At 39.5% G+C, this 57671-nt stretch carries 50 protein-coding genes and 2 pseudogenes; 15 read left to right on the top strand and 37 right to left on the bottom strand.

Annotation, left to right across the window (positions count from 1 at the left end; translation table 11 throughout):
* Positions 1–85: 85 nt before the first annotated feature.
* The gene (gene hemH, locus ABJE44_RS12210; protein WP_348110350.1) at positions 86–1165 is read right to left on the bottom strand and encodes a ferrochelatase; all 1080 of its coding nucleotides are present in this window, start codon (positions 1163–1165) and stop codon (positions 86–88) included.
* Positions 1166–1413: 248 nt separating this feature from the next.
* Between hemH and ABJE44_RS12205 the strand changes: the two genes are divergently transcribed.
* Genes ABJE44_RS12205 through ABJE44_RS12190 form a run of 4 tightly spaced genes read left to right on the top strand, consistent with a single transcriptional unit; the run spans position 1414 to position 6432 of the window.
* Positions 1414–1944, top strand: a complete 531-nt coding sequence (locus ABJE44_RS12205) for a hypothetical protein (RefSeq protein ID WP_348110349.1) — start codon at positions 1414–1416, stop codon at positions 1942–1944.
* Between the two features lie 8 nt (positions 1945–1952).
* The gene (locus ABJE44_RS12200; RefSeq protein ID WP_348110348.1) at positions 1953–3743 is read left to right on the top strand and encodes an OmpA family protein; all 1791 of its coding nucleotides are present in this window, start codon (positions 1953–1955) and stop codon (positions 3741–3743) included.
* A 41-nt stretch (positions 3744–3784) separates the two neighbouring features.
* Positions 3785–4276, top strand: coding sequence for a Rab family GTPase (locus ABJE44_RS12195; protein WP_348110347.1), 492 nt, complete (start codon positions 3785–3787; stop codon positions 4274–4276).
* 8 nt (positions 4277–4284) lie between these two features.
* Positions 4285–6432, top strand: a complete 2148-nt coding sequence (locus tag ABJE44_RS12190) for an EAL domain-containing protein (protein ID WP_348110346.1) — start codon at positions 4285–4287, stop codon at positions 6430–6432.
* 12 nt (positions 6433–6444) lie between these two features.
* Here ABJE44_RS12190 and ABJE44_RS12185 read toward each other — a convergent pair whose 3' ends face one another.
* The 10 genes from ABJE44_RS12185 to ABJE44_RS12140 form a co-directional block, all read right to left on the bottom strand.
* A complete protein-coding gene (locus ABJE44_RS12185; RefSeq protein ID WP_348110345.1) occupies positions 6445–6831 on the bottom strand; it encodes a DUF1304 domain-containing protein in 387 nt (128 codons plus the stop codon).
* A 154-nt stretch (positions 6832–6985) separates the two neighbouring features.
* The gene (gene hflC / locus ABJE44_RS12180) at positions 6986–7867 is read right to left on the bottom strand and encodes a protease modulator HflC (protein ID WP_133467891.1); all 882 of its coding nucleotides are present in this window, start codon (positions 7865–7867) and stop codon (positions 6986–6988) included.
* A gap of 3 nt (positions 7868–7870) precedes the next feature.
* The gene (gene hflK, locus ABJE44_RS12175; RefSeq protein ID WP_348110344.1) at positions 7871–9028 is read right to left on the bottom strand and encodes an FtsH protease activity modulator HflK; all 1158 of its coding nucleotides are present in this window, start codon (positions 9026–9028) and stop codon (positions 7871–7873) included.
* A gap of 84 nt (positions 9029–9112) precedes the next feature.
* Positions 9113–10402, bottom strand: coding sequence for a ribosome rescue GTPase HflX (hflX, locus tag ABJE44_RS12170; protein ID WP_348110343.1), 1290 nt, complete (start codon positions 10400–10402; stop codon positions 9113–9115).
* 17 nt (positions 10403–10419) lie between these two features.
* On the bottom strand, positions 10420–10665 hold the full coding sequence (gene hfq / locus ABJE44_RS12165) for an RNA chaperone Hfq (protein WP_133467897.1): 246 nt from the start codon (positions 10663–10665) through the stop codon (positions 10420–10422).
* Positions 10666–10742: 77 nt separating this feature from the next.
* Positions 10743–11705, bottom strand: a complete 963-nt coding sequence (gene miaA / locus ABJE44_RS12160) for a tRNA (adenosine(37)-N6)-dimethylallyltransferase MiaA (protein ID WP_348110342.1) — start codon at positions 11703–11705, stop codon at positions 10743–10745.
* Entirely contained in the window at positions 11684–13516 is a 1833-nt protein-coding gene (gene mutL, locus ABJE44_RS12155) for a DNA mismatch repair endonuclease MutL (RefSeq protein WP_348110341.1), read from the bottom strand. Before mutL ends, miaA begins: the two co-directional genes overlap by 22 nt.
* Before the next feature lie 27 nt (positions 13517–13543).
* Positions 13544–14878 carry an N-acetylmuramoyl-L-alanine amidase gene (locus ABJE44_RS12150; RefSeq protein WP_348110340.1) on the bottom strand — a complete coding sequence of 445 codons (1335 nt, stop codon included), beginning with the start codon at positions 14876–14878 and terminating at the stop codon, positions 13544–13546.
* Between the two features lie 9 nt (positions 14879–14887).
* Positions 14888–15379 carry a tRNA (adenosine(37)-N6)-threonylcarbamoyltransferase complex ATPase subunit type 1 TsaE gene (gene tsaE, locus ABJE44_RS12145; RefSeq protein WP_348110339.1) on the bottom strand — a complete coding sequence of 164 codons (492 nt, stop codon included), beginning with the start codon at positions 15377–15379 and terminating at the stop codon, positions 14888–14890.
* Positions 15376–16947, bottom strand: coding sequence for an NAD(P)H-hydrate dehydratase (locus ABJE44_RS12140; RefSeq protein ID WP_348110338.1), 1572 nt, complete (start codon positions 16945–16947; stop codon positions 15376–15378). Before ABJE44_RS12140 ends, tsaE begins: the two co-directional genes overlap by 4 nt.
* Between ABJE44_RS12140 and queG the strand changes: the two genes are divergently transcribed.
* Positions 16941–18077 (top strand): tRNA epoxyqueuosine(34) reductase QueG, encoded by a 1137-nt coding sequence (gene queG / locus ABJE44_RS12135; RefSeq protein ID WP_348110337.1) that lies wholly within the window; start codon positions 16941–16943, stop codon positions 18075–18077. The two genes, ABJE44_RS12140 and queG, sit on opposite strands and share 7 nt — an antisense overlap.
* A gap of 19 nt (positions 18078–18096) precedes the next feature.
* Here the strand turns inward: queG and ABJE44_RS12130 are convergent, their stop codons facing one another.
* The 3 genes from ABJE44_RS12130 to ABJE44_RS12120 form a co-directional block, all read right to left on the bottom strand.
* Complete coding sequence (locus ABJE44_RS12130) at positions 18097–18474, bottom strand: hypothetical protein (protein ID WP_348110336.1); 378 nt, start codon at positions 18472–18474, stop codon at positions 18097–18099.
* Positions 18475–18531: 57 nt separating this feature from the next.
* Positions 18532–19173, bottom strand: a complete 642-nt coding sequence (locus tag ABJE44_RS12125; protein WP_348110335.1) for a methyltransferase domain-containing protein — start codon at positions 19171–19173, stop codon at positions 18532–18534.
* Between the two features lie 82 nt (positions 19174–19255).
* A complete protein-coding gene (locus ABJE44_RS12120; protein WP_348110334.1) occupies positions 19256–19873 on the bottom strand; it encodes an epimerase in 618 nt (205 codons plus the stop codon).
* 164 nt (positions 19874–20037) lie between these two features.
* Between ABJE44_RS12120 and ABJE44_RS12115 the strand changes: the two genes are divergently transcribed.
* Positions 20038–22257, top strand: coding sequence for a S9 family peptidase (locus ABJE44_RS12115; protein WP_348110333.1), 2220 nt, complete (start codon positions 20038–20040; stop codon positions 22255–22257).
* Positions 22258–22317: 60 nt separating this feature from the next.
* Here ABJE44_RS12115 and ABJE44_RS12110 read toward each other — a convergent pair whose 3' ends face one another.
* Positions 22318–22692: a PH domain-containing protein gene (locus ABJE44_RS12110; protein WP_348110332.1), complete on the bottom strand. Its 375-nt coding sequence runs from the start codon at positions 22690–22692 to the stop codon at positions 22318–22320.
* Between the two features lie 109 nt (positions 22693–22801).
* On the opposite strand from ABJE44_RS12110, the gene ABJE44_RS12105 reads away from it, so the two are divergent.
* The 4 genes from ABJE44_RS12105 to ABJE44_RS12090 all read left to right on the top strand — a co-directional run bounded on the left by ABJE44_RS12105 (position 22802) and on the right by ABJE44_RS12090 (position 32968).
* A complete protein-coding gene (locus tag ABJE44_RS12105; RefSeq protein WP_348110331.1) occupies positions 22802–23791 on the top strand; it encodes a serine/threonine dehydratase in 990 nt (329 codons plus the stop codon).
* Between the two features lie 146 nt (positions 23792–23937).
* A complete protein-coding gene (locus ABJE44_RS12100; protein WP_348110330.1) occupies positions 23938–25581 on the top strand; it encodes an amidohydrolase in 1644 nt (547 codons plus the stop codon).
* Between the two features lie 120 nt (positions 25582–25701).
* Positions 25702–28059, top strand: a complete 2358-nt coding sequence (locus ABJE44_RS12095; protein ID WP_348110329.1) for a PilZ domain-containing protein — start codon at positions 25702–25704, stop codon at positions 28057–28059.
* A gap of 496 nt (positions 28060–28555) precedes the next feature.
* A complete protein-coding gene (locus ABJE44_RS12090) occupies positions 28556–32968 on the top strand; it encodes a S8 family serine peptidase (protein ID WP_348110328.1) in 4413 nt (1470 codons plus the stop codon).
* 575 nt (positions 32969–33543) lie between these two features.
* On the opposite strand, the gene ABJE44_RS12085 is transcribed toward ABJE44_RS12090, so the two are convergent.
* The 16 genes from ABJE44_RS12085 to ABJE44_RS12010 all read right to left on the bottom strand — a co-directional run bounded on the left by ABJE44_RS12085 (position 33544) and on the right by ABJE44_RS12010 (position 47465).
* Positions 33544–33753 (bottom strand): DUF1653 domain-containing protein, encoded by a 210-nt coding sequence (locus tag ABJE44_RS12085; RefSeq protein ID WP_348110327.1) that lies wholly within the window; start codon positions 33751–33753, stop codon positions 33544–33546.
* 94 nt (positions 33754–33847) lie between these two features.
* Entirely contained in the window at positions 33848–34900 is a 1053-nt protein-coding gene (gene dinB / locus ABJE44_RS12080; RefSeq protein WP_348110326.1) for a DNA polymerase IV, read from the bottom strand.
* Between the two features lie 146 nt (positions 34901–35046).
* The gene (gene nqrM, locus ABJE44_RS12075) at positions 35047–35280 is read right to left on the bottom strand and encodes a (Na+)-NQR maturation NqrM (protein ID WP_348110325.1); all 234 of its coding nucleotides are present in this window, start codon (positions 35278–35280) and stop codon (positions 35047–35049) included.
* 29 nt (positions 35281–35309) lie between these two features.
* Positions 35310–36272 carry an FAD:protein FMN transferase gene (locus ABJE44_RS12070; RefSeq protein ID WP_348110462.1) on the bottom strand — a complete coding sequence of 321 codons (963 nt, stop codon included), beginning with the start codon at positions 36270–36272 and terminating at the stop codon, positions 35310–35312.
* A 139-nt stretch (positions 36273–36411) separates the two neighbouring features.
* Positions 36412–37644 (bottom strand): NADH:ubiquinone reductase (Na(+)-transporting) subunit F, encoded by a 1233-nt coding sequence (nqrF, locus tag ABJE44_RS12065; protein ID WP_133467930.1) that lies wholly within the window; start codon positions 37642–37644, stop codon positions 36412–36414.
* Between the two features lie 21 nt (positions 37645–37665).
* Positions 37666–38274, bottom strand: coding sequence for an NADH:ubiquinone reductase (Na(+)-transporting) subunit E (gene nqrE / locus ABJE44_RS12060; RefSeq protein ID WP_133467932.1), 609 nt, complete (start codon positions 38272–38274; stop codon positions 37666–37668).
* A 3-nt stretch (positions 38275–38277) separates the two neighbouring features.
* A complete protein-coding gene (locus tag ABJE44_RS12055) occupies positions 38278–38910 on the bottom strand; it encodes an NADH:ubiquinone reductase (Na(+)-transporting) subunit D (RefSeq protein ID WP_133467934.1) in 633 nt (210 codons plus the stop codon).
* A 12-nt stretch (positions 38911–38922) separates the two neighbouring features.
* Entirely contained in the window at positions 38923–39681 is a 759-nt protein-coding gene (locus tag ABJE44_RS12050) for a Na(+)-translocating NADH-quinone reductase subunit C (RefSeq protein ID WP_348110324.1), read from the bottom strand.
* The gene (locus ABJE44_RS12045; RefSeq protein WP_348110323.1) at positions 39671–40888 is read right to left on the bottom strand and encodes an NADH:ubiquinone reductase (Na(+)-transporting) subunit B; all 1218 of its coding nucleotides are present in this window, start codon (positions 40886–40888) and stop codon (positions 39671–39673) included. Before ABJE44_RS12045 ends, ABJE44_RS12050 begins: the two co-directional genes overlap by 11 nt.
* Positions 40889–40890: 2 nt before the next feature.
* Positions 40891–42231 (bottom strand): Na(+)-translocating NADH-quinone reductase subunit A, encoded by a 1341-nt coding sequence (locus ABJE44_RS12040; protein ID WP_348110322.1) that lies wholly within the window; start codon positions 42229–42231, stop codon positions 40891–40893.
* A 395-nt stretch (positions 42232–42626) separates the two neighbouring features.
* Positions 42627–43805, bottom strand: coding sequence for an enoyl-ACP reductase FabV (gene fabV, locus ABJE44_RS12035; protein ID WP_348110321.1), 1179 nt, complete (start codon positions 43803–43805; stop codon positions 42627–42629).
* Between the two features lie 95 nt (positions 43806–43900).
* The gene (locus ABJE44_RS12030) at positions 43901–44077 is read right to left on the bottom strand and encodes a YqaE/Pmp3 family membrane protein (RefSeq protein WP_348110320.1); all 177 of its coding nucleotides are present in this window, start codon (positions 44075–44077) and stop codon (positions 43901–43903) included.
* A 17-nt stretch (positions 44078–44094) separates the two neighbouring features.
* Complete coding sequence (gene dctP / locus ABJE44_RS12025; protein ID WP_348110319.1) at positions 44095–45216, bottom strand: TRAP transporter substrate-binding protein DctP; 1122 nt, start codon at positions 45214–45216, stop codon at positions 44095–44097.
* 7 nt (positions 45217–45223) lie between these two features.
* Positions 45224–46591: a TRAP transporter large permease subunit gene (locus tag ABJE44_RS12020; protein ID WP_348110318.1), complete on the bottom strand. Its 1368-nt coding sequence runs from the start codon at positions 46589–46591 to the stop codon at positions 45224–45226.
* Complete coding sequence (locus tag ABJE44_RS12015) at positions 46591–47130, bottom strand: TRAP transporter small permease subunit (RefSeq protein WP_348110317.1); 540 nt, start codon at positions 47128–47130, stop codon at positions 46591–46593. Before ABJE44_RS12015 ends, ABJE44_RS12020 begins: the two co-directional genes overlap by 1 nt.
* 17 nt (positions 47131–47147) lie before the next feature.
* Complete coding sequence (locus ABJE44_RS12010) at positions 47148–47465, bottom strand: BolA/IbaG family iron-sulfur metabolism protein (protein ID WP_348110316.1); 318 nt, start codon at positions 47463–47465, stop codon at positions 47148–47150.
* 259 nt (positions 47466–47724) lie between these two features.
* On the opposite strand from ABJE44_RS12010, the gene ABJE44_RS12005 reads away from it, so the two are divergent.
* The 3 genes from ABJE44_RS12005 (at position 47725) to ABJE44_RS11995 (ending at position 50547) form a co-directional block, all read left to right on the top strand.
* Complete coding sequence (locus ABJE44_RS12005) at positions 47725–48879, top strand: methyltransferase (protein WP_348110315.1); 1155 nt, start codon at positions 47725–47727, stop codon at positions 48877–48879.
* 484 nt (positions 48880–49363) lie between these two features.
* Complete coding sequence (locus ABJE44_RS12000) at positions 49364–49702, top strand: DUF5992 family protein (protein WP_348110314.1); 339 nt, start codon at positions 49364–49366, stop codon at positions 49700–49702.
* Positions 49703–50343: 641 nt separating this feature from the next.
* The gene (locus tag ABJE44_RS11995; RefSeq protein WP_348110313.1) at positions 50344–50547 is read left to right on the top strand and encodes a hypothetical protein; all 204 of its coding nucleotides are present in this window, start codon (positions 50344–50346) and stop codon (positions 50545–50547) included.
* A 112-nt stretch (positions 50548–50659) separates the two neighbouring features.
* On the opposite strand, the gene ABJE44_RS11990 is transcribed toward ABJE44_RS11995, so the two are convergent.
* The 4 genes from ABJE44_RS11990 to ABJE44_RS11975 form a co-directional block, all read right to left on the bottom strand.
* Positions 50660–51010, bottom strand: a complete 351-nt coding sequence (locus ABJE44_RS11990) for a hypothetical protein (protein ID WP_348110312.1) — start codon at positions 51008–51010, stop codon at positions 50660–50662.
* 135 nt (positions 51011–51145) lie between these two features.
* Positions 51146–52675, bottom strand: coding sequence for a CRTAC1 family protein (locus ABJE44_RS11985; protein WP_348110311.1), 1530 nt, complete (start codon positions 52673–52675; stop codon positions 51146–51148).
* 611 nt (positions 52676–53286) lie between these two features.
* A complete protein-coding gene (locus ABJE44_RS11980) occupies positions 53287–53637 on the bottom strand; it encodes a DUF5992 family protein (protein ID WP_348110310.1) in 351 nt (116 codons plus the stop codon).
* 601 nt (positions 53638–54238) lie between these two features.
* Positions 54239–55219, bottom strand: a complete 981-nt coding sequence (locus tag ABJE44_RS11975; protein ID WP_348110309.1) for a transposase — start codon at positions 55217–55219, stop codon at positions 54239–54241.
* Between the two features lie 406 nt (positions 55220–55625).
* On the opposite strand from ABJE44_RS11975, the pseudogene ABJE44_RS11970 reads away from it, so the two are divergent.
* Together ABJE44_RS11970 and ABJE44_RS11965 are read left to right on the top strand one after the other, a co-directional pair.
* Positions 55626–55889: pseudogene (locus ABJE44_RS11970) on the top strand (peptidylprolyl isomerase); the annotation flags it as partial.
* 112 nt (positions 55890–56001) lie between these two features.
* Positions 56002–56175, top strand: a pseudogene (locus tag ABJE44_RS11965) (IS110 family transposase); the annotation flags it as partial.
* Between the two features lie 28 nt (positions 56176–56203).
* On the opposite strand, the gene ABJE44_RS11960 reads toward ABJE44_RS11965, so the two are convergent.
* Together ABJE44_RS11960 and ABJE44_RS11955 are read right to left on the bottom strand one after the other, a co-directional pair.
* Positions 56204–56509, bottom strand: coding sequence for a hypothetical protein (locus tag ABJE44_RS11960; RefSeq protein ID WP_348110308.1), 306 nt, complete (start codon positions 56507–56509; stop codon positions 56204–56206).
* Positions 56510–56880: 371 nt separating this feature from the next.
* A complete protein-coding gene (locus ABJE44_RS11955) occupies positions 56881–57582 on the bottom strand; it encodes a transposase (protein WP_348110307.1) in 702 nt (233 codons plus the stop codon).
* Between the last annotated feature and the right edge of the window lie 89 nt (positions 57583–57671).

Here is a 57671-nt window from a genome sequence, read left to right as displayed (position 1 = left end):
TATAGCGGTAACTAATGCTAACCTTATATTAACACAAGCCTAGTACGGGTGATCGAATGGGTTACAACTGCTAAAAGAATAGAGGTTACTCTGCCCCCATGGCCTTTGACAGCTCGCTTCTTTTTTGGGTGTCTTCTGGAGTAGATAACCAACCATTAAGATTTTTAACTAACATATTTGTCAAAGCTTCAATGTGTTGCGTATCGGCATTTAATGCGGCTATGTATTCGTACCTCTCACCACCAGCCTCTATGAAATACTCTTTATTCTCTTCTCCAATTTCTTCAATAGTCTCTAAACAATCAGCTGAAAAACCAGGGCAAACAAGTTGCACTGACTTAACACCTTGTTGAGGAAAAGCTTTAAGTGACTCATCCGTATAAGGCGTTAACCATTCCTCTCGGCCAAAACGAGATTGAAAGCTAGTAAAATGCTCATTCTTACTTAAACCTAAGTTTTCTGCTATTAGGCGAGAGGTTTTATGGCACTCGCAATGATAAGGATCTCCCTTCAGTAAATACCTTTTAGGAATGCCGTGATAACTAAAAATCAGTTTGTCTGCCTTGCCGTTAACTTTCCAATGTTCACGTATTTTATTGGATACCGCTTCTATATATTCAGGGTTGTCATGGTAATGAGTCATAAACCTTAACTCTGGCATCCAACGCTTTTTCATCAAACTTTGCGCTATAGCATCAAAGGTAGAAGCTGTGGTTGATGCACAATACTGTGGATACAAAGGTAAAACTAGTAGCTTTCTGACCCCTTGTTGCAGCATTTTATCTACCACTGAGTCAATTGATGGTGAGCCGTAACGCATAGCAAACTCCACTACAACATGCTCGCCATATTCAGAGACTAATTTTTCTCTAATAGCATTTGCTTGATCTTGTGTATGGAACATTAGCGGCGACCCTCGCTCAGTCCACACTCCTGCATAGGCTTTAGCTGAACGACTTGGTCTGATATTTAAGATGACCAAGTTCAATATCATCCACCAAATAAGTCTGGGCACTTCTACAACTCGCGGGTCAGATAAAAACTCTTTGAGGTAGCGTCTAAGCTCTGCTTTTTTGGGGGCATCTGGGGTACCTAAATTAGTAACTAACACACCCACCCTATCTAATTGACTATGATTAAATGCAGGATTACCTTGATATTTCATGAAAAAACTCTCGATGAAGTATGAGACAGACCAGTCTCACCTCGACAAATGATGTCTATAAATACGATTGACGTAACATTTTGGACCAATGCAGATAAAAATCAATCGATGATCTAGTTTAGACAGCGCTATTTTTTACTCTAAACCTAGTAAAATCAGTATTATTCTGGGTGAAACCTGTGCATCATTAGCCTTAGTGCTAGAGAGTTCAGCACTCAGGAACTTGAATTAAAGTAGGGGGTTACAGTATGGCAAATAAAAAAAGTAATGAAGATAACCAATCAAATCCGGTATCTGAATTAGATAGCCTTAGAAATATAGTATTCGGCGCGGCAAAAAGTGAGATTGAGCAACGGATTTCTGCTTTAGAGCAACAAACACTAGATAGCTTTAAAAAAATGGAGCTGTTAATTGAGAAGAATGCAAAATCTTTAGATGCAAGTATGCAAGATGGCTTTAATCAATTAGAAGACAAACTTGCCCTAGCTGACCAAGGACAGGAACAGAAATCAGCAGAGCTTAATGCATATGCAGACAAAATTTCCTCAGAGTTAGAAATGGCTGAAACTAGCAGCAAACAAGAAACTGACGAATTACATAAACGAATCGACACTGAGGTAAATGAACTTACGATTAAGTTCAACCACCAACTTGAAGAAGCGTTAGCTAAACTGACACAGGTATCTTCAGAGTTAAACTCTACTAAAACAGACCGTAAAACTTTAGCTAAACTACTCGCTACTGTTGCTTCTAACCTTGAAACTGGCGACGAAGAGTAGCCAAAGTAATGCTAGAAAATAACCAAGGGGCGTCTAAGCAATCTAGCGATCAAAAAATGCAAGAATTGCGTAACATAGTGTTAGGTGAAGATGGCCAGTATGTTACTGAAAAAATAAAAGAAAATGCCAGATTGATGGTGAGTGACGTTTTATCTGAAGCATTACACGACCGCGAAAAACAAGACGGCTCAGTTAATACGGTACTACTCCCCCTTGTAGAAAAGTCTGTTGAAACATCAATTACCAATCATAGCCAACAATTTGTAGGCTATTTATACCCCTTAGTAGGTAGCTTAGTTCGCAAATCCGTCACAGCATTCATCACCGAGTTTCTCGAAAAAACCAATACTTTATTAGAGAACAGTTTTACGGTCAAAGGTCTCAAATGGCGCTTCAAAGCTTGGCAAGCGGGAGTTAGCTTTTCCCAGTATGCAGCTAGCCAAACTTTTGCATTCAGAGTAGAGCAGGTATTTTTAATACATAGTGAAACGGGGTTACTTCTAAACTCTGTATCTTATGGTTTAGACACGGGTACAGATCCTGACTTAATGTCCTCAATGTTAACCGCTATAAATGATTTTGTTTCAGACTCTTTCAAGCCTAATCAGAGCTCCAGTGAACAGCACTTAAATGTCATACGTACCAGTGACTTTTCTTTATTGATAAAACCTGGGCCCAAAGCCGTTGTAGTGGCCTCTATTACAGGAAATATGCCCCAAGGAGTGGCTAATCAACTGCAACAAACCTTAGAAGAAATCCACAGGCTTTATGATCAAGAGTTAACAAATTTTAATGGCGATACTGTGCCCTTTGAGCATACACAAAATCAATTACGAAACTGTTTAATCTCAGAGTTAAAACCAGAACACCAAGATAAAAAGAAAAAGCCTTGGCTCGCTTGGATTGTAGTAAGTATGTTTTTTATTGGGTTTGGTTACCTTGGAATCAAACAATGGCAAGTCCATAAGTTACTAGAAAAAGTAGAGCCACTAGACGACGAACCAGGTATTTTAATTACCGATATCTCTACGCTTGGTTTAAACAAGGTTCAGTTAAATGTACTAAGAGACCCTGCTGCACAACCTATTAGCGAGTGGTTACAGCAGCAGAGTATTGAACAACAAAATATACAGCTCAAAGAACGAGCTTATTTATCCCTTGACCCCCACTTAATAAAACATAAAGTAATGGACGTTTTAAAACAGTTCCCTAACATTCAAGTTGATTGGTCTTTGGGGCATCCACAGTTTACTGGCCATACAAGCATCAGTGAACAGCTTCGGTTAACAGCAGAGCTAAGCACTATCACTGGGCTTAACCTTCAAAGCAATTGGATGGATACCTTATCTATAGAAGATTCTGCTACAGGCCCTGTAGACGATCCACAACTACTAAAAGAAATTTTAGATATAAAGATTGCTGAAATAAATAGGCTACATATTACCTTTGACAATGGAGTAAGTGAATTATCCAGCAATGCCGCAAACGAGCTAATATCAGTGGCACAACAATTCAAAGGTCTTGAGTCTTTAACCGAGCGGTTGCGCTTATCCATCAGCCTTATCATAATGGGCACCAGCGATATGTCTGGCGACCCTGACTATAATAAAGTACTGAGTCAAGTGCGGGCGGATAGTGTAAAGTCTAAATTACAACAGCTAGGAATTGACGAAAAGCGCTTAAATGCAATAGGATTAGGTGTAATAGATTTAAACACTACACAAAAAGACGCCCGGATGGTCTTATTAAATGTGGTATATTTTGATACAGGTAAACCCATCATAAATAACTTCGAGTAGATAATGAGAAGCACACGCGGTATAGAGGATCTAGTAACACCATGATGCAAAAAAAAGTATGCTTACTTGGTGCATCTGGAGTAGGGAAAACCAGTCTAATAAAACAGTATGTCGAAGGTATTTTCTCTGAAAAATATCTGACATCTATTGGCGTTAAGATTGATAAAAAACAAGTAGAAACTAAATCAGGTCCAGTCAAGTTGATGATTTGGGACATAGAAGGTATTGATCGGTATTGCGGTTTTCAACCTAAATACCTTAGAGGCGCCTCCGCCTACATTATAGTATCCGACCAAACTCGCTCCCAGTCTTTGCTTGAAGGCGTTGAAATTCAAAAAATGATAAAAGAAGTAACAGATATTCCCGGGTTACTCGCCATTAATAAATCTGACCTACCAGAAGCTTGGCATTGGAGTCAAAAAGAACTTGAAGAAATCCAAAGTGGGTACGAGAAGACATTCTATACCAGTGCAAAAACTGGGGAGAATGTAGAAAACATGTTCACCCACCTAGCTCAAATAATAGTAGAGTAAAATTAAGCATGGATGCATCACTTCTCAAAACATTAGGCTTATTGGATTGTATTATTATTCAACGGATGAACACTAATGAATTTGAAGTGTTGTATATGTCCAATAATTGGGCAACTGAATTATTACCTGAAGCAGTTGGGATATTTACCTTTAGTGAAGATTCATCCCCCTATCTTTTAGATTTTTTGATTGATGCAAATAACTTATGGAATTCTGAAAAAGACGGAAAAATTGATTCTGGTATCTGGTCAGAACAGCTCCCCAGCCAGTTAATTAGGCTAGAAGCCACCGCTTTTTATAAAAATAAAAATCAATTTCTGCAAATAAATAAAATAGATGCTAGCTACGAGGAAAAGCAAAAAACGCTACAAATAGCTCGAGAGTTGATGTTTTCGGCAGACAAAATATCCGAACAACATGAATATTTACATGCAAAAATGGATGAGCTACTCAGTGGGCCCACTCAAACATTCTTTTTAAAACAACAGATCTCTCAAGCCCTAGAGCAAACAGACTTAGGGGTGGCTATACTTACTCCTGATTTACAAATAGTAAATAGTAACCCAGCTTTAAAAGCATTGTTCAGCGACTCAAACATAAAAATAAATATCCCCGAAGACAGGCTAGTAATCGAGCTATTTAAAACCCAATACCCAGAATGTGAGCGAATTTTTTCAACTGGAAGCGCTTGGAGTGGCGAGCTTTATTGGTTAAATCCACCTAGACATGGAAAATGGTTAAAGATGACCATCCATCCAATAATGTCCGCAAATCAGGTAATACAATATTGGTTATTGAGCGTAAGTGACATTACGCAAATTAAGTTTTTACAAAAACGCAATGAAAAATTAGTTCACTTTGACGCGGTTACCGACTTACCAAATCGACAGTTTTTTTGGAGAAAACTTGAAGAAAAAGTCAATCATAGTTTGCCTTTTTGTTTACTGTATTGTGATATAAAAAACTTTAAACGAATTAATGAGTTATATGGTCATCAAATTGGTGATCAAGTCATTAAGGAGCTAGCGAGTAGGCTTAACTCAATCACTCAAGGAGATGATTTATTAGCTCGAATTGGGGGCACAGAATTCGCGGTAATAATGAATTTAAAAGAAAGTAGCCCTAGTCAATCTATTAAATATCAAGAACAATGCTCGAAGTTTGCTGAAGAATTAATTAACGCATGTCGTATTCCATTCTACCCAGCCCCAGGGCAAAAATGTGAGGTGGGACTAAATGTAGGTGCAGCTGTTTTTCCGTTAGACTCCAGTAATGCCGAAGAACTTATGAAATATGCAGATTTAGCGGTATATTCTGCCAAAAAGCATAAAAGTCAAAGTAGTATCCAGTTCTACTCAAAACAACTCATAGAAGCTTCACGTAAACGCATAGAAATGGAAGATGCATTGCGAGACGCGATTAAAAACCAAGAATTTGAAATCTTTTTACAACCTATATTAGATCTACCTACTAATAAAATTGTGAAAGCAGAAGCGTTAATCCGCTGGCGCCAAAATGGACACGCACTGGTTTCACCTGAGGAGTTTATTCCTCTAGCCGAACAAACTGGGCTGATTATTCCAATTGGTAAGTGGGTTATCAGCGAAGCTTTTAGGCTACTAGCTCAACTTAACAAGCAAGGGGAATCAATTTCTATTGCAATAAACTTATCTCCTCGCCAAATAGGTGATCGCCAATTATTTGAGTTTATTCGAAGTAACGTAGATGAGTATAAAATCAATGCGCAAAAAGTTGAATTCGAACTCACCGAAGGGGTACTTATTGACAATTATGAGAAAGTGCACCTGCTTCTCGAGCAGATACATGAATTAGGCATGAAAGTATCCATTGATGATTTTGGCACTGGATATAGCTCTCTGTCGTATTTACAAAAATTGCGTATTGACCACCTTAAAATAGACCGTGCCTTTATTAAAGAGCTAACTGAATCTAGCAAGGAAGGGGATTTTGCTTTAATTTTAGCCATTATCTCTATGGCAAAAAGCTTAGATCTAGGGGTCATCGCAGAAGGCGTAGAAACTCAAGTTCAGCGTAATTTCTTAGTCACAAACAATTGCAATGTGGCACAAGGTTACCTATTTAGTCCCCCTCTACCTTTTATTGATTTTTGCCAACTACTAAAAGGCAATAGTTAGCTTAAACAAACCCTAGGAAAACAAACGTTGTTCACCGGCTCTGCGTCTTTTACTTTTAATAACGAGTAACAAGGTGATAAATGCAGGTAATGCTTGAATATATAAAATACTTGTTTTAGCCGTAAGTCCACCGAAAATTCCAGCAATCACAATACACGTTAATAAAAAGACTTTTAAAGTTTGATTACCCGTTATTAATCCTACCAGCAATCCCAGCCCTAATAAGCCATTATATAAACCTTGGTTCATTGCTAATACTTCTGAGGACTTAGCGACTTCTTCGGTCATTGAAAATATTTTGTGACCTATTGGATGATCCCAAAAAAACATTTCTAACACTAAAAAACCAAAATGTAGAGCGGCAACAAGCAACGTCATAAAACCAGCTAAGAACTTCATTCGACTAACCTATGATTATTTTCTTTTTATTGTGGAATTTATAGTGTGGGAATTTACGCGAAGTTGCAAGAATAGCACTCAATACAAGTTCAAAAATACTGTTTAACAGGAAATAAAAAAGCGCCTTTCGGCGCTTTTTAAATATCAAGGTTAACTATTTACCCATCTGACCTTTCATATATCTGAAGAAGTCACTATCAGGTTCAACAACTAACACATCTTGTTTACTGCTAAAGCTTTTCTTGTATGCATCCATACTACGTAAAAAGCTGTAAAATTCAGGATCTTTAGTATAGGTCTCTGCATAAATTTGCGCGGCTTGGGCATCACCCTCACCTTTCAATTTACGTAAATTACGTTCCGCATCAGCTAACATAACCGTTACCTTTGCATCGATATCAGCTTTGATAAATTCAGCTTTCTCTTTACCTTCAGATCTATGCTCTCTTGCAACCGCTTCACGCTCGGTACGCATACGTTGAAATATAAAGTTACGTACTTCAGTAGGCAAGTTAATTTGCTTAACTCGAACATCAACAATCTCTATACCTAGCTCATCAGAGCTAGAAGAAGCCTGTTCCATTGCTTCGTCCATCAACTCTGAACGCTCACCCGAAACAATTTGTTGAATAGTTCGTGTACCAAACTCTGAACGTAAACCATTATTTACTTTCTGTTGTAATAACACCTCGGCATTACCTTTGATGCCACCTGTGGCTAAATAGTAGGTAGCAAAATCTTTAATTTTCCACTTCACGTATAAATTAACGATTAGGTCTTTTTTCTCTGCCGTTACAAAACGATCTGGCGCTTCGTCTAATGTTTGTATGCGAGAATCTAACTTAACCACTCTATCAAAGAATGGTAGTTTGAAATGTAACCCCGGCTCAAATACAACTGTGTCTCCAGTGTCATTATCTCGTTGTACTTTCCCAAACTGAATGACAATCGCTTTAGTGCCTTCATCTACAACAAAAAGTGAACCAGACGCAAGTAGAGCTAAGACTACAACAATTACTCCAATAAAATTCTTCATAGCTTAGTTTCTCCCACTACGTAGGCCATTACCACGAGTGGTTCTGGTGTTACTTGATACTGGCTGACTACTATCATCTTGATTTTGTAAACCTTCTAATGTACTGCGGATATTAGCTGGAATACTTGGGCCAGACTGACGCTCTAGGATTTTATCTAAGGGTAAATACATCATATTGCCTGTACCTTCGGTATCCACCAAGATCTTACTCGTATTACTGTATACTTCTTCTAATGTCTCTAAATATATCCGGCTACGGGTAACTTCAGGTGCCGCTTTGTATTGGGGAAGTAACTCTTCAAAGCGAGCTATTTCACCTTGCGCTTCTAAGGTGACACGTTCTTTATATGCTTGTGCTTCTTGTGCCATGCGATTTACTTGACCACGAGCTCGAGGCTCTATTTCACGCGAATAGGCTTCTGCTTCGTTTATAAAGCGTTGTTCATCTTCCTGAGCTGCAATTGCATCATCAAACGCTTCTTTCACTTCTTCAGGCGGTCTAGCGTCTTTAAAGTTTAAGTCAACGACAGTAATGCCCATATCGTATGACTCAATAATACCTATTAGCTCATCACGCACACTTTGCCTTGCGCCTTCACGACCAGCAGTCAAAACACTATCCATCTTAGAATGCCCGACAACATACCGTATTGCACTATCGAATGCCTGACTAAGACTTTCTTCAGGGCTAGTAACAGCAAAGGTATATTTATAAGGTTCTAAAATTTTGTATTGTACTTCCATTTCAACACGGACTACGTTTTCGTCTTCGGTCAACATAGAGCCTGATGAAGGCATAGAGCGCACGGTTTGCACATCTACTGGAATAACCCTATCTACAAAAGTAGGTTTCCATTGAAGTCCCGGCTCAACAAACTTGTTAAATTCACCAAAACGAAGGACCACGCCACGCTCGGCTTCTCGAATCGTATAAAATCCACTAAACACGTAAACCACGACTAAAATACCGAGTATAACTGCCAGACCGATTCCGCCTAAGCCTTTGCCACCAGTGGAACCACCTTTGCCACCGCCACCAAACTTACTAAATTTACCCATTAAATTTTTAAATACCTCATCTAAATCAGGTGGACCTTGATCACGGCCGCCCTTATTTTTCCAAGGATCATTATTGTTACCACCGGGCTCATTCCAAGCCATTATTATTCTCCAGCTAGTTAATTCAAAATAGGTTAAACCTATTTACAATACGTAATTCTTAATTTTTTGATCTGTATCTAGTTTTTAATACTGCACTATATACGATTCTAAATCTGTATCCACTCGCTTAATTAATCTTTGCCAATCACTTTTTTCCATTCTAACGTCAACTTGCCAGTCTCCGTTTTCAGCGTAGCTTTGTGAGGCAATACAATTCATATCAAAAAACACCCCACGTAAATTACTTTTAGACGGAGGAATGCGCAAACTATGTTGCACCATATTTTTCGACAAACACTCTGTTATCGCATCATTTAACAAATCTATACCAATGCCTTGCTGGGCTGATATCCAAACACGAATGGGCATACCCGTATCGTCTCTGTCTATCTTGGCGCTAACACCATCCATTCGATCTATTTTGTTGCACACCACAAGTTGTTGAATTTCGTGGGCATCGATCTCCTCTAACACATCATTTACTTCATCTATATTTTCACGAAACTGATCGTCAGAATAATCAACCACGTGCAACAAAAGGTCTGCCTGCTGTGTTTCTTGAAGTGTCGCTTTAAAAGCTGCAATTAGATCATGGGGGAGATGTCGTATAAAACCAACCGTATCAGCAAGAATTGCAGATCCTACATCTTGTAACTGAATTTTTCTAAGGGTCGGATCTAGTGTTGCAAATAGCTGGTCAGCTGCATAGACAGAGGCTTCGGTGACCGTATTAAACAAGGTCGACTTTCCTGCGTTGGTGTACCCTACTAGAGACACGGTTGGTATTTCTGCTCGGACCCTAGAGCGCCTACCTTGTTCTCGCTGCTTTTGCACCTTTTCCAGTCGACGTAAAATGGCTTTTATTCTAGCCCTCAACAAGCGCCTGTCTGTTTCAAGCTGAGTTTCACCTGGACCACGAAGACCAATACCACCTTTTTGTCTTTCAAGGTGCGTCCAGCCTCTAATTAATCTGGTACTGATATGCCGAAGTTGTGCAAGCTCAACTTGCAATTTACCCTCATGAGTTCTAGCACGTTGTGCAAATATATCTAATATCAAACCGGTACGGTCCAATACTCTACATTTGCACAACTGTTCTAGGTTACGCTCTTGGGAAGGGGACAAAGAATGATTAAAAATAACAATATCTGCTTGCTTTTCACGCACGGCATTAGCTATTTCCTCGGCTTTACCGCTGCCAACAAAATAACGAGCTTGTGGAGCTTGGCGCGAGCCTGTCACCACGTCGATTGCATTTACACCTGCAGAAGATACAAGGAGCTGAAGCTCTAATAAATCTTCTTTGCTATTTTCATCTGAAAAATCTACATGTACTAAAACTGCCTGTTCACCAGTTTCATAACGGTCAAACAAGCCGTTCTCCTAACACTTTAACTGTCGTCTGATTCCGCTTGCCCGGATGCAGGCATTGGGATCGCACGAGAGGGAACTACAGTAGATATGGCATGTTTATACACCATTTGACTCACTGTATTCTTTAATAAAATAACGAACTGATCAAACGACTCAACCTGCCCTTGGAGTTTAATCCCATTTACTAGATAAATAGAAACCGGAATACGCTCTTTACGCAGCGCATTTAAGAACGGGTCTTGTAACGATTGCCCTTTAGCCATTGTATTTCCTTTTTTTTATTATTTAGAAAAAACTCCAATAAAGATTATACAGTAAATCATATACCTGTATAGACACACTAGAGCTGAATATCGCCGAGCGTCATCACTTTATCGAGATTGTCTTTCCCAAAGGTATCAAGCGGGTGAATATTTTCCCAGCTTCTTAACCAAGTTAATTGCCTTTTTGCTAGCTGACGAGTAGCTGCAATTGCTTTTTCTTGCATCTCTTTTTCGGTAAAATCGCCATCTAAATATTGCCACATTTGCCGATAACCAACACATCGAATGGACGGTAAATCTAGATGCAAATCTCCTCTACCCCTTAATTTCTCTACCTCTTCCCTAAACCCTCCCTTCATCATCATATCAAAACGCAAGGCTATACGCTGATGTAATACTTTACGATCATTTGGTGCTATACAAAACTGTTTAACATCATAAGGTATTGGGGAAGTTTTTGTTGCCAACAAATCAGTCATAGTGCGATTAGTTAGAAGATAAACTTCTAATGCTCTTGTTAAACGTTGAGGGTCATTAGGGTGAATTCTCGCCGCAGAGACTGGATCGACCTCTTTAAGCCTGTTATGTAATGCCTCCCAGCCTTTTTCTTTTGCCTGGGCTTCTAACTTTAACCGCACATTTTTATCAGATTCTGGTAACGGCGATAAACCATCAATAAGGGCTTTGTAGTACATCATAGTGCCGCCTACTAAAAGAGGAACATTCCCTCTGTTGGTAATATCCTCCATTGCAACCAAAGCATCTTTTCTAAATTCGGCCACTGAGTAGCTTTGGGCAGGGTCTAAAATATCAATAAGGCGATGCGGTGCTTTCAACTGCTCTTCTGCACTCGGCTTTGCCGTACCTATATCCATTCCCTTATAAATCAAGGCTGAATCCACACTAATTATTTCACAGCCTACCTTATCACATAGCTCAATTGCTAAAGCTGTTTTACCAGAGGCGGTAGGGCCCATTAGAAACAGCGCAGGCGGCAGGTTCTTTTGTTGATTAGGAGTCACAGTAAACTTTTCATCCATGCTTGCATAGGGACCACTTTGCCGATTTGATTTAAAACATCCGCTAAGTTTGGCTCATTTGAGACGAGTGACAACCACATTTCATGACATTGTGGATTTGAAAACTCTTTCCGCACAGAGATACATACCGATAGATGCTTACAAACCGCAACGCTGTCCGTTTCTTCACACTGCAACGTAGATTCTAATATATCTACCCAAGGAAACTGCCTAAAATCAGAGGGGACTTTACGTAGCAAAATACGATTAGGGGTCCAACCTATCTCTACACTGTTTTCTAACAAGGGCTGGTATAAAGCTTTGGCCTGCTCTAATAACTCCGGCGTCGCTTGAATGGACACAGGCATAAGTAAGGGTTGCATTGCTGGCATTTGTTCGGAAAATTTCGCGCCTAAAACATATTGATACAACTGAGCGATATTGACTAAATAAAACGCCGTGCCATGAGTGACCAATATTTGTTTATCGCTTACTCGCAACCATTGCCCCACGTCAGAGCTTTGCCTCGCAGGCTGCTCTAAAACAGACTTTGTAGCCACAGCTGGACGCTGATTTGCCCCCTTACAGGCATTGGCAGTTGGCGTCATCAGTTGCTGGTAGTTTGACGCAGATTGGCTAATCAGCTCAGCATTATACACTTGTCCTTGGGTGACAATTTTATTACCGATATGACGACTACTTGGCACTGAACGGGGTACATGCTCTGGTCTAGTGGTAACCGGCGCAACTTCAGTTTGTAAAGGTACAATATAATCATGATTTGGCTCTGCAGGCGCTAAAACCTGGGGCTCAGATACTTGATTAGCACCTTGTAAATATTGATTTAAAGCATCATTTAATGCTCTAAAAATAAAATCATGAACGATTCTCGCTTGATGAAATCGCACTTCGTGCTTAGCAGGGTGAACATTTACATCGACTTGCTCAGCAGGCAAGGTTAAATACAACACATAAGCACTTTGGCAATTGTCAGCAACGACGCCTTCAAAGGCTTGGCGTAAAGCATGATTGATCAGCTTGTCACGCATCATACGTCCATTGACATAGAAGTATTGAAAATCAGCTTGAGGTTTGGCGTACTCAGGAGGCGTAAACCACCCAGTTAACCTAAAGTCTTCATACTCACTATTTAATTCTATACCGTGCTCAGAAAAAGCTTGCCCACAAATTGCTGCAACCCGTTTAACCCCATTGGCTTTTGCACTTTTAGCGGGATACTTGCGCAATAACTTACCGTTGTGCTTTAAAGTAAAACCAACATCAAAACGGCTAAGAGCAATGCGCCTTACTAACTCATCAATGTGAGTGAATTCTGTTTTTTCGGTTCGTAAAAATTTACGCCTTGCAGGGGTATTAAAAAATAAATCCACAACCTCAACGCTGCTTCCAGTTGGATGAGCGACAGGGTTAAGCTGCACTTCCATATCTCGACCTTCACAGTGGGCTTGCCATGCTTGGCTTTGATTATCTGGTTTTGAGCTAAGAGTTAAACGAGAAACAGAGCTGATACTTGCCAGTGCCTCCCCTCTAAAACCTAAACTCGATATAGCTTCTAGATCATCTAATTTGCTAATTTTACTCGTAGCATGACGGCTTAAAGCCAGTGCTAATTCTTCATGAGCAATACCCGATCCATTATCACGGATTAGGATCCGTTTATGGCCCCCTTTCTCTATCTCAATATCAATGTTAGAAGCGCCAGAGTCTAGACTGTTTTCCACCAGCTCTTTGACTACAGATGCAGGACGCTCGACAACTTCACCGGCGGCTATCTGGTTCGCTAATCTTGCTGGAAGAATTTGAATGGGCAAAGCAATACCTTGTTTAGAATGCGTGAATTAGGTACGAGGAATAGTTAACACTTGACCGATACGCACAACGTCAGTATTTAAATTATTCGCTTTTTTGAGACTACTCACTCGCACTTTATAGCGCTGAGCTAATAACGACAATGATTCTCCACTGCGTACCTTGTGAGTTCGGTTTTCACTTTTCCACTTAGCCCATAAAGAACTATCTGGAGGTGAGCTTTTGAAATGCTGCTTGATACCATCAAAAATAGACTGAGCTAGCTTTTGTCTATATGCAGACCAATTAAGATTCTTTTCTTCTTTAGGATTCGAAATAAACCCTGTTTCGACTAATACCGAAGGTATATCTGGTGAGGTTAACACGGCCAGACTTGCTGCTTGTGGTTTGCTTTTATGTAGCCGTGTCACTTTACCCAAATGGCTAATCACATCACGACTTAAGTCATAGCTGGTCGTTAAGGAGTGATCCATAGACATATCGAGTAACGCTTGTGCTAAATAACGTTCGTTCGCAGTATCTTGAATAATCTCTGCCGCTCCGCCTAATAGCTCAGAATGTCTCTCTGTTCTTTCCATCCATCGTCCAAGCTCGGTATTGGCTCTTCTCATAGACAACACCCACACAGAAGCACCATTTGGCTGTGGCGTTGTAAACGCGTCGGCGTGAATTGACACCAGAAGATCTGCTTTGTGTTTTCTTGCTAGTTGCGGACGTTTATTAGGTGATATGTAATAATCTCCGGTTCGCGTCATGACGGCTTTTAAGCCTTTTTCTTTGTTAATCAAGGATTCAAGGCGCTTCGCAATACCAAGGGTGACGTTTTTTTCATAACTTCCACCGCGACCTATCGACCCCGGATCTTCACCTCCATGACCGGCATCAATAACAATAATAATGTCTCTATCTGTACGAGATTGAGCATCTAGTACAACTTTAGGGACAGAAGCAGTAGGGTCGTTTAAATCAATCACTAACCTATCTCCATAAGGAGAGGTTGGCGGTAAAGCAAAAATATTTTTCTCTACGTTTTTACTTAGCTCAATGACAACTCTAACAGAGCCACTATTTTTAGCTTTGCTGTAGCGTACCTTTTTAACTAACTTGCTTTCGTTAGCCACTTTCGAAAAATCAAAAGTTTTAGGAGTATTCTCAATATCTATCACCAAACGATAGGGCTTCTGCAGTGTAAAATAGGTATATTTTGGAGTATCAGATAAATCGAAGACTAAACGAGTAGTGTTAGGAGATGGCCAAATTCTTAACCCTTCAATGGCATTTTTAGCAAAACTTACAGGGCCAAACCCCATCAGCAATATACTGATTAATACTAACTTGACTGTGTTTATCCCGAACTTCTGCATTTTAAATTTCTAATGTAAACGGTTAAGTAACTGCGCCCCGGAGTTCGATTTAGCTTTTGCAATCAATTTACGCCCCTTTGATGTGTATTCAATTCTAATGTGTAAATCTGCTGCTGCCAATAGACCTTCGCCTTTGTCTGGCCATTCAACCAAACAAATACAATCTGGCGAAAAATAATCTCGAATTCCCATGAATTCTAGTTCTTCTGGATCGCTCAAGCGGTATAAATCAAAATGAAACACTCGCCAATCATCTAGTTCATATGGTTCAACTAGGGTGTATGTAGGACTTTTAACCTTACCTTTATGACCTAAAGCTTGAATAAACCCACGGCTAAAAGTCGTTTTGCCTGCCCCTAAATCACCCTCAAGGTAAATAGTTAAACCTGTGTCACAATTTCTAGCCAATTCACCAGCAAAGGTAACGGTCCCCTCTTCATTGATAAGTTCGCGGGTAAGTATTTCACAGTTTTCGGTTATTAGGTTTTCAGTGTCGGTCATAAGCTGTTAATTGTAGCCCTTAAAGCAGGTAATAGATCTGAAGCAATCATACCACGTTCTCCATATTCTCTGGCAACCTTATCTGCAGCCTCAGCATGAGCACAAACACCATAAATTGTCGCTTGTTGCGGCGGAATGCCTTGAGCGGAAAACGACCCAATAATCCCCGTTAACAGGTCACCCATTCCGGCAGTAGCCATACCCGGATTTCCACCATCACACACCCAAAACAACTGTCTATCGTCTACTTTATGACTATTAGTACAAATAACAGTTCCCGCCCCTTTTAGTAAGCTTGTTGCTTTAAAAGAAAGCGCTAACGTTTGGCAGCTAGTGTAACGGTCAGCTTCAACGTCCTTAATACTCTGGTTCAATAGGCGACAAGCTTCACCAGGGTGCGGGGTTAAAATACAGTGTGGCAGCTCACGAACCACATTTTTAGTATATTCATCACTGAAAGCCAACAGATTTAAACCATCAGCATCAATAACTAAAGGCTTATGCTGCTGTTCTAGATGCGCTATAACGGTTTGAAATTGTTTGGTAGCCCATGTATCCCGGCCTAACCCGGGGCCAATAACAATACTGGTACACCAGTCTAACGCTTCTTGTAAATCAGAGCTCGTCACCATCAACTCTGACCTTGTAGCACCAACAAGCGCTGCACTTGATTCATGACAAAATACTTTTACAAGCCCAGTACCAGTGCGTAACGCAGCTTCGGCAGATAATCGTATTGCTCCTGGCATACCCACGTTACCGCCAATACATAATAACTTACCAAAGTGGCCTTTATTAGCATGGGGAAGCCGAGGAGTCAGAGGTTGCAAGCGGTTCCAATTAACTGTTTTACCTTGAAGAGTCGCCAACTCGAAAAAAGAAGGACCTATGCCTAAATCATTAAATTTGAGTATTCCACATAGGCTTTTTGCCTTTCCCGTCACCAAGCCAGCCTTTATCGCCACAAAAGTTATTGTTATGTCAGCGTTAATACACACAGGCAAAGGGGTACCCGTGTCAGCATTCATGCCTGAAGGTAAATCGAGACTTAATACAGGAAGATTCTTATCATTGATGGCTAATATAATATTTTGAAAGCTTTCTTTAACAGGCCCTGCAACACCAGTACCTAGTAATGCATCAACCACTAAATCAACCCCCTCAAACTCCATATCAGCAAAACTAACAAGCTCTCCACCAGCTGCTAACCATTCACTTTGAGCCCGTTGAGCATCTCCTCCTAAGACTCGAATGGGGTCTTCACAAGCCACAATAACCTGAGCTCCTTTGCTCAGGGCAAGGCTTGCTATTACATAGCCATCACCGGCATTATTGCCATCACCGGCATTATTGCCATTACCGGCAATCACTAATATATTTTTTGTATTAGGCCAGTGGCTCTCCAGGACATCGAAGGCGGCCTCGCCTGCTCGCTCCATAAGTTGATATAAGCTGCAACCGACAACCATGGCCGCCTCTGATTCAAAGCGCCTAACTTGTTCAGCACATACAATGTTATGTGCTAAACTCGCTGCCGATTTATTGGTTAACAGGTTAGGTAATGTCATCACTTAGCGCTTCAGAATTGTCAACATTGGCTGAAAGTATCAAGGCTTGGGGCAAAGAGCTAGGATTTCAACAAATTGGTATATGCGATGTGGACTTATCTGAACACGAAGGTCGGCTACAGCAATGGCTAGATAAAGGCTTTGCTGGGGAGATGGCTTATATGTCTGACCATGGCATGAAACGAGCCCGACCAGCCGAACTATTACCTGGGACGATTAGAGTCATAAGCGTGCGTATGGATTACCTGCCGCCAGATGCTAAATTTGCTCACAATTTAAAAAACAAAGAGCAAGCTTATATTAGCCGCTACGCCCTTGGACGTGATTACCACAAACTCTTACGGGCTCGCTTAAAAAAGTTAGGAGAAAAGATACGTACAGAGTGTGCTGACTTAAATTTTCGACCATTTGTTGATTCCGCTCCTGTACTTGAACATGCCATCGCAGAAAAAGCAGGGATAGGTTGGACAGGCAAACACTCTCTTACCATTAATAAAGAAGCAGGCTCTTGGTTCTTCTTAGGAGAACTATTTGTCGATATCCCATTACCCATAGATCACGCTATTCAAGAAAACTGTGGAGACTGCACGGCCTGTATCACAATTTGCCCTACCCAAGCGATAGTAGAACCTTATGTTGTGGACGCAAAACGCTGTATTTCATACCTTACCATAGAACAAAAGGGCGCCATTCCAGAAGAATACCGCCCACTCATAGGTAATAGAGTATATGGATGCGACGACTGCCAGCTCATCTGCCCTTGGAACCGCTACGCTAACATCACCGACGAGCATGACTTTCACCCCAGAGCGACCTTACAAGGTAAAGACTTACTGGCACTTTTCACATGGGATGAAGTGACATTTCTCAAAAACACAGAAGGCTCGGCAATACGCCGAATAGGTTTTGAGCGTTGGCAACGTAATATTGCAGTGGGATTAGGTAACGCGCCCTATTCTGCAGCCATTATTGATAGTTTAAATAAGGCTTTAGTGCACGCCTCACCTCTGGTAGCAGAACATATTCAATGGGCATTACAACAACAAACAGCAGTCCAACCCCAAACAACTAGCAGGCTCACACAAAGGCTCGTTCGCAGTGTCGAGAAAGGCCTGCCCAGAGACGCCTAACAGCACCTTGATTGGTTATTTACAGATAGTTTTGAGCAAGCTCAAGAGCACAACTATGGGACGCAGACAAATATAGATCTGCTCTTATATCATCTGCAGGATAGCCATATAATCCAAAACGATTACCACGACTGTGGCTAATAATAAGTGCATAACGGGCACTATTTTTAATATCACCACGAAAGGGATCCAAAATAGGTATCTGGTAACGACCACATTTCATCAAGGCAATTCTGCGACCTTGCCTATACACAGCACCATCAAAAACAGGGTTATCAATAGTGGCATATACTGCAAACTTGGGAACTTGCACTGTTACACCTTGCCAAGTCATCTGAACAATTTTTAGCGTTTCGGCAAGTGATGAAATCGACTTAGGTAATTCAAATGTTTTCATTATCCCTCCTAAATGTAGTGTTCCTATTACATAGACAAACTAACTTACAAAAAATGCTCAAAAATTAAGATAATAGTCTTTACAGAGTAAACCATACTCTTCTGAGTAATCTCCTAACCCATTGTATATATTGATTTTTTCGGTCACCCTTGGGGTAGATTGTAAGCTAAAAGCCAACAGTACTCTAGTGACTAACTTTTGGGGTGTAGTGCTAACTTGAAGCTCTTTAATACAAAATAACCCCATACTCTGGGCACTTTCGATAAAGCTAAGCGCAACATCAAAAGGTAATACACAATAAAAACGACCATCAATGGCTAGATTCTTTATTACCTGTGCCAACAAGACTTGATGCTCTAACGTTATCGTTTGTCGCGCGTGAACTCTAGTATTTTTTGATTGTTTTTTGTTCGCCGCAGCATTAATTGGAAAATACGGTGGGTTACTAATAATTAAATCATAGGAACACTTGCTTGAAAGCGCTTGCAAAGGCCGGTGCTCAAACAAAAGCTGTTGATACCAAGGACAATTTTTTGCATTAAGCTTAGCTTGCTCAATAGCTATTGGGTCGATATCAATTCCATAAATACGACAGTTATCTGAGGCTTTTTGGGCCAACATGATAGCCAACAAACCAGTACCGGTGCCAATATCAAGAATATTCTCTGAAGTATTTGGCTCAGCCCAACTACCCAACATAATGCTATCGGTCCCCACCTTCATGGCACAATGGGTGTGTTCAATGAAGAACCGTTTAAACTGAAACCCCTTTTTCTCCAATTTAAAAGACCTGCAATCGAATCATATGTTTAGCCACGTCTCTAGCTTGTACAGGTTTATATTTCGCTAATTTGCCCATAAGTAAAGGGGATAAAATACCACTTACAAAAAGACCTATTTTTTCTAGAGGTCGAGATTCTTGACGTTCTCCTAACAACAATGAGGGTCTGACTGCAGAAGCGTGTTTTAGTTGAGACATACCTAAAATGGCATTTTCTAACTCACCTTTTACCTTTAAATAAAAATTACCACTGTTGGCGTTCGCCCCTACTGAAGATATCCATACAAAACTCTGGGCTTTTCTAGCAAGTTGCGCCGCTACATGAATATATTCAAAGTCAACTTTACGAAAAGCAGCTTTTGAGCCTGCGCGCTTAAGGGTCGTTCCTAAACAGACATAGGTATGAGAGTTATAAAAATACCCTTGATAATCATCTAAACAATCAAAATCGACTACAATTAGCTGCAACTTATCTGACTTAACTGAGAAAAAGTTATTGGGTAACGGCTTACGTATTAAACAAATGATAGTTTGATATCTATCATCAACGCAAAGCTGCTGAACTAGGCTTTTACCTACCAATCCAGTGGCTCCAAGAACCAACGCACTTTGTAACATATTCTAAGCCTTTTGAATTTACCAATCAGTTTGAAACCCATACAATGGGACGCTTGATGGGTACAAGATATCAAGAAAAACTTCATTCCATATAAAAATAAAAAAATTAATCACTTCAAACGCTGGTCTATAAGACAATATTTTACTTCAGGGAAATACGATTTATGAAAAACATCGCGAGCCTTTTGATTTTGGGCTTACTCCCCCATTTTGCAAACGCAACTGACACCTCCAAGCAGTTAACTATCGAGCGAATCTTTCAATCCCCAGCCTTACAAGGGACTGCACAGAGAAATTTACAAGTTTCTCCTGACGGTAAACGAGTCACATTTTTGCAGGGTAAAAAAACAGATTACGAACGCCTTGATTTATGGGAGTACGACATCAGTAGTGGTAAAACTCAGCTATTGTTGGACTCAAATGTCTTGAGTTCAGGGCCTGAGGTATTGTCTGACGAAGAAAAAGGCCGTAGAGAGCGTATGCGTTTAAGTGGCTCTGGAATTGTCAGCTACCAGTGGTCGGCAGATGGCAAAGCATTATTATTTCCTCTTGCAGGAGATGCTTATTATTACCGCCTCGATGACAAAAAGGCTTTGCAACTATTGCAAACACCAGAGTTTGAAACAGACTTAAAACTCTCGCCTAAAGGTAACTATTTGTCTTATGTGAGATCTCAAGATTTATTTATCAAGCACATTAAAACTGGCGTAGAAACACGCCTAACCTATGATGGCAAAGGGCCGATTAAAAACGCCATGGCAGAATTCGTAGCTCAAGAAGAAATGGGCCGAAGAACAGGCTATTGGTGGTCACCTGATGAGTCTCAGATTGCTTTTACTCAAATAAATGAAACGCCCGTTGAAGAAATTACGCGAAGTGAAATCTACGCTGATTCAATAAAAATGATCACCCAAAGATACCCTAGTGCAGGTACCAATAATGTGGTCATAAAGCTAGCAACCGTTGATATTAATAATAAGCAAAAGCAATGGATAAATTTAGGCAATGATCCAGATATCTACCTAGCAAGAGTGAATTGGATGAAAGACAGCCAAACTCTTACTTATCAAAAACAAAGCCGTGACCAGCAAACTTTAGAGCTTAATGCTTTTAATACCCTAGATCAGAGTGAACGTTCTTTAATAAAAGAAAGCAGCGACACTTGGATCAACCTAAACAAAGATTTACATTTTCTAAATGACCAACAACACTTTATTTGGGCATCAGAAAAAGACGGCTTTAAGCATCTGTATTTATATAAAAATAACGGTGAACTAGTACGCCAATTAACATCAGGTAAATGGATTGTTGATAAAATCGAAAGCATAGATGAAACAAACCAACTCATTTACTTCACTGGCCGAGCAGATACTCCCACCCAGCGGCATCTTTATAAAGTAGGGTTGAATGGCGGTGACATACAAAAAATAACCCAACGAAGTGGTTTCCATGGTATTTCATTTAGTGACGATGCAAGTGTATATGTTGATAGCTTTTCTACTATAAACACTCCGCAGCAAGTTAGCTTACATAAAGCATCTGGTGAACAGTTAACTTGGTTAAGTCAAAACCTAGTAGACAATAATCACCCTCTCAAACCCTATGAAAAAGATTGGGTAAAGCCAACTATATCTAGCTTTACTACAGATGATGGTACTGAATTATTCTATCGTTTATACAAACCTAACACCGTTCAAGGTAAGCACCCTGTTATTGTTTATCAATATGGTGGGCCCGGGGCTCAAGTCGTGACTGATAGCTGGGGCGGTAATCGTGGTCTGCTAATGCAATACTGGGTAAGCAAAGGATACGTAGTCTTTAGCTTAGATAATCGTGGCTCAGAAGGCAGAGGCAAAGCATTTGAAAACCCCATATATAAAAAAATGGGAAGCATTGAATTAGCTGATCAGATAGAGGGGGTTAAGTTTTTACAAGCATTACCCTACGTAGACAAAGATAGAATTGGCGTTTATGGCCATAGCTATGGTGGCTACATGACACTAATGGCAATGTTTAAAGGGGGAGATTATTATGCCGCAGGCGTGGCAGGCGCACCTGTAACCGACTGGGCACTATACGATACCCATTACACTGAACGTTTTATGGGACATCCAAAAACGGATGCTGACGCATATCTAGCCTCTTCAGTATTTCCTTATGCTAAAGATTTAAAAGGTGATTTATTGATTTATCATGGCATGGCTGATGACAATGTATTATTCACTCACAGCACCAAGCTGTATAAGCATTTACAAGACTTGAGCATACCTTTTGAAAGTATGGATTATCCCGGTAAAAAACACAGTATTCGTGGCAAAAACACCGGCATACATTTATACAAAACCATCACCAACTTCTTCGATAAGCATTTAGGAATGGACTAGTGACAAGAGCCGTTTCGGGGTGCAAGCCCCAAAACGGCTATGTCCAAAGCTTACAATAAATTAAGCAAACATCTGGGTTGCTAGGGTTTGTTGAATACCCACAACAGAATCTTTTTTCAATTCTGCCTCAATAGGGTTATCACGCCCAGATATCCATATTTTAAGCTCTGCATCTAAATCAAAGTGGCCTGCTGTTTCTACTTTAAAGTGAGTAATAGCACGGTAAGGAATCGAATGGTAATCCACTTTACGACCAGTAACGCCTTGTTTATCTATCAAGATTAAACGCTTATTAGTGAACACATACATGTCTCGGATCACTTTAAATACTTGTTGAATATTTTCTGTTTCACCAATAATAGGGGCCAATTCCTCGGCAACTTCTTCGATATTTACTTCTGAGGCATTGCCCATTAGGCCATCTAACAATCCCATTTAATTCTCCCATTGAATAACTAGAGGATTAGCATAAATGTTGATGCGAAAATAGCAACCACAGGCTACTATTCCTCTCACCTTTTATAATCAGTTGACCCATTACCTTATGCCAAACGTTACATTTACAGACATACAAGCCGCAGAAAAACGGATCAGTCCTTACATCAAGCGTACACCTATTGTTGAATCACAGTTATTAAATACTTGGTTAGGCCATCAAATACTTTTTAAGGTTGAGTGCTTTCAAAAAACAGGCGCATTTAAACTTCGTGGCGCATTAAATATGATGCTTAGAGCGAAAGAAGAAGGCAGGTTAGGTAACCGAGTGGTAGCAAATAGTTCAGGAAACCACGCACAAGCCGTTGCCTATGGTGCAAAAATGCTTGGTATAAAAGCCACAATTTTTAGCCCTGAAAATGTTTCAAAAGTAAAAGCTGCAGCAACCCAATATTATGGAGCAGAACTTAATTTAAGCCCGACTCGTAAAATTGCAGATGAAAGAGTGGCAGTTGCAGCAAAAGAAGAAGGTGTGTTGTACGTACCGCCTTTTAATCACCCACATATCATGGCTGGCCAAGGAACCGTTGCCCTAGAAGCATTAAAAGAAACCGGAGAAGTTAATGCCGTTTTTGCGTCAGTAGGTGGAGGGGGGTTAGTGTCTGGTTCTGCCATTAGTGCCCGAGGTTTATTTCCAAATATTCAAGTGATTGGTTCAGAGCCTTTACTTGCGAATGATGCTGCAGAATCTCTGAGACAGGGCACCATACAGTCACTACCTTCACAACCTGACACCTTAGCAGACGGCGCAGCCACCTTGCAGGTAGGCACTGAAACCTTTGAGCATTTACAAAGCCTCAACGACTTTTACGAAATCAATGAAACGCGAATCGCATATTGGACCCAATGGCTGCAGCATTTATTAAAAATCCATGTTGAGCCTACCTGTGCCATGAGCATGGAGGCTGTTACCCAATGGCTATCAAAGCAAAGTAGCCCACAAAAAGTACTCATTGTTTTATCAGGGGGTAATATTGACCAACAAAAAATGCTAAGAATATGGAGCGAAGACCACCTACAAACATTACCTTGTCTTTAGTTTAGTGATTTATGGGTTGTCTTTTACTAATCCATCCCCCTAAAAATGCAAATTTTGACCATTCTCCAGCCCAAAGTATTGTGTTTATTGCAAACATAGTCAATCTGAGGCAAGTTAGACTAAAGGCTTAGTTTGAGGATAAGATTTTGAAACACTTGCTGTTTGTTTCTTTAATATTGTTTAGCAATTTCACCATAGGTGCTCCTACTCACATAACTAACGTCAATGGTTATACACTAAACAACCAAGGCGATTTAATTCAGTTTTCAGATATCGTGTTTGATGGCGGTAAAGTTTTAGTCATTGGAGGCAATAGCTTAGTAAAAGATTATCCTGATGCCACTCTAATCGATGGAAAAAACAAAGTAATGTTGCCCGGTCTTATTGACTCACATGGGCATGTTATGGGGTTAGGAGAAACTTTATTACAAGTAGACTTACGAGAAAGTAAATCTGCTCTAGATGCCGCAAAAAAGGTATACACTTATGCTAATACACAACAAACATTACCTTGGATAACAGGCCGTGGATGGAACCAAGTACTTTGGCCTGGCAAGCAGTACCCCACTGCGAATATCTTAGATGAGTATGTGAATAATAAACCTGTAATGTTGTCACGAGTGGATGGGCATGCAACCTGGGTTAACAGTAAAGCCCTAGAAGTGGCCGGTATTACAAAAGATACCCTTGATCCTCCAGGGGGTAAAATTATTCGAGATAACAAAGGAAATCCAACAGGTATATTGATTGATAACGCCTCTAACCTTTTAAATGAGTACTTACCAAAGACATCAGAAGCGACATTAAAATCCCAATTGGACGCAGCCGGTAAACAACTCCTTTCAGAAGGGATTACCAGTGTACACGATGCAGGTATAGGAATACCTACATATAACTACTATCAAAAACGTGTTGCAGAGCACACTTTACCAGTACGTATTTATCCAATGATAGGCGCTTATTCACCGGCAATGATAGAAATGTTAAATGCTGGTCACATCCAAGACCAATATGACTGGTTATCAATAAAAAGTGTAAAAGTATATGGGGACGGGGCATTAGGCAGCCGCGGTGCTGCACTACTAAAACCTTATTCTGATGAACCACACAACAGCGGACTATTAGTAACTAGAGAAGCAGATTTAAAGCCACTATTCGATTTGATTTTAGGTAAAGGATTTCAACTAAACTACCATGCAATTGGAGATAGAGCCAACCGCCTTGCATTAAATCAATTTTCAGATAGCTTTAGTAAAGTTGGGGGTCAACATCTTCGTAACCGTGTTGAACATGCGCAAGTTATTAATATTGACGATATTCCACGATTTAAAACACTCAATATTATCCCAGCGATGCAACCTACTCATGCCACGAGCGATATGAATATGGCTGAAGATAGAGTAGGCGCACTGAGATTAAAAGGAGCTTATGCGTGGCAAACCTTTTTAAAACAGGGTACCCCTGTGGCGTTTGGTTCGGACTTCCCCGTTGAATTATCTAATCCATTTTTTGGATTACATGCTGCCGTTACTCGCCAAGATCGTAGTAATAATCCCGACAAAGGCTGGATTCCAGAAGAAGCAGTAACCGTGATACAAGCCTTTAGAGGCTTCACCTTAGATGCGGCTTATGCTGCTCATCAAGAAGCTATTTTAGGTGGCTTAACGCCTGGAAAGTGGGCCGACTTTATCTTGGTCGACCTAGATATATTTACGGTTTCACCCAAAGATATTTGGAAAACACAAGTGCTAGAAACCTGGATTGCTGGTGAAAAGCGTTTTCAAAAATAGACATTAACCAATCAATATATGTTTATATTAAACTATTACCATAGTTTTTGAGTTACCTTTAAATGCAAAGTAGATAATCCAACGATCAAGACTAGGTAAAGCCCACTAAAAGGTCACACATTGTCAAACTCATCTAATAATCAAAGCAGCGATGATGCTGCTATTATTAAACAATATAAAGTTTTAATCGACAAGTTGATCCCTTTGCAACATGAGAACCGCCTTCTTGAAGGTTTAAACAAGTTTTCTGCTAAGTTACCTGGTCGAGTCAGGAACATTGTAAAAAATGAAGTCATCCGAGTTACCTCTTTAACCAATGCTGTAGCAGACAATTCTGAGTTTGCTAAGTTTCCAATACTAAAGTTTAAGCACTTTGGTATCCCAATGCGGCTCGACAAAGTAGGCCAGCAAATTTTAGCTAGGGAAACTAGCCGTTTTGATGATCGCTACACAGTAGGTGTATTTGAATCTGTGATGAACTCTGAGCATTATCAATCCCACATAAAAAAAGAGCTACATCAAAAGATAGTTAATGCATTTAAAGTAGAATCACAAACTTTTCAGGATATAGATTTTGGGGCAGATTTGGCCATTCGCCCCAACTTCACAGTCTCTAGTCCTGAATTTGAAAATGGGAAACACTGCCCCCTTAGCTCTTTATCGAGGCAAGGTATGGTTTTACAAACTAAACGTCAACCAGTCATCGAGTTAAAGTCTCCAAACGATAATATATTCCTATTTACTTTTCCTACAGTAACTGGTTTAAACGACAAAGCCTTGCATATCAAATTTGAAATGCTTGCCAGTACTTTTAATAAAGACTTATTAATTACGGAAACTCATTTCAGTTTTGCCGCGAGTACTCCCACTAAACTTATTGAGCGATGGAGTAGATATATAGAAAGTACTGCTAACCAATTCCCTCTAGAACGAGAACTAGAAATAGAGCGAGTATTACAAAATCTTGAACGGGATCGTATTTTCGCCAACAGTCCATGGATTCCTGTATTTTTAGGTCCAAAGAACGGTCAGTTAACTCCTCTTTACGAGTTAAATACGCTTCAAAACAAAGAATACAACAAGTATTTCAATGTTGGCAAAGACCTCCCAACCAAGCAGATTTTTCAAAATTTAGTAAAGGAATTATTACTTCATAAAGAGACCTTTTTACTTATCGGCAATATTAAAGCTAAAAGTGAAGATGTAAATGTGGCGGTTACCCATAGGCAATTAGCTAAAACAGGATTAATGAAGCAATTTATCGAACTTGCCACACAATCTGAACAATTACGTGTAGTACAACTCAGGTTACAGGCTATAAAAGAAGACCACAGAAATACCGCGTTTGAAATTCATGATATGGCTGCTAGTGATTACCCAAATTTAACAAATATTAGTCATCTGCTATTTTGTAAAGACGTATCGGATTGGGTTGGAAACTTGAAAATAGATGAGCCAGAACCTTTCAAACCCTTCCCAAAAGTCATTATTAAAGATAAAAGTAAATGGCCAATACAACTTGTCATGGAGTCTAACTCGGATCGACGACTAGAACCTCGCTATTCTATGAACTCCGGAGTCAAAATTAAAACTGGATTGTTTAGCCAGATAGACGCGACTCTTAATGATTTATCTGCAAAAGGCCTTAGCCTTACAGTATCAGAACCACTCCAATTGCAACTAGATGGCACAGTGAAAATTTCGATCAAAGATTTAAAGCTACACTCCCATAAATATGAGGTTGTTCATTTCGATAAAACAAGGGGAATATTAAGACTCAAATTACCCAAAGAATTGGTGAAGAGCGATAGTAAAAAATTAAAGCAACTATTTCACAGTAATACTAAATATTTTAAACCTAGAGATATGAGTGTTAAGCAAAGCAATATTTATCGCTTTCTGTGGGAATTGAGCATTCGTAACCAAGCATGTGCATCTATACTTATTACCAACAATAGATTCACAATTGACCGTTTAAAAACGATTTATCACAAACAAGATTGCAATGATCTCAAGCCTTTCTCTGCCTTAGGAAACGAAGTACCTTTGCATGGTTTTTTTGCAGATAAAAATGCTCAAGGACCAAAATCTACAATTTTAGATAAGATGTTACGGAATAGCCTTAGAGATGCTCATGTGGTACATATTGAAAGGTCCAAAGATCAACGTATAATTTTCGTAGAAGAGGAAGAGTTTTTACATGGAAAAGTAAGAAATCAAATTAGTGAGTTAATAACAAAAAAATCAGCAGAAGCATATGTGTCCCATTTAATTGCTATTCGCTGCGATGAACAAAATACCCCCTTAACAAAAAAGCGGCTCGCAGAAATATCCAAAATTGATTTAGACATTTATCAGAAATTACAAACTATGCAACAAGGTTACACCCACGTTATGTACCTCACTAATGTATCGACTTTTCATAACGTATTACTTCGTTTTGGAATTTATCCAGAAAAACAATCAGCACCGGAATAGGTAACACAAAGACTCCCTCCTTAAACATGTTGATACTATTTAGCAGTTACAAAGTCATAGGCTACCTAACTTGAACTCACTAAAAAAATTTACCGAGGCAAACTCTAGAAGATATTTTGAGTACGTTACAATTAGCATTGAATTAACTGATAGAGAAATTGATGTTAAAAGTTTGTAGCAGTGTCTAATAGCCCCCAACACATCGAGTGATCTAATTGGAACCAAGTCCTTCTCCTATACATAATATTCACTTGTATATTCCCAAACTCTTATAACTAAAACCCTAATTAGTAATTAGTATAATAACTACAAATATTTTATAAAAAATGACAGTAAACCTTGGATGAATATTAACCTGCTGCTACAGTGTGTTGGTTAACATTCGAGTTTTAGGATAAGGCAGTTTTAAAGCGAGTGTTAATATAATTAAAAAAATAAAGCCAAAGATTACAAAAATATAATGGCTGAATAAAATTCGAGCAGAGAAGGAAATAAAATGAAGAAACAACTGATAGCATTCAGTTCGGCGACTATGATCATCTGTAGTGGTTTTGCAGTATCATCTCAAGCTGAAATAAGTTCCGCTAAAAGTATGGCAGAACAATCCAATAAACTACAATCAGCGGCTCCCGCAAAGTTAGTTACCTCCACAACCCGCTATTCAAACAAAGTATTTACACGCCAAAAAGGTTTAGTTGGCGAACAAAAATATATAGTTAGATTCAGCGAAGAACCTCTCGCTACCTATCGCGGTAGTATTGCAGGACTAAAAGCAACAGCAGCCAACATCAAACGTGTTGCAGGTAAACGTGACGCAGCTAAGTTGAATTCCCGTAGTGCTGAAAGTCAGGCTTATCTGAATTTTTTAGCTAAACGTCATGCAAAAATGGAACAAGAAATGAGTGCTCGCCTTGGCCGCACTTTAGATATTAAAAGGCGTTATAAAGCAGCCTTAAATGGCCTAGCCGTTACGATGACTCAAGACGAAGCTGAACGTTTAGCTAGTTTGTCTGGAATTCAACGTATCGAAATTGATCAAGAAAGCTTTCCAGATACAGACAGTGGCCCAGCGTACATTGGCGCTCCAGCCATTTGGGACGGATCAGCAACAGGCATTGCCGCTAAAGGTGAGGGCATGGTGATTGGTATCCTAGATAGCGGTATTAATGGAAACCACCCTTCATTTGCAGCGGTTGGTGACGACGGCTATGAGCATGTTAACCCTCTTGGAGACGGCGTGTTCAAAGGAGAGTGTGATTCAACCAGTGCTGATTACAACGCTTCAGTTGAATGTAACAACAAATTAATTGGTCGTTATTTATTTATAGATGCGACGCCTACTGAAACAGACTCTGAAGACACGGATGGGCATGGTACCCACACTGCTAGTACCGCAGGCGGTAACGTCTTAGATAATGCACCAATCTTTGATGCTGAGGGTAATCCTACAGGCCTTGAAGTTCCTATTTCTGGTGTTGCTCCACACGCCAATATTATGGCGTTTCAAGTATGTGCTCCTAGCTGTTTTACAAGTGACCGTATCGCTGCTGTAGATCAGATTATTCTAGACGGTGTAGTCGACGTAATTAATCACTCTATCGGATCTAGCACACCTATCAACTCTAGTCCTTGGGATGATTCTGGACAGTTAATATGGTTAGCTGCAAGGGAAGCTGGTATTACAGTAGCCAACTCGGCAGGTAACAACGGCCCCGATCCATCAACACTTGGTAGTGCAGGCGCGCCATGGATGACGAATGTTGCAGCACTTACTCACGACCGTGCGATTCAACCAAAGTTTCTTAATGAGTTTTCAGGTGGAGATACAAGTTTCCCTGCTGATTTAGAGGGTGGTTCAGTTTCTGGTGGTCATGGCCCAGCAAGTATCGTATATGCTGGTGACTTTAGTAATGGTGATTCAAATCCAGAACAATGTTTAACAGCTTTTCCTGCTGGCACTTGGTCTAACGATGAAATTGTAGTTTGTGACCGTGGTGAAATCGCTCGTACACAGAAATGCATTAACGTTCGCGATGGTGGTGCAGCAGGTTGTGTACTAGCGAATATCGACGGAGGATCTGACTCGGTTGCCAATGACGCACATGTCGTTCCAGCTATTCACATCAACGCAGCTTCTGGTAATGCTTTGAAAGACTGGTTAGCAACTGGTAGCGAACATATGGCGACTATTACCGATGGTTTATTACCATTTGGAACTGACCCGGCGCTAGGTAGTATCATGGCAGACTTTAGCTCACGTGGGCCCAATACTAGCCAAGATTACCTACCGGTAATGGTGGGGGCTCCTGGTGTAGATATTTACGCAGCTTATGTTAGTGGCATTGAATATAGTTTCCTTAGTGGAACTTCCATGTCAAGTCCACATGTTGCTGGTGCAAGTACGCTAGTCAAACAAGTTCAGCCTGACTGGACTGATGCAGAAGTGCAATCAGCTTTAGCGACAACAGCTGGTTCAGCCGTTAAAGAAGACGGTATAACCGATGCCACTCCTTTTGATACCGGTGGTGGTATGATCCAAGTCGACCTAGCCGTACAAGCTGGTTTATTACTAGATGAAACAACAGCAAACTTTGAAGCAGCTAACCCTGCAATTGGTGGTGATCCTAAAACGTTGAACGTTGCAGGTATGGTTAATCGCTCTTGTTTAATTAGTTGTTCGTGGACTCGTACCTTAGAAGCTACAACTGATGGTTCTTGGACTGTTTCAACAACTGATACTGCGGTTACCGTTAGCCCTGCAAGCTTTAGCTTAGCTGCTGGTGAAACACAAAGCTTAGTAGTTACAGTAGATAGTAGTGAGTTCTCTACAGACGAGTGGGTTCACGAAGCTATAAACTTAATTCCTTCTGGCGATTTGCCTGAGCAACATCTAACGGTTTCATTCATGCCTTCTACTGGCGAAATACCAGAAGAAGTAGTAGTCGATGCAACTAGAGATGTAGATTCATATTTAGTCGCTGGCATTGAGTCGAGTGAAATTACTGACCTACAAATTTCAGTAGGCGGTTTAGTTGCTGCAGATGGTATGGAATTTAGCTTGTCTGGAGACAGTAACGTTGATTCACCTTTCGATAATCTGGCTGATGGCGTTGTGTACACCACTCTAACAGTTTCAGATGATGCAACACGCCTAGTTGCGTTTACTACCGATGAGAGTTCAGAGTCACCTGACTTAGACCTATTTGTTGGCTTTGATTCTGACTCTGACGGCATGCCAGATGAATCCGAATTAGTTTGTATTAGTGCCACAGCTACTGCTGCAGAGTCTTGTGACTTTACAGAACTACCAACCGGTACCTACTGGGTAGCGGTACAAAACTATACACCTTCTGAAACTTCACCAGATGCATTTACGCTTTACACTGCTGTTGTTGGTGAAGATAATGATAACCTAACAGTTGATGCACCTTCAGTGGTTCCTGAATTAACGCCATTTGACCTTCGTCTAATTTACGACCTTTCGGGTTCTGAAGAAGGTGACGTTCTCTTTGGTACATTAACATTAGGCGCTGACGCATCAAGCCCAGAAAGTATCGGGGTTGTGCCAGTTACGATTACCCGTGGAGTAGATGACGTAGTATTCACAGCAAGTAGTAATACTGCTGATGTAGGCGATGTCCTAACCTTTACTGTTGACGTCGCTACTAACTTAAGCCCAGAAGAAAGAAACTATGCGATTTCAGCTAGTATTCCTGAAGGCTTCAGTTTAGTAGAAGGTTCAATTACTGGAGGAGGTGTTGCATCAGGAGATTCAATAGATTGGAGTATATCTCAAGCGTCTGTCGCTAACGCTCAGCCTTCTTACGATGTTGTTACAAGTTTCGAAGATAGTGCCTGCGCAGTTCCATTTGCAAATAGTGGGGCTTATACAGACTTAGAACAATTTGGTTTACTACCTGATACTGGTATAACAGGGGATACGATTGCATATTCAGCTTTCAGCGACCAAAACTTCAACTTTTACGGTGAGTCATTTGTAGGCGGCTTTAACTTCACAGATGATGGATTCGTATTCTTTAACTCTACCTCAGGTACTTCACCTTGGGTTAATTTATCTATTCCAGATGCTACAGACCCTAATAGTCTAATAGCAATGCTATGGAGAGATATGGTTGTTCCAGAGCCTAGTACTACAGCAGGTTCAGTTGCTGGTGTAACCTTGGCAAGTGCTGGTACGGATTTAACCATTATTGAATATGACAACATGGAGTTGTATCCAGGTGGAGCCGGTGACAGCGTTGACTTCCAAATGGCTATCTCTGGTGTAGCTGACGATACAGCTGGTGTCTATGAAATCATGGTTGCTTTTGATAATGTGAATGTAAGTTCAACTGACGGTACTATTGGTGTAGAGGATTCTACTGGCTCTACGGGTACACAATTCGCATTTAATGATGTCGCTATCTCTGATGGTATGGCCGTATGTTTCGATTTGGTATCACCTACCTTTGAGACAGTGCAATTGACCTACCAATTAGTTGCTGATGTTGACTCATCTGGCCAAACTGTTACTGCTGAACTTTCAAGTACAGTTGATAGCATCGGTTCAGTTGAGGTTGTAGAGACTGAAGTAGTTGTAGTTGAAGGCGACGCTACAGTTGAATACGCAACTAACTTCTTTGGTCAAACAAGCTATGACTTAAATGAGCGTATAAGCATCTTAATGACCTTAACAGAGAACGGAGTTCAAACTAACTCAGCTGACGTTGAGTTTGAACTAGTAGCACCAAATGGTGTAGTTCTTGCGACATTTACTCCACGTACTATAAGTGCAAGAGGCGGCTCATACTTGTTGGTTATAGCTGGTCCTCGCAGAGTAGGTGTATATACTTTAGAAGCTAAGATAGATGGTAATTTGGTAGGCTCTCAAAATGTGCTTATCCAGTAAATAGTTATAATTAAGAGCAAGGTTAACCTTGCTCTTATTAGATCTATTTTAAAAATACATAGGCTAGATATTGAAGAGTAATCCTCTTCTTCATCTGGCCTTTTTTATGTCCGCAGATAAAATAACTATTCAACCTGACGATTAGTCATTCAAATGTGGTTATCAAAAGATAGGACCACCTCAACAATAGCGTATAAACCTGTCTAATGAGATTTAACTCAACTGATTTTTCGATTCAGTCAAGATAGAAAATAGTGTAAATTTTCAGTTGTTGAAAACATAAAGAAGCTAATAGCAATTTAGACTATCAATCTTTAAGGCATTGCATTCAGCAGCTATATTGGCGCCAAAACCTTTAACATAAACAGTACAATTAACTTTATAGCTAGTAAATACTAGGGCTGTCCGTCTGCCTGTGCACAGAGGCTACAACTGCAGCTAAAACGATAATAGAGAGGAGCTTTGAAGTTATGTTAGGCATTATTTCGAATGTGATAATGCTAATGCCTATATTTTATAACAGTAAAGTAGACCTTAAAAATACCCGTTAAATCTCAATAATTAAAAAGACAATATTAACAAATAAATTCGAATCTAGATTTGGGTTTACCATTAACCTCTACCGATTCAATAAACATAGATAACGGCCTAACCCATAGCCCGCGCTCACCATACAAAGGCCGATAAACTACTAATTCTGAATCATCTTCAGAATGTTTAGCTACACCAATCACTTCATACTCGTTACCTTTATAATGACGATACTTACCAATTTTTACCGACATAGAAACCTCATTTCCTTCTTTAATCTGTTAAGTAATCTAAAATTGTTAGCTATATATAACGAATAAACAATGTAAATTTCACTGTTATAAAAGCCTAATCAACAAAAGGCAAAGTTAGTTGGTTAGTTTCTTTAGGTTCTGCTAAACCAACATTCAACCCTACTAATCTTATTCCCCGATTATCTTGACGAGACAAACCTTCTGTTAATAACTCTAAAAAATACCCCTTATCTAAGGTGTTGCTTTTATGCTCAACGGTAGTTTGTTGAAAGTCGCTAAACTTAAGTTTAATACCTTGGCTTTGAATTTGTTTATTCGCTTTTTCTAAACGCTTTTCTAATAACGGGAATAGGGCATCAATCATTTTAATACAATCAAATTCACTGTGGATGTCTTCAGCTAAAGTGCGCTCAACACCTACTGATTTACGCTTTCGCTCAACAGTTAACCCCCTCTCATCACGGCCATGGCTTCTGTCCCAAATTACTTTACCAAACTTTCCAAAGCGCTTTACCAAGTCTTCAAAGGGAAACTTCCTTACGTCAGCACAGGTATATAACCCTATATTATTAAGCTTTGCTAATGTTACTTTACCCACACCGGGTAACTTTCCTAAGGATAAGTGGTGCACAAACCCATCTAACTTTTCTGGAGTTATCACACACAAGCCGTTTGGCTTGTTTTCATCACTTGCTATTTTTGCAACGAATTTACAAGGTGCGACGCCAGCTGAAGCTGTTAGCTGTGTTTCTTCAAATATTGCGCGTCGAATATCCTCAGCAATCAAGGTGGCACTGCCCGAAAAGAGAGTACAGTTAGATACGTCTAAATATGCCTCATCCAATGAAAGGGGTTCAATTTTATCGGTATAGCGATTAAAGATACTTCTAATCTGCTTTGAAATATCGCTATAGATCTGCATTCGGCCTGGAGCTAATACTAGGTTGGGGCATAACTTTAAAGCATGGCCAGTAGCCATGGCAGAGCGCACACCATACTGTCGAGCCTGATAATTACAGGTAGAAATTACCCCTCTTCTATCTTTACTGCCTCCAATTGCAAGAGGCACATTTCGATATTCAGGGTTATCACGCATTTCGACAGCGGCATAGTAACAGTCCATATCTACATGAATTATTTTGCGCACACCTAAGACCAAAAGCTGTATGTAAAAACAGTATTTTGGCAGAATATCTTGGTAATATCTACCATTTAGACTTATATACAATAAACGCCAGACTGGCTGACGTTTATTTAGATAACTTGTATTAATAAATGGCTATCAGTAGCCATTTATAAAATTTGGTCTTTCTTCCACTCATTTAGTTTCGCTTCTCTGGCTTGTTCTTTTTCCATACGCATCTTTTTACGGTCGCAAGGCTCGGGACAATCACACGCTTTATCAATACCTAACGCACCTAAGCCTCCGCAACTCCCTGAAATGGACTTTTGTTGAAAGATATATCCTACAGACATTGCCACAGCAACGACAATAAAAAAGACGAAGGCTAGGATAAAGGTACTCATAATGAATCTCCGGTTAAATGAAAAAAGTTTTAGTGAATAGTAACAAGTTCATCAAACTTCGAACTAGTATACTCTTTAAAGTCGTTTTCTTCTTTAGTTATCAATAGAACGGCTAAGTCATGCTTTTCTGCCAATATTAATGCCTGTTCTTTACCCATAACATTCAAAGCTGTAGCGAGACCATCTGCAGTCATAGAAGACGGATGCACAACAGTGACCGACACTAAATTGTGAGTGATAGGTTTACCAGTGTTTGGGTTGATTAAATGAGAATAACGTACGCCGTCATTTTCATAATAAATACGGTAATCCCCAGAAGTGGCTACAGCGTTATCTCCTACACTAATGATTCGCTCGATTGCACGTTCGTTGGTTAACGGTTTTTCAATAGCTACGCGCCAGTCTTCACCATTTGATTTTTTACCAGATAGACGCATCTCACCGCCCACCTCAACAAGATAATCAACAATATTATGGGACTCTAAAATTTTTGCTAGCCTATCAACTCCATACCCTTTGGCAATAGTCGAAAGATCAACATAAAGATCTGGGTGTGTTTTCTCAGCGGCCTCTTCAGATAAAATAAGTTTATCTAGGCCGATTCTTTGCTGTGCAGCCATAATGTCAGTAGCAGTAGGAATTTTCTCAGGCCTAGCTTCAGGTCCGAATCCCCATAGGTTCACCAATGGCCCTACGGTGACGTCTAAAACACCATTGCTTAAGTCGCCAAGCCGCTTGGCTTCACTCATAACAAACAAAGTTTGTGCTGATAAATGAAAGGGTTCACTACTATGCCACTGATTAAACCTACTTAATTCAGAGTCCTCAATATATGTAGACATAAGCTGATTGATTTTAACTAGTTCGTCATCAACCTCTGCTTGTAATGATTCTGGTGTTATTTGTTCGGAAACGGCATATTTAATATTGTATGTTGTACCCATAGTTGGGCCAGAAAAATGAATTTCACTTTTTTGTTGGCTACATGCCATAAGAGCCGTTAAACATACAATCAACACGCAAAAACAAGTAATTTTAATTTTATGTAAACCCACAGCAATATTCCAAATTAGTGCATAAGAAAAGGGGCACTAGGCCCCTTTAAATTTTTTACAAAACGAATTTTTTATACTATCCACCAAAGTCATCTAGCATGATGTTTTCGTCTTCTACACCTAGCTCTTTCAGCATGTTAATAACTGCTGCGTTCATCATAGGTGGACCACACATGTAGAACTCACAATCTTCCGGAGCAGGGTGATCTTTAAGGTAGTTTTCTAACAATACGTTATGAATAAAGCCTGTATCACCTTCCCAATTATCTTCAGGTTGAGGATCAGATAGAGCTACATGCCACGTAAAGTTGTCATTTTCTTTTTGAAGCATGTCGAAATCTTCAACATAGAACATTTCACGTAAAGAACGAGCACCGTACCAGAACGTCATCTTACGCTTTGACTTTATACGACGTAATTGGTCAAAGATATGTGAACGCATTGGCGCCATACCCGCACCACCACCGATGAAGACCATTTCAGCGTCCGTCTCTTTAGCGAAAAACTCACCAAATGGACCAGAAATAGTTGCTTTATCACCTGGCTTAAGGCTCCAAATGTATGAAGACATTTTACCAGCTGGTAGAGACAAGTTTCTTGGTGGCGGCGTAGCAATACGCACGTTTAGCATTATTATCCCTTCTTCTTCAGGATAGTTAGCCATTGAGTAAGCACGTATAGTTTCTTCATCTACCTTTGACTCAACGTCAAAGAAGCCGAAATGGTTCCAATCGCCTTTGTACTCATCTGGCACATCAAAGTCTTTATATTTGACATGGTGAGCAGGGGCTTCGATTTGAATATAACCACCGGCTTTAAACGGCACACTCTCACCGTTAGGAATTTGAAGCTTTAATTCTTTAATGAAAGTAGCTTTGTTATCGTTAGAAATAACTTCACAATCCCACTTTTTAACACCAAAGATTTCTTCTTCAAGCTCAATAGCCATATCTTGTTTAATAGCCACCTGACAAGATAAACGGCAGCCATGTTTAGCTTCTTTTTTGCTGATATGGTCAAGTTCAGTTGGAAGAATTTCTCCGCCACCTTCCTTAATATCTACACGGCATTGGCCACAAGAACCACCACCGCCACAAGCTGAAGAAACAAAGATTCCAGCGTTAGATAATGCACCTAAAAGTTTGTCACCAGGTTGGGCTGTAATAGACTCTTGAGCCCCACCATTAATAGTAATAGTAACTTCACCCTCTGGCACCAATTTGGATTTTGCAAACATGATGATAAACACCAACGCTAATACAATAGCGATAAACATGCCTACACCAAGATAAATTTCATTTGAATTCATAATAATTCCTTAGTGGGCCGGTTACAGTGCAATACCGGTAAATGATTGAAAACCAAGGGCCATTAGCCCAGCGATCATAAATACAGATCCTAAACCACGTACACCTTCGGGCATATCCGCATATTTCAGTTTTTCACGTACAGCAGCAAGTAACGTAATCGCTATAGCCCAACCAAAACCACTACCAATACCGTATACAACACTTTCACTTAGGTTGTATTCCCGTTGTATCGCAAACGCCACACCACCAAATATTGCACAGTTAACTGTAATTAATGGTAAGAAAATACCAAGTGCGTTATACAGTGCAGGGAAGAACTTATCCAAGCTCATTTCTAAGATTTGTACTAAAGCAGCAATTACACCTATAAAGGTCAAAAAGCTTAAAAAGCTTAAGTCGGCATTTGGAAAGCCAGCCCAACCAAGAGCACCAGGCGCAAGGATGTTTGTAAATATAATTTGGTTAACAGGTACAGAAATACCTAAAACTACGATTACAGCAACCCCTAGCCCCATAGCTGTTTTTACTTTCTTAGACACTGCTAAGAAAGTACACATACCTAAGAATAAAGAGAGAGCCATGTTTTCAATGAAAACAGATTTTATAAAAATACTAAGATAATGTTCCATGAATTACTCCTTCGGCTCGACTTGCTCTGGGCGAATAGTACGAATGGCCCAAATTAAACCACCAATCAAAAAGAATGAGCTGAAAGGTAAAATTAATAAACCATTACCTTGATACCAACCGCCATTTTGAATCAAAGGCAAGATTTCGAAACCTAATATAGTTCCAAAGCCAAATAACTCTTTAATCGTACCAATAACAATCAACACCATAGAATAACCAAGACCATTTCCAATTCCATCTAAGAAAGACATGAAAGGAGGGCTCTTCATGGCGTAAGCTTCTGCCCTACCCATAACGATACAGTTAGTAATGATTAATCCAACGAACACTGATAATTGTTTCGAAATCTCATATGAATAAGCTTTCAATACTTGGTCTACAACTATTACCAAAGAAGCAATGATAGTCATTTGAATGATGATTCGAACACTAGAAGGTATCTGAGTTCTAATCATTGAGATAAACAAACTAGAAAATGCTGTTACAGTAGTTAGCGCTAACGCCATAACCAAAGCTGTTTCTAATTTAGTGGTGATTGCCAATGCTGAGCATACGCCCAGTACTTGCAAAGCGATTGGGTTATTGTCCAGAATGGGTCCAAACAATACCTTTTTCATTTCTTTTACTTCAGCCATTGTATAAACCCCTTATGATTTCCAAGTCTGGTTTTTAAGATATGGCCCGTAGCCATTCTTACCTACCCAATAAGTTAGGGTATTTTGAACACCATTACTGGTAAGTGTTGCGCCAGAAAGTGCATCAACCGCGAATTCATTATTTGCGTTTTCGCCTTTCTTAACTTGAATAGCAACATCACCATCTTTATAAAGTTTTTTACCATTCCACTTTGCTTTCCAGCTTGGGTTTTGAACTTCACCACCTAGGCCAGGAGTTTCTTTCTGCTGATAGTAAACTAATTCACGTATGGTATTGCCGTCTGCATCAACAGCTAAAAGACCATACATTAAGTCCCATAAGCCACTGCCATGCACAGGTAAAATAATACGAGTAATATCACCAGCATCATCTTTGACTAAGTAGACACTAGCTACGCTTGCACGTTGTTGAAAACCAACATTACTGCCTTCGACTTTTACAGAGTACTCAGGCTCTTTAGCGGCTTTATACATGTCGTAACCATCTTCAGGCTTTTCGACGTATTCACCAGACTCTAAATCTACAAAGCGCTCTTCTACATACTTGTCAAAAGTACCAGCTATATCACCGGCAGCTTTTTCAGTTAAACCCGCAGCTTCGATAATATTCGATTGCTTATCAATAGCGGCGTTAGTTTGTTGTAATGAACGTAAGCCTACGGCTGCGCTAGATACTATGATGGAACACACCAAACAAACAGCAACCACAACACCTACGGTTTTACCTAGAGTTTCTTTCTTAGCTGACACGAGCGATCCTCCGTTTTATATTGCTTTGGGCAACAAAATAATCAAACAAAGGTGCCCACAAGTTAGCAAACAAGATCGCTAACATCATACCTTCTGGGAATGCCGGGTTAATCACTCGAACCATGACACACATGAGACCAATTAAGATGCCATACGCCCACTTACCTTTATTCGTAAAGGACGCCGATACTGGGTCCGTTGCCATAAAGAACATACCAAAAGCAAAACCACCAGTAACTAAATGCCAATACCAAGGCATAGCAAACATAGGATTAGTGTCACTACCAACTAGATTCAATAGAGTACTAAAGATTGCACAACCAGCTAATACACCCAGCACAATGCGCCAAGATGCTATTCGCATATAAATAATAAACAAACCACCAATCATTAATGCCAGTGTAGAGACTTCACCAACAGAACCTTGCAAATTCCCGAAGAAAGCATCCCACCAATCTGCATTTAAGCTCCAATCAGTAATACTGCCAGATGCAGCTTGACTTAGAGCTGTGGCCCCGGAATAACCGTCAGCAGCAACCCAAATAGCATCACCAGAAATCTGTGCAGGGTAAGCAAAATACAAGAAAGCACGGCCAGATAAAGCAGGGTTTAAGAAGTTACGACCGGTTCCACCGAATATTTCTTTAGCGATAACCACACCGAAGGTAATACCTAAAGCGGCTTGCCATAAAGGAATAGTAGCCGGTAAAGTTAGTGCGAATAAAACAGAAGTAACAAAGAAACCTTCATTTATTTCATGTTTTCTGACTGAAGCAAATAATACTTCCCAGAAACCACCAACAGCAAATACAGTTGCATAGATAGGAACAAAGAAACACGCTCCATACAACATTAAGCCAAACCATCCAGTAGTGGCACTTAACTCACCGCCCAACATTTGGAACAAGCCAGCTTGCCAAAATGCAGTGGCAGTATCAGCCCAAACAGCACCATCAATGATAGCTAATTGCGCTTGTTGACCAACATTAAACATACCGTAAAACATGGCTGGAAATGTCGCCATCCACACCATTATCATAATACGTTTTAAATCAACGCTATCTTTTACGTGCGTAGTCGATTTTGTCACCGAGCCTGGTGTGTAAAAAATGGTTGCTGCAGCTTCGTAAAGCGCATACCACTTTTCGTATTTTCCACCTGGTTCAAAATCAGGTTCAATTTTTTCTAAATATGCCTTTAAACCCATGATTAACCCTCTTTCTCAATCTGGTCTAGACATTCACGCAAGATTGGACCGTAATTATATTTGCCAGGGCAAACATAAGTACATAATGCCAAATCTTCTTCGTCTAGCTCCAAGCAACCTAAACTTTGCGCACCGTCTGTATCACCTGAAATTAAGTCTCTAAGTAACAAGGTAGGCAAAATATCTAAAGGCATAATACGTTCATAGTTTCCAATTGGAACCATTGAACGGTCTGAACCATTAGTAGTGGTTGTCATGTTAAATAATTTCTTCGGGCTGAAATGCCCTAAATATGCGCGGGTTACCGAGTGCTGATTAACACCTGGTTTGATCCAACCTAAGAACTCTTTTTCTCGACCTTCAAGTAGTACTGAAACCTGATTATGAAAACGACCTAGAAATCCATGGGGGCCACTTGCATTCGTTCCTTGTAAAACTGAACCCGATAAAACACGCATTTCACCGTCATTAGTTTCACCAGACGTTAGCTCTGCTAAATCAGCACCCAATATAGTACGAACTAAACGCGGTTTTTTAACCTCTGGGCCAGCTAAAGAAACAACCTTACGATTATCTAACTCACCAGTAGTAAACAAAGCGCCGATAGCAAGTACATCTTGATAACCAACATGCCAAATCATCTTGTTTTGACCTGCGCCATCAAGGAAGTGGATATGTGTCCCAACTAACCCAGCAGGATGACATCCGGCAAACTCATTTACTTCAACATTAGCGCTACCAGTTGCAATATCTGCCCCAGGTGCTTTGTTAACGTAAACTTTACCATCAGTTAAACGACCCAATGTCAGTAAACCATTTGCAAAATCTTCGCTTCGTTCAGCAATCACAATTTGAGGATCAGCTGCTAACGGATTGGTATCCATCACACTAACAAAGATTGAGTTTGGTTTTGAATCAAGTGCAGGCGCTTTACTGAATGGACGGGTACGAATTGCAGTCCACATTCCTGAGTTGACTAGATTTTCCTGGACTTTGGCAGCATCCAATGAAGCTAGCTCAGCACTGCTATATTTAGCAAATACTTCACTTTCATCACCTTCAAGTTGAACAACAACCGATTGCAAAACACGTTTTGCACCACGGTTAACTGCAACTACAGTACCAGAAGCAGGGGCGGTAAATTTAACACCAGGGTTCTTTTTATCTTCAAAAAGAATTTGGCCTTTCTTTACTTTATCACCTTGCTGAACATGCATAGTAGGTCGCATGCCATTATATTCTTCGCCCAAGATAGCAACTCTGGTAACAGAATTTCCATCATGGATTTCTTGTTTTGGCGCTCCCTGAATAGGAAGATCTAACCCTTTCGTGATTTTTATCATACGCAATAGCACTACTCTAAATTAATACACAACACCATTAGGCTCTTTGGTACGTCCTAGTATAGGCTAGACCTATAAAAACCTAATGGTGGTGAGTATTAGTTGTTATTAAAATTATTCCGCTGCAACTTCATGCGGTTTAGAATGACACACTTACTATTTATCTAAATTTAGCCGCAACAATCGTATATCTGCATGTAAAAAATTGCAGGCAACCACAATTGAAGCGCGAATTTTAGCATTAACCGCACCAATTCTTCCATGCAATTTATTGTTTAACCGCAATTTTTATAATGTTTTTCTCAAATATACCTTAAAAATGACAAATATCGTTTTATTAAATAACAAAAAACCGTCATAAGACGGTTTAATTAATATCTAATAAGCACAGAGCGCTACCAATCCGCTAAAGGCTCAACGTCAGCGTCATAATCAACACCTGATACATCAAATCCAAACAACTTCAAAAATTCATGATGGTAACCAGCATAGTCACTTAACTCATGAAAATTATCTTGAGTAACTTGATCCCATAATGCTTTAATTTTCGCCTGAGTAGCATCGTTTGTTTCTTTATCATTCATATACAAACGACCCATTTCATCCACTTCTGGGGCTGCTTGAATCAATTTGTCAGTAAACAAATCATATATTTGCTCAATACAACCTTGGTGGGTACCTTCTTCTTTCATTACTTTATATATAAGTGAAATATACAAGGGCATAACAGGGATAGCTGAACTGGCTTGAGTAACCAGTGCTTTCAGTGAAGAAACATAGGCTTGAACATTTTTGCTCGCTTTAGTTTTTACAATTTCAGCGGCAGCTCTGTCTAAATCTTCTTTAGCTTTACCTATTGTCGCTTGACCATAGATCGGCCAAGTTAACTCTTTACCCACATAAGTATATGCGGTGGTTTTACAACCATCGGCAAGTAAATCAGCTTGATCTAACGCTTCTAACCATAATTCCCAATCTTCACCACCCATAACTTTGATAGTGTGATCAATCTCTTCTTGGCTTGCAGGCTCAAGACTGATGTCATGTACTTTATCTTTGTCTGTGTCATAGGTTTTAGTGGTGTAAGCCTCACCAACAGGTTTTAACGTCGACTTAAATGTCTCCCCTGTTTTAGGATCCGTTCTACGAGGAGAAGCAAGACTATAGATAACCAAATCGACTTTACCCATATCGGCTTTTAAGGTTTCAATAGTTTGCTGCTTTAACTCATCTGAAAACGCATCACCGTTTAGTGTTTTAGCATACAAACCTGCAGCTTCCGCTTTAGCATGAAACCCAGCTGTATTATACCAACCAGCGGTGCCGGTCTTGCGCTCGGTGGGTGGTTTTTCGAAACACACCCCTAAGGTTTTCGCTCCGCCACCAAACGCAGACACAATTCTTGAAGCTAGGCCATATCCAGTAGAGCATCCAATTACTAATACGTTTTTAGGAGCATCCGTTAGCTCGCCTTGTGATTTCACATAATCAATTTGTTGTTGAACATTAGCTGCACATCCGACCGGGTGTGCATTAGTACAAATAAAGCCACGGATCTTCGGCTTAATAATCATAAAGATATCCTATTCAAAAAATTGGACGCATTGTATAGCCAATGCACAGCAAAACACATCTGAACAGCTGATGTGCGTATACACTTGTGATTCTGTTAACCTGTTTTATGAGTCAGCACTAACCAAAGAGCATGAACAAGGCCAGGGATCCCACCTAATAAAGTTAACACTATATTAATAAAGAAATGGGCAGATAAGCCAACTTGTAGAAACGCGCCTACAGGAGGCAGAAATATAGCTAAGATTAGATTAATGGGGTTGACTTTTTGCACAATGATTTCCTTTAAATTTAGTTACTAACATCTGAACGATTTTTATAATATTCAAGCTCAGAAACCTTATGGTAATCCATAGCTTTTAGCTGAAAGCTTAAATATGAATCGTATACTTTCTTAAATGTAGGGTCCGCCGCCGCATGCTCTTGCATTACTTCAAGAGAAGCTTGTTTTAAAGCTTGTATTACATCACTGGGTAAAGCACGCATATCAACCTTATGTTTAGTCTTTAATGTTTGCATTGCATCCATATTGCGGGCGGTATACTCATCCATAATATCTTGGTTAGCGGCTTGTGTTGCAATTTCGACTATAGCTTGTAGATCTTCAGGCAATGACTCATACGCCTTCTCGTTCACAATAAACTCCAAAGCAGAACCTGGCTCATGCCAACCAGAATAATAGTAGAATTCAGCGGCTTTATGTAACCCAAAGGCTAAATCATTATATGGACCAACCCATTCGGTGCCATCAATAGCTCCAGACTGTAAAGATGTAAAGATTTCAGCGCCACTTAGTGCCACAGGGATCCCTCCAACCTTTTTGAAGACCTCTCCCCCCAAACCTGGGATCCTCATCTTTAAACCTTGCACATCAGCGATAGAATTAATTTCTTTCTTAAACCAACCAGCAAACTGCACCCCAGTATTTCCCCCCGTAAAAGGAATTAAACCAAAAGGTTTATATATCTCGCGCCATAGCTCAAGGCCTCCACCGTAATGAAGCCAACCATTGGTTTCTTGCACGTTCATACCGAAAGGAATAGCAGTAAAGATCTGCGCAGCGGAAGATTTACCTTTCCAATAATAAGACGCAGAATGGCCAATTTGCGCAGTGCCTTGAGCAACCGCATCAAACACTTCGGTACCAGGGACTAATTCTCCTGCACCATATACTTTAATGGTTAACCTGCCCCCAGACATTCGCTCTACGTTTTTCGCAAAGGTTTCTGGGCCTCGCCCTATACCAGGAAAGTTCTTTGGCCATGAAGTAACCATTTTCCACTTATAGGTTTTCTGAGGTTCAGCTACCCCATTTTCAGATTTTGGCTGCTCTTGACCACAGCCAAATAATACTAAGCTACTCGCCACAACAATGACGAATTTTGTACAATAAACTCTTATTTTATTAAACATAAACTCTCTAACCATAAACGACTTCTGGTAACCACGTAACTAAACTAGGCCATATTGCCATCCCAATCAACAGCATAACTTGCAGTATGATAAAGGGCATGACCCCTTTATAAATGTCTGATGTTTGTACCGATTCCGGTGCTACACCACGCAAATAAAACAAAGCGAATCCAAATGGGGGGGTTAAAAATGACGTTTGTAAATTTACAGCAATCATAATCCCCAGCCATATAGGATCAATCCCCATTGCTAACAAAACCGGAGCAACTAAAGGCACAACAACAAAGGTAATTTCGATAAAGTCTAAAATAAACCCTAAAACAAAAATCACTAACATCACCACAAGTACTGCAGCAAACACACCACCTGGAAGTTGGTTAAACAAATGTTCTATTAACTCTTCACCACCAAAGCCACGAAAAACTAACGAGAAAATGGAAGCACCGATTAAAATTAAGAACACCATTGAGGTCACTTTAGTGGTAGTTAACATCACCTCTTTCAGTTTCGCTATACTCAATTGTTTCTGAGCCAATGCTAACAGAAGAGCCCCTGACGCCCCCACTCCTGCCGCTTCTGTTGGGGTTGCAAAACCACCAAGAATTGCACCTAACACCAAAAAAATAAGCAGTAACGGAGGTAAAAGTGCCCCTAAAAAAGCCAACCAAGAAATATTGCTTTTTTCAGGAGCCACTTTAGGGACTTTTTCAGGCTGTAACCAAGTCACGGCCACCACATACAATAAATAAAGTGAAACTAAAATGGCACCCGGCACAATTGCACCAACGAAAAGATCACCAACAGACACTGACTCTGGGGAGAAAATTCCCATATTGAGCTGAGCTCTTTGGTAAGCACTAGATAACACATCGCCCAGCAATACTAAGGCAATAGAAGGTGGGATAATTTGCCCTAGGGTACCCGTTGCACAAATACTGCCTGTTGCAAAACTAGGGGCGTAGCCTTGCTTAAGCATAGTGGGCAAGGACAATAAGCCCATTGTCACAACCGTCGCCCCCACAATTCCGGTACTAGCGGCTAATAATGCCCCCACTAAAATAACAGAAATAGCGAGACCACCTCGGTATTGTCCAAATAATTGGGTCATAGCATTAAGTAGGTTTTCAGCGACTTTGGATTTTTCTAACGTCACTCCCATAAATACAAATAAGGGCACCGCAATTAAGGTTTGATTCGTTAAAATTCCATACAAGCGACTGGGAACAGCGTTCAAATAAGCTTGTTCAAATTGCCCCGTTAAAATCCCAAAACCCGCAAACAAAATCGCTGTGCCAGCCAAAGAGTAAGCGACTGGAAACCCCATTAGTAAAACACCACATACCACTAAAAACATCAATATAGACACATATTCCATTATGCCTGTACCTCAATTGACGACGCAGCTGTCCCTTTAAACAATAAAACGTTGCGAATAAGTTCAGCCAAACCTTGCAAATTCATTGTTATAGCAAATACCAAGATAAAACTTTTGAGCACAAAAACTAAAGGCAAGCCACCAGCCTCAGGAGAGGACTCCATCAAGGTCCATGCATTGATTACATAATCAAAGCTCAGAAAGAAAATCAGAAAATTGACAGGCATAAGCAACAATAAAGTGCCCGTTATATCTACCAGAGCTTGCTTACGTTTACTCATTTTCCGATAAAAAATATCAACACGAACATGCTCATTGACCTTTAATGTATGGGCTGCTCCTAATAAAAATACTGCAACATGCAAATACATAACCGACTCTTGCATGGCGACCCAACCTAGGTTAAAGCCATATCGCAATACAACAATTAGCAAAGTCACAAGCACCATAATCAAGGTAAACCAGCTCACTAGTTGGCATAAGCGGTGATGAAACTCATCAATCAACTGCTGTAAAGCAACCCCTTGTTTTATAAACATTAAAATCCTTTAGCCTGTTATTGCTTCTTAGAGCCGCCCATACAATTCGGTGACATGGGGGCCTCCCCAAAATTCTTTTGCCACTCGTCTTTTGTATAAGTATGTAAGGCTAGCGCGTGAATATCATTTGCCAATTGCTCTTTTAATATTGCGTTCACTGCCCTATGTCTTTTAATCAAACGCTCCCCTTCAAAGCTTTCAGATACCATGATGACTTTAAAATGACTTTCAGATCCCTCTGGCACGTTGTGCATATAACTTTCGTTTATGACCTCAAGATGCTCAGGCTTAAAGTGCTCGACTATTTTTGTTTCTATAACCGTTTGGATTTTCATTGAGTTTCCGATATCAAATACACTAATTAATTTTTTAAGCTTATTCGTTTAAACCGCTAATAATACCCTAAGGCAAAGATAATTTGTTAGAGAAAACAAATTGATATCCTAAAAATAAGGCGAATTCACTAAAGTTTACCTCGTTTCAATTTTTCAGATTTGATTCCCCTAGCAGCAGCCGAACATTCTTGGTCGTGGTATCATGGTTGCAATTAAAATATAAAACTTCATAGCTTCTATTTAGGCACCCATCTAAAAAATGAATACACGTTTAACCCTATTAAACAGAAATTTACAATTAGTTCGTTATCCAGAAAGTTTACAACACCCAAGTTGGCAAGCATGGGACGCCGCTGACGAGTACTTAATCGAGTATGTTGAACAACACTTGGATGGGGCTAGAGGCAAAACAGTTAGGATTATCAATGATGATTTTGGTGCACTAGCTTGCTGGTTTGCTGGTACTAAACCAACATGGGTAAGTGACTCCTATGTAGCCAAACAAGCGTGTTTATTAAACCTTAATAAAAACCAAATAGACGTAACACAGATTATATTTAATGACTCTGTAAACCCTGTTTCAAGCAAGGTTGATATAATCCTTTTAAAAATACCCAAAACTAATGCCTTATTAGAGCAACAACTCATAGACTTACAATTAAGCGTTACCGCTTCTACTAAGGTCATCGCTGCAGGCAAAGCCGCATTAATTCCTAAATCTATGTTGGCCTTATTTGAAAAATACCTAGGGCCAACTACTACCTCACTGGCTAAGAAAAAAGCGCGTTTAGTATTCTGTGAACCTGCAGCTGATAAGTCTAACCCTAGTCCTTATCCAACTATTTGGTATACAGAAAAACCACGATTTAAAATCTGCAATCTAGCTAATGTGTTTGCACGGCAGCAACTAGATATAGGAGCGCGCTTTATTCTAGAGCACTTCAGAAAACTACCGAGCTTTGAGAACAAAACCATTGTCGACTTAGGGTGTGGTAACGGGGTACTAGGGTTACATGTGCTCAATGATAGCAACCCTAAAAAGGTTATCTTTGTAGATGAATCTTATATGGCTGTTGCGTCTGCCAAACTTAATATTGAAAAAAATATTCCCGACAAGCTCCACCTATGTGAGTTTAGAGTTGATAACTGCCTAGAAGACTTCAGACAAGAGCCAAACAACAACCAAGTCGATTTAGTGCTCTGTAACCCCCCTTTTCATCAACAAAACACCATTACTGATCACATTGCTTGGCAAATGTTTACTGATGCGAAAGCAACTTTGAACAAAGGTGGGCAGTTGTGTGTTGTAGGTAACCGCCATTTAGATTATCCCAAGAAACTGAAAAGACTGTTTGGGGACACGTCTGTGGTTGCAACCGGCAAAAAATTCAGTATTTTATCTGCTACTAAATGATCATTTTTATCTAGGAACCGCTTCTACACCGAATAAATTAGTTATTACACCTTAGTTCGTAAAGTATCTTTTCTCAAAAAAAGCTTTACTTTAAACTTGAAATTTAAAATATTGAATGACAGATGAATTAATCTCTTTAACCGTTGTTCAACAGCGAGTTTATAAATTCCAAAATTCGGGGCCCTCAGTCACTGTCCTCATTGATTAGAGCAGTTCTTTAGCAGTTTAAAATCCCGCAACCAACTACTGAGCACTTAAAAATGAGGTGACCGCGTATAGGCGCTATTACAATTTATAGCGGATTCATATGGCTAACGGCGATTTGTCACTAATAGAGAATAAGTAACCTTTCTTAAGAAAGGTGTCCTGAATTAACTTTACAGAACAATTTAACATGGGTATATTTCAGTTGTTGCTTAAACCTTCAACCGATCGATATCTCAGTTGGCGATGAGCTTAAGAAACTTAACCTTAGAAGAGAAAAATGAAAATATATATATTCTGCTTATTAGCTTTGGGGGCTTTCAATGTAAAGGCAGCGTCCACTTGGAGTTATGGAAATGTAAAGATTGTCGAGTCATATTCAGACTATGCTTTTATCCAATGGAACGGCTCAAATACCCAATCATGCTCAAAAAACGTAGTATACTTTTCTACTAGCACATTAGGCAGTGAAAAGGCATTTGATAGAGGTTTTAGTTTAGCGTTAACTGCTTTGACAACTGGTAAACCAATAAGATTTAAATTGAATGGTTGCTATGGTGAACGCCTAAATGCAGATGTAGTTCAAATATGTGCTGATGATGATTGCTCACATGGCTAAGAATCATAATGATTAATTGAACCTAGCTTTCGATTTTGTTTATTTTAGCGACCCGAATTCAACACCCAAGTGCACCACATGCGGTAACATCTTATAAACAAAAGCATTCTTGAGCATTTGCTAATTTAGCAAATGCGACCAAGCATAACAGAGTCAGAGTAAACTTTTTCTAGGTCTGCCAATATTAGCTGTCATCATTCGCCTTCTTGTCAGTGCTTCCAGTTCCTTTTTGAAATATTGGCTACCTAAGGCAAGATCTTTATTTGTGTTCTCTCTTATTTCTGTCAATAAATACCCTTCTACATGATGATGAAATAGCTCCCTATTGTGCTTTGTCGGTCACTTTCACTGCCTCCCAAATTTAAATATAGGGCATATGGCGTGCATAAATCAGAATGTTTATCTAGGCCGTTTACTTGATAACTACACCATTTGTATTCCGATGGCTCTCTTGCCATACCCGCTCGAACTGGATTAAGTTCAATATATCTGTAGAGCTCCAACAAGTAATCTTCCGATTCAACCAAACAGAATTTAAAACGCCCTCCCAAAGTGTTCCACTGTATCTGTCCGGTAAAGCACATCTAGTAGTTAGGGATTGTAAATTTGAAAATACCTTCTCATTATTTATCGGAGATATTATGAAGCATAAAACACTAGAAGGGTGGCGAGAATCGATTACTCAACAAAAATCGAGTGGATTAAGTATTGTTGATTTTTGTCAAAAGCTCAGGTTGAGTACATCAAGCTTTTATAAATTTCGTGGTCAATCACAACAGCAAGTTAACCCGCCTCGATTTGTCAAAGCTGGCAAGCCTGCTACTTACGCAACCATTCATCGGTAACTATCAGGGTCAGAACAATGTTACTTATTTAATGTTCATCTGACCCCAAAAGTTTCTTTCAACATCCATCTAGTGTAATAATTTAGTTTTACTATTAATTTATAGTAGTATTTTAATTTTGAAGAATTTGAAAATACTTCAAATTTTCTACTCCAGAATGTATGGTGCAATTATTATATCCTTCAATTTTAACATTTGATTTGGTAGCGTGAGCGGATAAAACTAAGCCTAGTGTAACTTGCCCTATTGACGTACTTGGGTCGAAAACATAAGTCCAGGTACTGTTAGTATTACAACTTGCTTTTGTCGCATTGGGAGGAATTGATAACGCAATAAATACCTTACCGGCATAATTTGGCCCGCTTAAAATTTGGGTGATTTTAGTAGAACTAACTATACTAGAAAGAGACATTGTAGGAACTATTGTCAAAATCAATCCCATTACCAATTTTTTACATTTCAAATTTTTGCTCCTTTTTACTGAAAGTAGTCGTGTTAAACAATTTTTAAAAATAATGAAAATCGCCACGTTATTATACAATGAACAGCAATCAACATTTAATGTTCATCTTCCTCTATTAATTCAAACTAGCTCTTATCACAATATTATAAATAGAATTGGAACTAACGAATAGACTACATTACTCGAACTCGCTGGAAACGTCTCTCCTTCTGGGAGATTAATCTGTTGATCTATTCCTATATTAGAAAAGTTGTCTTGAGTTCCATCAGGCCAAAGTACATTAATATCGACTGTAGAAGCATTACCACCCAATCCAAAATGTAAATTTAAGTCATTTTGATTACCCTCTGATGTCCCCCCTTCTACTTGCCTAGTGAGGATACTATCTCCTGAGAAAACTCTGACTTGTGCACCTATTGCATGTTGGTTAATGTTGTTATCATCACCTTTTAAATGGATTTTAATCCAATGGTTTTGACTAGTTTCATTGTTTACAAAAAACTTCCCTCCGCTAACTAAATCTAAATCGCCATCGTTATCAAAGTCAGCCCATGCTACCTGATAGGTTGTTTTAACATTATTAAGTCCGTTGCTTGAAGTAACATCAGTAAAATTAAAACCACCAATATTTCTATATAATCTTGCTTCATCTCCTGCATAGGAATAAACCGTTGTAAAAAAGAAATCAATTAACCCGTCGTTATCAAAGTCGGCAAGTGCTGGATTTGCATACGACTCCTGCCAGTACGCTCCGGTAAGCCGTAATTTTTTAGTGAAAATTTTACCTGGTTGGTTATTTTTATAAATAAGTGCTTTTGGATTATAAGAATGTGCGAAATTTCCGGCAATTAAATCTAACCACCCATCATTATCAAAGTCGCCCCAAGAAGAACCTATAGTATGAGCACCAGACACTTTCCATTGAGAGTCAGTGGCTGGATCAGTGCCATCATCTACGTTGTATTTTGCAGCGCTTTCTAGCCACTGCCCGCTGTTCGCTGAAAGGTTCTCCCATAGAGAATTGGGCTGTAGACGATAATTCGATAAGTAAATATCTTGGTCACCATCTCGGTCAAAATCAGCAGCAGCTACACCCCTAGTTCGACGGCAAGAGTTTATATCAATGTAATTTGGTTGTATGATGTAATTAAACGTTTCCCCCATTTCATTAATTAATATGTAATCGGCGTAACATATTTCCGGAGTTAAAGTTTCATAGCCTGCGACATATAGGTCAAGCCACCCATCATTATTGACATCTACCCATGCAGCAGCTCTTGTTGGGATACTTTCTTTTGGTACAGTAACAGTTTCGAATAAATCGCTGCCATCTACATTTCGTTTGATAACCTTCTGAGTATAAAGGTATAAATCTAGGTAACCATCATTGTCAAAGTCTCCCCAGATTCCAGGTCCAAAATCAGTTGAAATTGATGTAAAACTTACCCCCTTATTATTACGATATAAAGTACTTCCCGCAAGGAGATCTGGGTAACCATCATTATTATAATCCCCCCAAGCAGCTTTAGCTGGCTCATTGCCAACGAGACCAGGTATTAAATCAACAGTTTTATCAATAAAATCAGAATATGAAGGCCAGCTTAAAACTACAAGACCTAATGCAGTAATATAGAGTAAACGAGGATTGCTTAAAATAGATTGCATGCTTACTTAACTCCTTTTATTTTCATTAATTAAATATCAACAACTCTCGATAAAAGCTTACCAGTGAAGAGAATCACTGGTAAGCTCGATAAGAATAGGTACTGTAAGTACTAAAAACAAAGCTCAGCCTTCAATAGATCCCCTTACCCTGTTTCCTTTACAAACTTGTATTAACAAAACCTAAATATTTGAATTTGCCTCAAACTTTCTGCTCCGGAATATATGCTGCAACTCCCCAAAGGCTTTTTACACTTTATTTAACAGTACATTAGAATAAGACTATGCAAATTCAGTATTTATCTACTGACGAGCTGAGTTAAATAGGTTGTGTCTGGCGCTGTTGCAATTGAAATTCACTTTTGTCGTATAGAACAGAGTTTTAGTGTAAGTAATACATTACCCCATATAATATTCTTGGCTTCTTTGGACTTGAGTGGAGATAACTATTGTCAAAAAAATTTAAGTCGCCATTACAAAAATCAACCCCACTAGTAATTTTCAAGATGTAATATACTATTTCTTTTTAAAAAGACATTAAACTAACAATCCCTTAATGCCTATGTATGAACAAAACCAATAGAATGACGTTACTATTTACAGTTTCATCTATGTTAATTTAATAAATTTATAGAAACTGCGGATAGGCAGTCCGTCGTGCTAGTATAGCTATAAATTTCAATTGTCTTGTTTGTTACTAACGCAGTTGTGGCTAAAGCAAAAGCTCTCTCAAAAGTTCCATTTGTACCTGCGAATGACAGCTGGAACTTAACTTTTCCAGCACAGTTATCTATTGAGCCTCCTGCTGAGTAATAGACCCAGAAAGCATCACTATTACTTGACGTTGATGACATCTGTGTAATGGTTACAGTTTTTGCAAGGAATCCTTGTGCACCAAATGAGCTGATAGAGGTAGCCAGAAAAATAAAAGAAATCACCGATTTATATATATATTTTGTAAACATTTTAATTAAGTATCCTGATTGATTAAGGTGTTCATAGGCTAAACTTACTAGTTTGTCACTTATCCCCAGCATTACTAATTATCTTGCTAAGAGCTAAAGTAAAGTTCTGATATTGTAATAACGCTTTTGCTAGTCTTCTTCTGAAACAAATTTACTAATAAGAACATCAACACAAAAGCTTTATTCTTATTTATATTGCTTAAAACTGAAATTTCATTATTTAACAAACACAGCTAACATGCAAGGTAAAAAAAACACACAAAACAGTCACTGATGCCAACAGTTTGAAAAGTATTCACTCTATTTTTGCGCTGGTCAGAGACGTTGATTTAGATAATGCCTTTAAAACGTTTAGATTTCCTATCGCCACCTCTCGCTAGTTAAAAGCTTACAGAGACACCCAAATTAATAACCTACTTAAATACTTTCCAATCAACAAGCATAAAATGGTTTGAATAAGCTATTTGGTGGTTTTCCACATTTGGGTTTGAGAATAATTTGGCGGGTATGGTTTAAATTTACTTAAATTGGTGACGCTGAGTAAATTTCGGGCAGCATGACTTAGCCATAAAACTGGTTGGGGAAACGAGTTAGCGATAAATTAACCGTGTTGCAATAACGCTCTAGACTTTGCCATACCTCGTATTCGTCGATGGTCTGTGTGGTGTTTGAATTGTTGCAACATATGTTCACTGCCTACTGCGGTTGAGAAGTGTTGTTCAAACTCTGTGGTAAGGGTTAACCACTGTTCATTGTCTAGCCCTAGTCGTTCTAGAATAGGACTGTGATGGTGTTCGATGTGACCGGCTTTATCTTCTCGAATACATCTACCTGTGCAATCGACTAATTCACAATAATCTATTACGTTATACGCAATGCCCTTAGGCATGTTTTGCCTGTGATTGCCCACAAACGGCATGAGCTTTTTAGGTTGCTCACCTTTGTTCAAGGACTGAATGCGATGTTGGATACTGGTGTGTTTGGAGGTTTCGGGCGTCGTATTCATTTTGGCGCGAATAGGGTTTAAGTCGACATAGGCCATGCAGGCTAACACGGCAGATTCATCTAATAGAGCTTGGGACTTAAAACGCCCTTCCCAGAATCTACCCGTGCAACCGTCTTCCTTGTTTGCCTCACGGGCTATATATTCATTCAGGTTACGCATCAGCCAACTTATGTCATATAAACGCTGGCGGTATACATAAATCGTTTCATCAAAGGCTATACGCTCACTGTTCGTTAAGTCGTCGCCTTTTAAATATTTTTGTGTAATTAACGTGCATTTATGCAGCTTGCACCACCGGTTTAAGACCTCTTCTTGCGTCCAACCTTCAGCTTGGGGTTTATCCACATACAAAACCACATGAGTGTGGTTACTCATCACCGCATAAGCTGCGATATCGATAGAAAATACTGACGCTAAGAACAATAGCCTTTCCTCTACCCAACCCCGCCTATGTTCATAATTTTGGCCTGTAACCTTGTCTTCACCGCACAAAAAAGAACGACGAACACATCGGGAAAAGCAATGATAATAAGGGGTATCTACAAGACTAATTTGGCTTTTACGGGACTGAGGCATAACACACCATCCTTGGTTGTTTTAATAACCTAAAGCTTAGAACAAAGCTGTGATTTAGCTAACTTTAAAAATGGGTGTCTTGTTTATTCAACAAGACTGCAGCATGACTACAAAATGAAGATATAAATAATGTGAGTAAAATAGCTGTTTTTTTTCAAAATAATTACTACTAAGTGTAAGTACAGGAAAATTAAATTACCATGACAGCTAAATAATAATCAATATCTTTATTGTTAAGAATAAGTTCATTTTTGTTAAATGTTATTGTCAGAGTTGGTTATACCCTTTGAACCCTTTAAGTTTCCCTAAAAAGACTGTTTGGGGACACGTCTGTGGTTGCAACCGGCAAAAAATTCAGTATTTTATCTGCTACTAAATGATCATCGTATTTAAAGGTCAACTTTCTATGCTTAAAGTATTACTTATTCTATCTTCGCTTATTCTCACTACAGCCAGCTTTGCTAAGTCCAAATTAGACGGCTCTCATATTCAACCCGATAACTTTTATCCTAGAGTGAAAATGGAAACCACTATGGGAGATATTATTGTTGAATTGAACCGCTCAAGAGCACCCATTACGGTTAATAATTTTTTGCGTTACGTTGAAAAGCGTAGCTACGAAGACACTATGTTTCATAGAGTGATAACAGACTTTGTGGTTCAAGGTGGGGAATACTCAATAAGTTTAATCGAGGTATTCTAGCCACCGTTACTTGGTTTCATAAATAGAAGGTACAACTTAAGTGTATATGGCTAAATCAGAAAATCAATTTCTCTGCCCCATTGATTCAACCATACAAAGTAACCCAGTACTCAAAGAAACCTATCAACGATTAGTGGCCGCTGGAAAACCCAAAAAGGAGGCTATCATTGCCTGAATTAGAAAGATGGTTGTTATCTTAAATTCGATGCTAAGAGACTCGACAATATGGGAAGTGCCAAAGACGATAAATTAGCTATTGATGCAACAGTCTCTTGTTATATTTATGGCCTTTTGATTTGTAAAACACCTATAGGTCTAACATTCGATATTCCGCACCAAGAGATAGATTCTGACGCGTTGAAATAACCTATTGGTGCTTGAGTAGCTAAAAGTGATAACCCAATTGAAAGAATTCGATCAACTCTCTTCTCTCCAACTTCACTTTTTAAAGCAACTAGCCAGCCAACATTTTCAACATAAATTCCTACATCATTTCCGCAGGTATACACATTTGTTACTTTCTCATTTTCTGCAGAAGCAGTCGCTGATATAGCCAATACACAAAAACTTAATAATATTTTTTTCATGTTTTCATTTCTCCTTAAAAATATAACACCCCCAACAGGGGATTTTATGAGCGCTTTTCAGCGAGTATAATTGATCTTCACCCGATAAAATGGACACGATCCATCATAACTACATAGACACCCAAAATAATAACTTACTTAAATACTTTCCAATCAACAAGCATAAAATGGTTTGAATAAGCTCTTTCGTGGTTTTCTACATTTGGGTTTGAGAATAATTTTGCGGGTATGTATTAAATTGACTTAAATTGGTGACAATACTTAAATTGCGGGCAGCATAATTTAGCCAATGGGTAAAACTATCGGAAAACTATCGGAAAACTATCGGGGTCAGAACAACGTAACTATCGGGGTCAGAACAACGTTATTTTCTAGGTCTTAGACTTCCTCCATCCCAATTTCCTACCAGGTGGCAGTGAATTCAATCGGCGCCCAGTTAACATCTCTAACTCTCCTTTAAACCTATCATTTCCTAAAGCCATCCCTGAATGAATTGTTTTTCTAATCTCATCAAGTAACTCACCCTCGAGATGATATGTGAACATTTCTCTATAACTTGCTTGCCTTTCGTTATCATTGCGTCCCAGTGCTAAATAAAGTGGGTGATGAGTACATAAGTCAGAAGTTTTACCTAGAGCATTAATTTGATAGCTCGACCATGCGTAGTCCGACGGGTCTTTAACCATGCACGCCCTTACAGGGTTTAATTCGATATATCTATGCAGGTGTAAAAAATATTGTTCTTCTTCTACCAAACAAGATTTATAGCGACCTTCCCATAATGTTCCTGAACGCCGATAACTGCGATTAAAATAGCGTACATATACTCTACCTAAGGCTTGCATCATCAAGCTAATGCCATTTTCTTTAAACGGCGTACATAATAAGTGAACATGGTTTGTCATTAACACCCAAGCATGTACCGCAACACCAAATTTTGAAGAGAACGTCTTCAGCCAACCAATGTAAGCATAAAAGTCTTGTTCACTACCAAAGCAAATCTGGCGATTATTACCTCTTTGAATAACATGTTGTGGAAAACCAATCGGGCAAACTCGGGGAAGGCGACTCATTCGATATCCTTATCTCTGAACGAAAAACCTTAGTATAGACAACTACATCTAAATCACTTCAAGACTTATTAATTTAATGTTCATCTGAC

This window comes from Paraglaciecola sp. (genome assembly GCF_039942875.1).
GTDB lineage: Bacteria > Pseudomonadota > Gammaproteobacteria > Enterobacterales > Alteromonadaceae > Paraglaciecola.
This window is presented reverse-complemented; position numbering and strand designations above follow the sequence as displayed.

Excerpts from the sequence above, each read along its gene's own strand:
- hemH (WP_348110350.1), bottom strand. The coding sequence starts at position 1,165 with ATGAAATATCAAGGTAATCCTGCATTTAATCATAGTCAATTAGATAGG.
- ABJE44_RS12205 (WP_348110349.1), top strand. The coding sequence starts at position 1,414 with ATGGCAAATAAAAAAAGTAATGAAGATAACCAATCAAATCCGGTATCT.
- ABJE44_RS12200 (WP_348110348.1), top strand. The coding sequence starts at position 1,953 with ATGCTAGAAAATAACCAAGGGGCGTCTAAGCAATCTAGCGATCAAAAA.
- ABJE44_RS12195 (WP_348110347.1), top strand. The coding sequence starts at position 3,785 with ATGATGCAAAAAAAAGTATGCTTACTTGGTGCATCTGGAGTAGGGAAA.
- ABJE44_RS12190 (WP_348110346.1), top strand. The coding sequence starts at position 4,285 with ATGGATGCATCACTTCTCAAAACATTAGGCTTATTGGATTGTATTATT.
- ABJE44_RS12185 (WP_348110345.1), bottom strand. The coding sequence starts at position 6,831 with ATGAAGTTCTTAGCTGGTTTTATGACGTTGCTTGTTGCCGCTCTACAT.
- hflC (WP_133467891.1), bottom strand. The coding sequence starts at position 7,867 with ATGAAGAATTTTATTGGAGTAATTGTTGTAGTCTTAGCTCTACTTGCG.
- hflK (WP_348110344.1), bottom strand. The coding sequence starts at position 9,028 with ATGGCTTGGAATGAGCCCGGTGGTAACAATAATGATCCTTGGAAAAAT.
- hfq (WP_133467897.1), bottom strand. The coding sequence starts at position 10,665 with ATGGCTAAAGGGCAATCGTTACAAGACCCGTTCTTAAATGCGCTGCGT.
- miaA (WP_348110342.1), bottom strand. The coding sequence starts at position 11,705 with ATGGATGAAAAGTTTACTGTGACTCCTAATCAACAAAAGAACCTGCCG.
- ABJE44_RS12150 (WP_348110340.1), bottom strand. The coding sequence starts at position 14,878 with ATGCAGAAGTTCGGGATAAACACAGTCAAGTTAGTATTAATCAGTATA.
- tsaE (WP_348110339.1), bottom strand. The coding sequence starts at position 15,379 with ATGACCGACACTGAAAACCTAATAACCGAAAACTGTGAAATACTTACC.
- queG (WP_348110337.1), top strand. The coding sequence starts at position 16,941 with ATGTCATCACTTAGCGCTTCAGAATTGTCAACATTGGCTGAAAGTATC.
- ABJE44_RS12140 (WP_348110338.1), bottom strand. The coding sequence starts at position 16,947 with ATGACATTACCTAACCTGTTAACCAATAAATCGGCAGCGAGTTTAGCA.
- ABJE44_RS12130 (WP_348110336.1), bottom strand. The coding sequence starts at position 18,474 with ATGAAAACATTTGAATTACCTAAGTCGATTTCATCACTTGCCGAAACG.
- ABJE44_RS12125 (WP_348110335.1), bottom strand. The coding sequence starts at position 19,173 with ATGTTGGGTAGTTGGGCTGAGCCAAATACTTCAGAGAATATTCTTGAT.
- ABJE44_RS12120 (WP_348110334.1), bottom strand. The coding sequence starts at position 19,873 with ATGTTACAAAGTGCGTTGGTTCTTGGAGCCACTGGATTGGTAGGTAAA.
- ABJE44_RS12115 (WP_348110333.1), top strand. The coding sequence starts at position 20,038 with ATGAAAAACATCGCGAGCCTTTTGATTTTGGGCTTACTCCCCCATTTT.
- ABJE44_RS12110 (WP_348110332.1), bottom strand. The coding sequence starts at position 22,692 with ATGGGATTGTTAGATGGCCTAATGGGCAATGCCTCAGAAGTAAATATC.
- ABJE44_RS12105 (WP_348110331.1), top strand. The coding sequence starts at position 22,802 with ATGCCAAACGTTACATTTACAGACATACAAGCCGCAGAAAAACGGATC.
- ABJE44_RS12090 (WP_348110328.1), top strand. The coding sequence starts at position 28,556 with ATGAAGAAACAACTGATAGCATTCAGTTCGGCGACTATGATCATCTGT.
- ABJE44_RS12085 (WP_348110327.1), bottom strand. The coding sequence starts at position 33,753 with ATGTCGGTAAAAATTGGTAAGTATCGTCATTATAAAGGTAACGAGTAT.
- nqrM (WP_348110325.1), bottom strand. The coding sequence starts at position 35,280 with ATGAGTACCTTTATCCTAGCCTTCGTCTTTTTTATTGTCGTTGCTGTG.
- ABJE44_RS12070 (WP_348110462.1), bottom strand. The coding sequence starts at position 36,272 with ATGGCATGTAGCCAACAAAAAAGTGAAATTCATTTTTCTGGCCCAACT.
- nqrF (WP_133467930.1), bottom strand. The coding sequence starts at position 37,644 with ATGAATTCAAATGAAATTTATCTTGGTGTAGGCATGTTTATCGCTATT.
- nqrE (WP_133467932.1), bottom strand. The coding sequence starts at position 38,274 with ATGGAACATTATCTTAGTATTTTTATAAAATCTGTTTTCATTGAAAAC.
- ABJE44_RS12055 (WP_133467934.1), bottom strand. The coding sequence starts at position 38,910 with ATGGCTGAAGTAAAAGAAATGAAAAAGGTATTGTTTGGACCCATTCTG.
- ABJE44_RS12045 (WP_348110323.1), bottom strand. The coding sequence starts at position 40,888 with ATGGGTTTAAAGGCATATTTAGAAAAAATTGAACCTGATTTTGAACCA.
- ABJE44_RS12040 (WP_348110322.1), bottom strand. The coding sequence starts at position 42,231 with ATGATAAAAATCACGAAAGGGTTAGATCTTCCTATTCAGGGAGCGCCA.
- fabV (WP_348110321.1), bottom strand. The coding sequence starts at position 43,805 with ATGATTATTAAGCCGAAGATCCGTGGCTTTATTTGTACTAATGCACAC.
- dctP (WP_348110319.1), bottom strand. The coding sequence starts at position 45,216 with ATGTTTAATAAAATAAGAGTTTATTGTACAAAATTCGTCATTGTTGTG.
- ABJE44_RS12020 (WP_348110318.1), bottom strand. The coding sequence starts at position 46,591 with ATGGAATATGTGTCTATATTGATGTTTTTAGTGGTATGTGGTGTTTTA.
- ABJE44_RS12015 (WP_348110317.1), bottom strand. The coding sequence starts at position 47,130 with ATGTTTATAAAACAAGGGGTTGCTTTACAGCAGTTGATTGATGAGTTT.
- ABJE44_RS12010 (WP_348110316.1), bottom strand. The coding sequence starts at position 47,465 with ATGAAAATCCAAACGGTTATAGAAACAAAAATAGTCGAGCACTTTAAG.
- ABJE44_RS12005 (WP_348110315.1), top strand. The coding sequence starts at position 47,725 with ATGAATACACGTTTAACCCTATTAAACAGAAATTTACAATTAGTTCGT.
- ABJE44_RS12000 (WP_348110314.1), top strand. The coding sequence starts at position 49,364 with ATGAAAATATATATATTCTGCTTATTAGCTTTGGGGGCTTTCAATGTA.
- ABJE44_RS11995 (WP_348110313.1), top strand. The coding sequence starts at position 50,344 with ATGAAGCATAAAACACTAGAAGGGTGGCGAGAATCGATTACTCAACAA.
- ABJE44_RS11985 (WP_348110311.1), bottom strand. The coding sequence starts at position 52,675 with ATGCAATCTATTTTAAGCAATCCTCGTTTACTCTATATTACTGCATTA.
- ABJE44_RS11980 (WP_348110310.1), bottom strand. The coding sequence starts at position 53,637 with ATGTTTACAAAATATATATATAAATCGGTGATTTCTTTTATTTTTCTG.
- ABJE44_RS11975 (WP_348110309.1), bottom strand. The coding sequence starts at position 55,219 with ATGCCTCAGTCCCGTAAAAGCCAAATTAGTCTTGTAGATACCCCTTAT.
- ABJE44_RS11960 (WP_348110308.1), bottom strand. The coding sequence starts at position 56,509 with ATGAAAAAAATATTATTAAGTTTTTGTGTATTGGCTATATCAGCGACT.
- ABJE44_RS11955 (WP_348110307.1), bottom strand. The coding sequence starts at position 57,582 with ATGAGTCGCCTTCCCCGAGTTTGCCCGATTGGTTTTCCACAACATGTT.